The 57671-nt window shown below is 65.8% G+C and carries 58 protein-coding genes, 2 tRNA genes and 1 pseudogene (2 of these 61 cut by a window edge); 45 read left to right on the top strand and 16 right to left on the bottom strand.

All coding sequences use genetic code 11. The features are described 5' to 3' along the window. From ABD53_RS03230 to ABD53_RS03205, 6 genes are all read right to left on the bottom strand, one after another. A protein-coding gene (locus tag ABD53_RS03230) for an ACP S-malonyltransferase (protein ID WP_053057619.1) crosses the window boundary here: on the bottom strand, positions 1–202 show its start. The gene continues 671 nt to the left of window position 1, outside the view; 202 of the gene's 873 nt are visible here — the first part of the coding sequence; its start codon is at positions 200–202; its stop codon lies off the left edge, out of view. Between the two features lie 156 nt (positions 203–358). Next, positions 359–1312, bottom strand: a complete 954-nt coding sequence (locus ABD53_RS03225) for a diacylglycerol/lipid kinase family protein (protein ID WP_053057618.1) — start codon at positions 1310–1312, stop codon at positions 359–361. A 218-nt stretch (positions 1313–1530) separates the two neighbouring features. Further along, complete coding sequence (gene thpR, locus ABD53_RS15620) at positions 1531–2091, bottom strand: RNA 2',3'-cyclic phosphodiesterase (protein WP_053057617.1); 561 nt, start codon at positions 2089–2091, stop codon at positions 1531–1533. A 21-nt stretch (positions 2092–2112) separates the two neighbouring features. Further along, on the bottom strand, positions 2113–2925 hold the full coding sequence (gene larB, locus ABD53_RS03215) for a nickel pincer cofactor biosynthesis protein LarB (RefSeq protein WP_047864301.1): 813 nt from the start codon (positions 2923–2925) through the stop codon (positions 2113–2115). 13 nt (positions 2926–2938) lie between these two features. Further along, positions 2939–3184 (bottom strand): heavy-metal-associated domain-containing protein, encoded by a 246-nt coding sequence (locus ABD53_RS03210; protein WP_047864300.1) that lies wholly within the window; start codon positions 3182–3184, stop codon positions 2939–2941. A 79-nt stretch (positions 3185–3263) separates the two neighbouring features. Further along, entirely contained in the window at positions 3264–4400 is a 1137-nt protein-coding gene (locus tag ABD53_RS03205; RefSeq protein ID WP_047864299.1) for an NHL repeat-containing protein, read from the bottom strand. 98 nt (positions 4401–4498) lie between these two features. On the opposite strand from ABD53_RS03205, the gene ABD53_RS03200 reads away from it, so the two are divergent. Continuing rightward, complete coding sequence (locus tag ABD53_RS03200; protein WP_047864298.1) at positions 4499–5938, top strand: MurT ligase domain-containing protein; 1440 nt, start codon at positions 4499–4501, stop codon at positions 5936–5938. A 272-nt stretch (positions 5939–6210) separates the two neighbouring features. Here ABD53_RS03200 and ABD53_RS16780 read toward each other — a convergent pair whose 3' ends face one another. Next, a complete protein-coding gene (locus ABD53_RS16780; protein ID WP_152670550.1) occupies positions 6211–6963 on the bottom strand; it encodes a hypothetical protein in 753 nt (250 codons plus the stop codon). Positions 6964–7004: 41 nt separating this feature from the next. Further along, the gene (locus ABD53_RS18080; protein ID WP_456114846.1) at positions 7005–8798 is read right to left on the bottom strand and encodes an HD domain-containing protein; all 1794 of its coding nucleotides are present in this window, start codon (positions 8796–8798) and stop codon (positions 7005–7007) included. A gap of 209 nt (positions 8799–9007) precedes the next feature. Between ABD53_RS18080 and ABD53_RS16775 the strand changes: the two genes are divergently transcribed. Then, the gene (locus ABD53_RS16775; protein WP_200900258.1) at positions 9008–9163 is read left to right on the top strand and encodes a hypothetical protein; all 156 of its coding nucleotides are present in this window, start codon (positions 9008–9010) and stop codon (positions 9161–9163) included. Positions 9164–9222: 59 nt separating this feature from the next. Here the strand turns inward: ABD53_RS16775 and ABD53_RS03190 are convergent, their stop codons facing one another. Then, a complete protein-coding gene (locus ABD53_RS03190) occupies positions 9223–10812 on the bottom strand; it encodes an alkaline phosphatase D family protein (protein ID WP_047864296.1) in 1590 nt (529 codons plus the stop codon). Between the two features lie 279 nt (positions 10813–11091). Between ABD53_RS03190 and ABD53_RS03185 the strand changes: the two genes are divergently transcribed. The 3 genes from ABD53_RS03185 (at position 11092) to ABD53_RS03175 (ending at position 13731) form a co-directional block, all read left to right on the top strand. Then, positions 11092–11850, top strand: coding sequence for a type 1 glutamine amidotransferase (locus ABD53_RS03185; protein ID WP_235401278.1), 759 nt, complete (start codon positions 11092–11094; stop codon positions 11848–11850). Between the two features lie 112 nt (positions 11851–11962). Further along, the gene (locus tag ABD53_RS15615) at positions 11963–13195 is read left to right on the top strand and encodes a SpoIID/LytB domain-containing protein (protein ID WP_053057615.1); all 1233 of its coding nucleotides are present in this window, start codon (positions 11963–11965) and stop codon (positions 13193–13195) included. Between the two features lie 155 nt (positions 13196–13350). Beyond that, entirely contained in the window at positions 13351–13731 is a 381-nt protein-coding gene (locus ABD53_RS03175) for a PaaI family thioesterase (RefSeq protein WP_047864448.1), read from the top strand. 31 nt (positions 13732–13762) lie between these two features. Here ABD53_RS03175 and ABD53_RS17590 read toward each other — a convergent pair whose 3' ends face one another. Further along, positions 13763–14476 carry an SDR family NAD(P)-dependent oxidoreductase gene (locus ABD53_RS17590; protein WP_235401276.1) on the bottom strand — a complete coding sequence of 238 codons (714 nt, stop codon included), beginning with the start codon at positions 14474–14476 and terminating at the stop codon, positions 13763–13765. 142 nt (positions 14477–14618) lie between these two features. Here ABD53_RS17590 and ABD53_RS17585 point away from each other — a divergent pair, with 142 nt between their 5' ends. Next, positions 14619–15206, top strand: a complete 588-nt coding sequence (locus ABD53_RS17585; RefSeq protein WP_152670548.1) for a hypothetical protein — start codon at positions 14619–14621, stop codon at positions 15204–15206. 330 nt (positions 15207–15536) lie between these two features. Here the strand turns inward: ABD53_RS17585 and ABD53_RS16360 are convergent, their stop codons facing one another. From ABD53_RS16360 to fmdA, 3 genes are all read right to left on the bottom strand, one after another. Beyond that, a complete protein-coding gene (locus ABD53_RS16360) occupies positions 15537–15707 on the bottom strand; it encodes a DUF190 domain-containing protein (protein WP_084709233.1) in 171 nt (56 codons plus the stop codon). A gap of 26 nt (positions 15708–15733) precedes the next feature. Then, positions 15734–16111 carry a fluoride efflux transporter CrcB gene (crcB, locus tag ABD53_RS03160; protein ID WP_047864294.1) on the bottom strand — a complete coding sequence of 126 codons (378 nt, stop codon included), beginning with the start codon at positions 16109–16111 and terminating at the stop codon, positions 15734–15736. A gap of 82 nt (positions 16112–16193) precedes the next feature. After that, complete coding sequence (gene fmdA / locus ABD53_RS03155) at positions 16194–17438, bottom strand: formamidase (protein WP_047864446.1); 1245 nt, start codon at positions 17436–17438, stop codon at positions 16194–16196. Between the two features lie 125 nt (positions 17439–17563). Between fmdA and ABD53_RS16355 the strand changes: the two genes are divergently transcribed. The 8 genes from ABD53_RS16355 to ABD53_RS03115 all read left to right on the top strand — a co-directional run bounded on the left by ABD53_RS16355 (position 17564) and on the right by ABD53_RS03115 (position 26464). Next, positions 17564–17839, top strand: a complete 276-nt coding sequence (locus tag ABD53_RS16355; RefSeq protein WP_047864293.1) for an FmdB family zinc ribbon protein — start codon at positions 17564–17566, stop codon at positions 17837–17839. Between the two features lie 99 nt (positions 17840–17938). Next, entirely contained in the window at positions 17939–18961 is a 1023-nt protein-coding gene (locus tag ABD53_RS03145) for an alpha/beta fold hydrolase (protein WP_047864292.1), read from the top strand. Between the two features lie 87 nt (positions 18962–19048). Next, positions 19049–19489 carry a cyanase gene (cynS, locus tag ABD53_RS03140; protein WP_047864291.1) on the top strand — a complete coding sequence of 147 codons (441 nt, stop codon included), beginning with the start codon at positions 19049–19051 and terminating at the stop codon, positions 19487–19489. Positions 19490–19525: 36 nt separating this feature from the next. Next, entirely contained in the window at positions 19526–20788 is a 1263-nt protein-coding gene (locus tag ABD53_RS03135) for a molybdopterin molybdotransferase MoeA (RefSeq protein ID WP_047864290.1), read from the top strand. Between the two features lie 33 nt (positions 20789–20821). Then, entirely contained in the window at positions 20822–21877 is a 1056-nt protein-coding gene (locus ABD53_RS03130; RefSeq protein WP_047864289.1) for a helix-hairpin-helix domain-containing protein, read from the top strand. Continuing rightward, positions 21867–23738: a DEDD exonuclease domain-containing protein gene (locus tag ABD53_RS03125; RefSeq protein WP_053057614.1), complete on the top strand. Its 1872-nt coding sequence runs from the start codon at positions 21867–21869 to the stop codon at positions 23736–23738. The genes ABD53_RS03130 and ABD53_RS03125 overlap by 11 nt, the downstream gene beginning before the upstream one ends. Positions 23739–23889: 151 nt before the next feature. Then, positions 23890–24588, top strand: a complete 699-nt coding sequence (locus tag ABD53_RS03120; protein ID WP_047864288.1) for a response regulator transcription factor — start codon at positions 23890–23892, stop codon at positions 24586–24588. Next, the gene (locus tag ABD53_RS03115) at positions 24575–26464 is read left to right on the top strand and encodes a sensor histidine kinase (protein WP_084709232.1); all 1890 of its coding nucleotides are present in this window, start codon (positions 24575–24577) and stop codon (positions 26462–26464) included. The genes ABD53_RS03120 and ABD53_RS03115 overlap by 14 nt, the downstream gene beginning before the upstream one ends. 228 nt (positions 26465–26692) lie before the next feature. Here the strand turns inward: ABD53_RS03115 and ABD53_RS03110 are convergent, their stop codons facing one another. Then, a complete protein-coding gene (locus tag ABD53_RS03110; RefSeq protein WP_053057613.1) occupies positions 26693–27301 on the bottom strand; it encodes a site-2 protease family protein in 609 nt (202 codons plus the stop codon). A gap of 260 nt (positions 27302–27561) precedes the next feature. On the opposite strand from ABD53_RS03110, the gene ABD53_RS03105 reads away from it, so the two are divergent. From ABD53_RS03105 to ABD53_RS03060, 10 genes and pseudogenes are all read left to right on the top strand, one after another. After that, entirely contained in the window at positions 27562–28749 is a 1188-nt protein-coding gene (locus ABD53_RS03105) for an AI-2E family transporter (RefSeq protein WP_047864285.1), read from the top strand. Positions 28750–28754: 5 nt separating this feature from the next. Beyond that, positions 28755–29375: a CDP-alcohol phosphatidyltransferase family protein gene (locus ABD53_RS03100; protein ID WP_053057612.1), complete on the top strand. Its 621-nt coding sequence runs from the start codon at positions 28755–28757 to the stop codon at positions 29373–29375. After that, positions 29375–29869, top strand: coding sequence for a uracil-DNA glycosylase family protein (locus ABD53_RS03095; protein ID WP_047864284.1), 495 nt, complete (start codon positions 29375–29377; stop codon positions 29867–29869). Before ABD53_RS03100 ends, ABD53_RS03095 begins: the two co-directional genes overlap by 1 nt. 135 nt (positions 29870–30004) lie before the next feature. After that, a pseudogene (locus ABD53_RS03090) lies at positions 30005–30793 on the top strand (slipin family protein); the annotation flags it as partial. A 447-nt stretch (positions 30794–31240) separates the two neighbouring features. Next, positions 31241–31696 (top strand): ATP-binding protein, encoded by a 456-nt coding sequence (locus tag ABD53_RS03085; RefSeq protein ID WP_047864283.1) that lies wholly within the window; start codon positions 31241–31243, stop codon positions 31694–31696. Between the two features lie 147 nt (positions 31697–31843). Then, positions 31844–33121: a glycosyltransferase gene (locus ABD53_RS03080; RefSeq protein ID WP_047864282.1), complete on the top strand. Its 1278-nt coding sequence runs from the start codon at positions 31844–31846 to the stop codon at positions 33119–33121. A gap of 103 nt (positions 33122–33224) precedes the next feature. Next, the gene (locus tag ABD53_RS03075) at positions 33225–34742 is read left to right on the top strand and encodes an alpha,alpha-trehalose-phosphate synthase (UDP-forming) (RefSeq protein WP_047864281.1); all 1518 of its coding nucleotides are present in this window, start codon (positions 33225–33227) and stop codon (positions 34740–34742) included. A gap of 82 nt (positions 34743–34824) precedes the next feature. Next, a tRNA-Ser gene (locus ABD53_RS03070) sits at positions 34825–34909 on the top strand. Between the two features lie 165 nt (positions 34910–35074). Next, on the top strand, positions 35075–35374 hold the full coding sequence (locus ABD53_RS03065) for a hypothetical protein (protein WP_047864280.1): 300 nt from the start codon (positions 35075–35077) through the stop codon (positions 35372–35374). 208 nt (positions 35375–35582) lie between these two features. Next, positions 35583–36212 carry a thermonuclease family protein gene (locus tag ABD53_RS03060; RefSeq protein ID WP_053057611.1) on the top strand — a complete coding sequence of 210 codons (630 nt, stop codon included), beginning with the start codon at positions 35583–35585 and terminating at the stop codon, positions 36210–36212. A gap of 80 nt (positions 36213–36292) precedes the next feature. Here ABD53_RS03060 and ABD53_RS03055 read toward each other — a convergent pair. Next, positions 36293–36365: transfer RNA gene (locus tag ABD53_RS03055), tRNA-Lys, on the bottom strand. Between the two features lie 417 nt (positions 36366–36782). On the opposite strand from ABD53_RS03055, the gene ABD53_RS15610 reads away from it, so the two are divergent. The 11 genes from ABD53_RS15610 to thyX all read left to right on the top strand — a co-directional run bounded on the left by ABD53_RS15610 (position 36783) and on the right by thyX (position 45441). Further along, the gene (locus ABD53_RS15610) at positions 36783–37268 is read left to right on the top strand and encodes a GNAT family N-acetyltransferase (RefSeq protein WP_053057610.1); all 486 of its coding nucleotides are present in this window, start codon (positions 36783–36785) and stop codon (positions 37266–37268) included. A gap of 2 nt (positions 37269–37270) precedes the next feature. Beyond that, on the top strand, positions 37271–38032 hold the full coding sequence (locus tag ABD53_RS03045; RefSeq protein WP_047864440.1) for a class I SAM-dependent methyltransferase: 762 nt from the start codon (positions 37271–37273) through the stop codon (positions 38030–38032). Positions 38033–38054: 22 nt separating this feature from the next. Further along, the gene (locus tag ABD53_RS03040) at positions 38055–38996 is read left to right on the top strand and encodes an ATP-binding protein (protein ID WP_047864279.1); all 942 of its coding nucleotides are present in this window, start codon (positions 38055–38057) and stop codon (positions 38994–38996) included. 88 nt (positions 38997–39084) lie between these two features. Next, a complete protein-coding gene (locus ABD53_RS03035) occupies positions 39085–39675 on the top strand; it encodes a winged helix-turn-helix transcriptional regulator (protein WP_160309608.1) in 591 nt (196 codons plus the stop codon). Between the two features lie 88 nt (positions 39676–39763). After that, positions 39764–40393: a hypothetical protein gene (locus tag ABD53_RS03030; RefSeq protein ID WP_047864277.1), complete on the top strand. Its 630-nt coding sequence runs from the start codon at positions 39764–39766 to the stop codon at positions 40391–40393. After that, positions 40390–40671 carry a hypothetical protein gene (locus ABD53_RS03025; protein WP_152670547.1) on the top strand — a complete coding sequence of 94 codons (282 nt, stop codon included), beginning with the start codon at positions 40390–40392 and terminating at the stop codon, positions 40669–40671. Before ABD53_RS03030 ends, ABD53_RS03025 begins: the two co-directional genes overlap by 4 nt. Before the next feature lie 23 nt (positions 40672–40694). Next, the gene (locus ABD53_RS03020) at positions 40695–40976 is read left to right on the top strand and encodes a hypothetical protein (protein WP_160309607.1); all 282 of its coding nucleotides are present in this window, start codon (positions 40695–40697) and stop codon (positions 40974–40976) included. Positions 40977–41033: 57 nt separating this feature from the next. Next, entirely contained in the window at positions 41034–41882 is an 849-nt protein-coding gene (locus ABD53_RS03015; RefSeq protein WP_053057609.1) for a sigma-70 family RNA polymerase sigma factor, read from the top strand. Positions 41883–42039: 157 nt separating this feature from the next. Beyond that, positions 42040–42933 (top strand): hypothetical protein, encoded by an 894-nt coding sequence (locus tag ABD53_RS03010; protein ID WP_047864274.1) that lies wholly within the window; start codon positions 42040–42042, stop codon positions 42931–42933. A gap of 105 nt (positions 42934–43038) precedes the next feature. Next, positions 43039–43332, top strand: coding sequence for a hypothetical protein (locus tag ABD53_RS03005; protein ID WP_152670546.1), 294 nt, complete (start codon positions 43039–43041; stop codon positions 43330–43332). Between the two features lie 120 nt (positions 43333–43452). Continuing rightward, positions 43453–45441 carry an FAD-dependent thymidylate synthase gene (gene thyX, locus ABD53_RS17580; protein ID WP_235401273.1) on the top strand — a complete coding sequence of 663 codons (1989 nt, stop codon included), beginning with the start codon at positions 43453–43455 and terminating at the stop codon, positions 45439–45441. A 42-nt stretch (positions 45442–45483) separates the two neighbouring features. Here thyX and ABD53_RS02995 read toward each other — a convergent pair whose 3' ends face one another. Further along, entirely contained in the window at positions 45484–46929 is a 1446-nt protein-coding gene (locus tag ABD53_RS02995; protein ID WP_047864437.1) for a dihydrolipoyl dehydrogenase family protein, read from the bottom strand. Between the two features lie 128 nt (positions 46930–47057). On the opposite strand from ABD53_RS02995, the gene ABD53_RS17155 reads away from it, so the two are divergent. From ABD53_RS17155 to ABD53_RS02945, 10 genes are all read left to right on the top strand, one after another. Next, the gene (locus ABD53_RS17155; RefSeq protein WP_047864272.1) at positions 47058–47420 is read left to right on the top strand and encodes a rhodanese-like domain-containing protein; all 363 of its coding nucleotides are present in this window, start codon (positions 47058–47060) and stop codon (positions 47418–47420) included. Between the two features lie 690 nt (positions 47421–48110). Further along, the gene (gene pucD / locus ABD53_RS02985; protein ID WP_084709226.1) at positions 48111–50498 is read left to right on the top strand and encodes a xanthine dehydrogenase subunit D; all 2388 of its coding nucleotides are present in this window, start codon (positions 48111–48113) and stop codon (positions 50496–50498) included. A gap of 15 nt (positions 50499–50513) precedes the next feature. After that, positions 50514–50795, top strand: coding sequence for a hypothetical protein (locus ABD53_RS02980; protein WP_047864271.1), 282 nt, complete (start codon positions 50514–50516; stop codon positions 50793–50795). Between the two features lie 63 nt (positions 50796–50858). After that, positions 50859–51740, top strand: coding sequence for an FAD binding domain-containing protein (locus ABD53_RS02975; protein ID WP_047864270.1), 882 nt, complete (start codon positions 50859–50861; stop codon positions 51738–51740). Further along, complete coding sequence (locus ABD53_RS02970; protein ID WP_047864269.1) at positions 51730–52212, top strand: (2Fe-2S)-binding protein; 483 nt, start codon at positions 51730–51732, stop codon at positions 52210–52212. Before ABD53_RS02975 ends, ABD53_RS02970 begins: the two co-directional genes overlap by 11 nt. Next, positions 52209–53585 carry an 8-oxoguanine deaminase gene (locus ABD53_RS02965; RefSeq protein ID WP_235401271.1) on the top strand — a complete coding sequence of 459 codons (1377 nt, stop codon included), beginning with the start codon at positions 52209–52211 and terminating at the stop codon, positions 53583–53585. The genes ABD53_RS02970 and ABD53_RS02965 overlap by 4 nt, the downstream gene beginning before the upstream one ends. Before the next feature lie 289 nt (positions 53586–53874). Further along, the gene (locus ABD53_RS02960) at positions 53875–55374 is read left to right on the top strand and encodes a sodium:solute symporter family protein (protein WP_047864268.1); all 1500 of its coding nucleotides are present in this window, start codon (positions 53875–53877) and stop codon (positions 55372–55374) included. Next, positions 55361–55591, top strand: a complete 231-nt coding sequence (locus ABD53_RS02955; RefSeq protein ID WP_047864267.1) for a hypothetical protein — start codon at positions 55361–55363, stop codon at positions 55589–55591. Before ABD53_RS02960 ends, ABD53_RS02955 begins: the two co-directional genes overlap by 14 nt. A 175-nt stretch (positions 55592–55766) precedes the next feature. After that, complete coding sequence (locus ABD53_RS02950; protein WP_047864266.1) at positions 55767–56543, top strand: SDR family NAD(P)-dependent oxidoreductase; 777 nt, start codon at positions 55767–55769, stop codon at positions 56541–56543. Positions 56544–56578: 35 nt separating this feature from the next. Continuing rightward, positions 56579–57671: the 5' portion of an ArgE/DapE family deacylase gene (locus ABD53_RS02945; protein WP_053057607.1), read on the top strand. It continues 239 nt past the right edge of the window; 1093 of the gene's 1332 nt are visible here — the first part of the coding sequence; it begins with the start codon at positions 56579–56581; its stop codon lies off the right edge, out of view.

Genomic DNA, 57671 nt, shown 5'->3' with positions numbered 1-57671 from the left:
TCTCGAAGTCGAAGCAGCCGGCGGCATAGGCCGCGCCGTACTCCCCGAGCGAGTGTCCGGCTACGACGTCAGGGCGTACGCCCAGGGCCAAGCTCTCGTCCGTATCCCCGGCGGCCCGGGAGAAGAGCTTGACCTGATCCGGGACCCACTCCCCGATAACGCCCCGGATCGCGGCCAGACGGCCATCATCCGGTTCGGTCACGCCGCTGCCCTGTCCTGGAAATACGAATGCTCTCAACGTTCCCAACCTCTATAGCTCTCTGGAGTTCCGGCTTTCTATCCGTCGCGGATCTCCCGTACGGCGGATACCAGCTTCTGGTATGTGCTGAATGCGTTTTCTATCACAAAAAGGCGCGTTTTAATAGGAGGGTTCGGAGCTTCGGGGCGCGACGATGCGCAGGTTATTCGGGAGGAGGCGGATCTCGAACCTTCTGGCGGGCTTTAAGAGCTCGCCGTCCACGTGGGCCGGTAGCGGCTCGGACAGCTCTATCTCGACCTCTGTGGCGCGGGCGGTGCGTATCCGGGGGTGTCCTACGTGCGTGCCGCGCAGCACGCGGGGCAGGAGCCGCAGCACGTCGGCGATGGAGACCTTCGTGGTCCACACCACGTCGAAGCGGCCGTCATCCAGCCGGGCGTCGGGGGTGAAGCGGAAGATCGCCCCGTAGGTGGTGCCGAGCGCGACGGCGACCAGGATCGTCTCCGAGGCCGAGGGCTCCTCGCCGTCCAGCCTCACGCCGACGTCCTTGCACTCGAAGCCCCGGAGCAGCCGCCCGACGGAGTACAGGTAACCGCCCGGGCCCCCCAGGCCGCGCGGGGCCGAGGCCACACCCTCCGCGACCTGGGCGTCGAAGCCGATGCCGAGGCCGTTGTTGAACGGTATGCCGGACTGGTTTTCTGTGCTCACCACGCCCGTGTCCACGAGCTTTGGTTCCCCGTCGGCCAGCATCCGCAGCGCGCCGCCGAGATCCGTGCCGACGCCGAGCGCCTTGACGTAGTCGTTGCCGCTGCCGACCGGCAGGACGGCCATCGTGCGGGAGGTGCCCGAGCAGGCGGCGGCAACCTCGTGCGCCGTGCCGTCGCCCCCGACCGAGGCCACCAGAGCGTCATCGGGCAGGCCGTGGACTATCTCCGTGGCGTGTCCCCGGCCCCCGGTGACGTGCCAGACCGCCTCCACGCCCCGGTCTCTGAGGAAGGCCGAGATCTCACCCTGACGCCTGCCGGATCGCCTCCGACCCGCCGCGGGGTTGAAGACGAGGTGTACGCGCTCTATGCTCTCCCGGCCCGCAAACGTACCAAAAGACGTGCCAAACATGCCGGAGAGAATAGCAGCCGCCCCATATCGCCGCCGGACGGGAAACCGCCGAAAAGATAGAATGGTGTGAGAGAAGGAGGCCCAAGATGCCTGAGATGAGTGAAAGGCGTGGTGGATGAGCGGGCAAAATTTCATAATGTTGGTCGCCATGATCCTGATACTCCTGTTTATCCTGATGTCTATCGGGCCCCTGTTCTCCGTCATATAGCCGCCGGAGCCTAGGACCTCAGCGGGTAAGAGGCCACGTTTGAGTAGGCCGCGCCCTCCTGCGAGAGCCGGCTCCGCATCAGCTCGATGCTCCCGGCCCTGAAGTCCAGCGGGCCTACGGTATCTGCCGCTGCCGGGTCCTCCAATCGGGCCCCGCCGCCTTTCGCCCGGGCCACCGTGGCGTGGGGCCGGAACGGGCGGGTCTCACGTCCGAACCCCAGCTTCTCCAGACCATCCTCCAGATCCCGCGCGAGGGCTCCGAGAGGCCCCGAGCCCTCACTGGCGCCGACCCACAGGACGCACGCCCGCCGCACGGAGGGAAACGCACCGGCGCCGCGGAGCGACAGGTCGAACGCCCCGTGTCCGCTACACAGTGCCGTTATCGTCTCGTGCAGCTCGGGGAGCTTCGAGTCCGGTGTCTCCGGCACCTCGCCGAGGAACTTGAGGGTCAGGTGTACGTTCTCCGGCGGTAGCCACCGCACCGCCCCGCTCCACGACAGGGACCTCGCCTGGCGCAACGCTTCCCGCTGGATGTCCGGCGGCGGCACGACGGCGACGAAGAGCCGCGCCACGCTACGTCACGCTACCGGGGGCTACCGGGTACGACCGGCGGCGCGGTTGGCCATGAGAGCCGCCGTCGCGCCCGCGCCGACCCCGTTGTCCACGTTGACCACGGAGAGTCCCGGAGAGCAGCTCTGGAGCATCCCCATTATGGCGGCGGTTCCGTCGCCGCCGAGACCGTAGCCGGTGGAGGTCGGGAGGCCCACCACGGGCACGCCGACAAGACCGGAGATCACGCTCGGCAGCGCCCCCTCCATCCCGGCGGCGACTATCAGGCAGTCCGGGTCGAACTCTTCGAGTCGCTCCAGGGGCGCGACCAGCCGGTGCAGACCCGCGACGCCCACGTCGTGGAAGCTCTCGACGGCGGCGCCCATCTCCCGCGCAACGGCGAGCGCCTCCCCGAGCGCCGGCAGGTCGGAGGTCCCGGCGCACAGCGCACCTACCCGGGCCCCGGTCCCCGCCGGCTCGCCGCTACCGATCACGAGCGCACGCCCGGACCATTCTGCCGGCGTATCCGGCAGCGAGCGTTCGAGCTCCAGGAGGTGATCTTTTTTGGCGCCGCTCACGATCACGCGCCGGTCTCCGGCGTACCCAGCGTCCCCAGCGTCTCCCGCGTTTTCTGGGCCCGGTTGGATCAGGGCCGAGCAGATAGCGGCTACCTGCTCCGGCGTCTTGCCCGGGGCGTACACGACCTCGGGGACTCCCTTGCGCGCCGCCCGGCCCCGGTCGAGCGCGGCGAAATCGTCCAGGTATCGCACCTCGCTGCTCTCCAGACGCGCCGCCGCGTCGGCGGGGGAGAGCCCGCCTTCGGCGACGCGGCGCAGGAGATCGTCCAGGCTTCTCATCTTCCGCCCGCGGCTAGTTTCCGGGGTCCTCGACGTGGTCCGCGCCGGGCGTGGGCTCGTACTCGAAGCCCGCCTCCCGGAGGGCGCGTCCGATCTCCGCGAGCTCGTCCGCCCCGCCGGTGTAGGAGACGGCGACCAGCTCCTTCTCGGCGTCCACGCTCGCCAGGCTCACGTAGTCCAGCCTCTTTAGCGCCCGTTCGAGCCGCTCCGCGTCTCCCGTATCGGGCGCCTGCTTTAGGCTGAGGGTCACGTCCGGCATTCCACTCCTTTTTCCTTATTAACTCCTGGAGACCTGTATCCGCTATTTTTACCGCACTTTCTTACCGCGCTCGCGCCGACTAGACCGTGAGCCTGAAGAGCCTGTCGTCTCGCATTACCCAGAGGTGGTCCCCGCTGGCGGCGGCCCCGCTGACGGAGGTTCGGATCGAGCCCACGACCTCACCCGTCTCGCCGTCTACCCGGACGAGCTTACCGTCCGGCTCCAGGACGTTGACCCAGACGGAGCCCTCCCGCGCCGCCTCTATCCGCGCGTAATCGCCGAGCTTCTTTTGGCTCATGACCTCGTTCGTACCGGGGTCTATCTGGAGCAGCTTGCCGTTGTTCGAGGCCGTCCAGACGCTGCCCGTATCCTCGTCCACCGCGACGTCCCCGGGGCCGCCCGCGGGCTTTCCGGCCTCGATCCGTACTTCGGAAACCACCTCGCCGCTCTCCGGGTCCAGGCGCGTGAGGCCGTTTATCGCTTTTCTCCCCTTCTCGAATCCCCTCCCGCTGGCGACCCAGACCGCACTCTCGTCCACGGCGATATCGCTCACCCCAACCCCGAGGCGGGCCACAGGGGACGGCGTATCGTCTCCAGGAGATAGACGGGAAACCGTTCCACGATGGCCCGCAAGCCACACGTGGCCGCCGCCATAGTCCGCGGCGTTTACATACTCGCCGCCGGACAGCCGGCCTATCTGGACGCTGCGCTCCGCCGCGTCATCCTCACCATTTTGGCCGAGCGCGGCGATCTCGGCCTCGGAGACTATCCACGGGGAGCCTCCGACGCGCTCCAGGTCCAGAATGTCCGAGCCCTCCAGCCTGAGCCTCCCGGTTCTCTCCCCGGACTCCGGGTCTATCCGGTTCACGAACGTGTAGCGCGGCGCGGCGCAGGAGCATACCAGCCGTACGGGACCAGCAGCATCCGCGGCCGCAGAAGCCGCGGATGCGACGTCGCCGCAGCCGCACTCGTAGTCCCCGTGATCCATCGTCCACACGGAGCCGGACTCCGCCGCCACCAAGGCGCCCTCCGTCTCCGCCGAAACCTCCTCGGAGTCGCGGATTACGCCGCGCTCGACCGCCTCATCGAACGGACTGGCGAAGGGCGAGCCCGGGGCGTCAGAGACGCTACAGCCCGTCAGGACGAGCGCCAAAACGACCAGAACGAATGCTGCCACCGCAAGCAGGACCGGCACCTTCGGGCTTTGAGCGCGCACCGCTACTCCCCGGGGAAGATTGGACGATTGGTTACAGAGTATACCGATCAGAGAGCGGCGTCGAAACCATCCTTACCCAGCGTCTATAATCCCCGGCCATGAAGCCTCCCAAGCTCCTCGAAGTTCTCGGAAACGCCCGGCTCTCGGCCGCGATACTCGCCGCCCGCGCTGCGCAGTACGCGAGCCGCCTCACTGGTCGCGGCGGCGGCTCGACTGTGCCGGGTGTGATAGCCCGCCGGGTGGACCCGGAGGCGCTCGCCAAAGTCTCGGCGCGCCTGCCGCGCGGCGCGGTCGCGCTCACGGGCACCAACGGCAAGACCACGACCACCAGGATGGTCGGGCGAATCTTCGACGCCGCCGGGCTGCGGGCCGTCAATAACTCGACCGGGGCGAACCTCGTCACCGGCGTCACCGCCGCCGTCGTCGCCGACGCGGAGATTTCGGGTCGTCCGCGGGCCGGGATCGGGCTCTTCGAGGTAGACGAGGCAAACGTCCCCCGCGTCGCCGCCGAGGCCAGGCTCTCCACCCTCGCGGTCCTGAACCTCTTCCGCGACCAGCTCGACCGTTACGGTGAGCTGGCCTATACCGGAAAGATAATAGCCTCCGCCTTCGACGATCTGCCCGAGGGCGGCTCGGTGGTCCTGAACGCCGACGACCCGCTCGTCGCCAGCCTCGGCCGCCGGTCGGGCCGGGCGCGGCCGGTGTACTTCGGGGTGGACGAGCCCGCGCTGGACACCGGAGAGCTCCAGCACGTCGCCGACTCAAAGGACTGTCCCGTGTGCGGCACGCCGCTCGACTACGAACTCGTGTACATGGGCCACGTAGGGACGTACCGCTGCCAGAACTGCGACTTCGACCGCCCCGGCCTCTCGTACCGCGCCTCGAAAGTAAAGATGGACGGCCCGCGCGGCACGGACTTCCTGCTAGAGACCCCGGCCGGCAGCCGCGATATTCGCCTGGATCTGCCGGGACTGTACAACGTGTACAACGCGCTGGCGGCCGCCGCCGTCGCCGGAGAGTCGGGCGTCGGAGTAGAGGAGATAGCGCGGGGTATAGAGGGCTTCGGCGGCGCATTCGGCAGGGTCGAGCGGATACAGGCCGGAGACCGGGAGGTGTTTCTACTCTTGATAAAGAACCCGGTCGGCTTCAACGAGATCCTGCGTACCTTCGTCGCCGCGACCTCCGAGACGGCCGGAGCAGAGAACGTCCTGATCGCCATAAACGACCGCGACGCCGACGGCCGCGACGTCTCCTGGCTGTGGGACGTGGACTTCGAGATGCTATCCGAGGCCCGCCCCGAAGACGGCAGGCCGTTCAGCGTCAGCGGCATCCGCGCCGGAGACATGGCCGTACGCCTCAAGTACGCGGACTTGCCGGTCGGAGAGGTGATCGAGGACCGCAAGCAGGCCATAAAGCAGGCGATACAGGCTACCCCGCCCGGCGAGACACTATACGTGCTGCCGACCTACACGGCGATGCTGGAGATCCGGCAGACATTGAGCGAGCTCGGCTACACCCACCCGTTCTGGGAGGATTAGCTTTCAGCCACCGGCGTTCAGTGAACTCAGTCCGGGTTCTTGCAGAACCTTGAGCAGACTGAGGATACAGTCACGCTCAATTTCGTCTAGGGTGTGGGAAAGATAACGCACCCTCAATTCTGAGCTGATCGACAGCTACCGCTTCTGTCGCACCAGCGACTGCAAAAACCGCTAAGCAACTGCAACCTAAATGGTTCAAAAGCAAAACTAGAGCTGAGGGGAAGCCTGGTGTTCCCAGGGACTTTTATAAACCTGCTAGACCAAATCCCTCCTCACGACTGCTGCGGTTTATTTAACATCACCGCATCTTCTACAATAGGCTCTGAGTTTTTATAGGCTACTGTTACATCTTTTGTTCTTGGTGTGGGTTGCGCGCCTTCTTCAGGTTTCTGCATCAAGCTTGTTGTGTCGACTCCCCAAGATGAGGCAACGGCTTTAATAGCTAAGTCCTGTAGCGACTTCTCCCGTAACGGATATCCAGTAACAACATTCTCATCGTCTGATAACCACTCTAAAGTGTCTCTGGAAGCTCCACTAACGACGGATCCTGTCAGTCCAGGTATACCACTTTCTACTTCTATTACATTGCTTAACAACTCAGTGCCTTGCCTTTTCCTAAGCCAGATGCTGTCCACGAGTATTACAGAGCTAAATTTGCCACTCCACTCGTATAACTCACTGTAGGTCTTCCATCCAGTTGAGGTCCTCGCTACAGCCAGGTTTCCTGTATCACCGCCAAATAGGGCAACCATCTGCGCGAGATCTACCTGTAGCGCTTTATCTATAGAGAGCAGACTTAGTAACTGAGCCTGTTCAGAAGCCCATCCTTGCAATGCCTTGCTTCGTACACTGGGAGTAGCAACGTCCCGTGACGCTCTCTTAGATTCCCCTGTGATTATACCTCCAGTGCCTCCGATACTAGAAGTTTTGAACCCACCTATCGTGATAGCGCTGAGTTCTTGAAAATTGCCGCCTCTTCTTTCGTGAAAGGAAGTCCGAGGAAGAGCTATGCACATGCGTCCCACTAGGTTTCCCTCCTCATCCTCTAGAGGACGTATGTGCTGTCCTAACGAAGACAAATGCAACCCGCCTTCGTGATCGGTTGCAGCACGGGTGTCTTCAGCCTGAGGTCCGCCGAGGCGCCGAAGAAGGTCTTCGCCCTCCATAGTCTTCCAGTCTTGTGCGCGGACTGCCACCTTACGAGCCCCCCAGATTCGCTAGTGTAGAGGTCGACATCAATCGATGGACATAGTGAAGTGCACACTTGCTCCAATGTAAGGGTACCTTCTTCTGGTTCGCTGTATAAGAGGCCTCTCGGCTCCTGTGGACTTTCATGTAGCCAAACGCGTACGCAGGTTCCCCCATCTCGCAATACTTCTCTTGGCGACGCTCGGCGCACTATTGGCCTAGTATCTAGACCGTTTTGAAACTCAAGTACCAAAGTGTCGCTTTGAGCCAGTTCGGGTTGTCTAGTTATGACCTGCACCCTCTGGCCCCACATAAAGACAGAGAAAAAGCCGATTCCATATTTACCAGTAGGCTTAAAACCGCTCGCTAGAAGACCGGGAAACTCTAGCCTCATAGATTCGGAGTCCCAGAAACTTGTGCCGAAATTGAGGAGTGCATCTGTCAGCATGGACGTGGACATTCCGACACCTGTGTCTTCTACGTCTATACGAGTACCTTCGGAATCTTCCTCTAATGTAACCGTGACTTCGCCCCATGTTGCTGCTCTATCTTCAAGTACCCGGCGAGCCCGCACTGCGTCACAAGCGTTTTGTATTAACTCCCTTAGCGGTACTGTGCGGTCGTTTCCGTACAATTCTTCGCCGCCAAGACGAGTTACTAACCTCGCTACATCCCCAACTCTCACACGAGCATCTACGGGGCTCCACTGCTCAGTGCGGATGTGCTGAGCAAGACGAGATGGTTCCTCAATACCAACTATCCCACGAGCTTGTAACCTTTGTCTATTGGTATCCCCGAGTAAGGCATCCACTTGACGCAATTCACGATCCACCATGCTCAGAGTGTCGTGGCACAACCACCACGCATTTGCTTCTTGTACAGAGAAAGAACGATTAGCTGTATAAAGTAACCGATCATCTCGTAATTGGGGTTTATGTAGACGACTTTGAAAATGCCAATGCTCCTCAGAAAACCCTTCTGATTGGCGTACAGCACGCAAGAAAGGAGGTGCCCTTCGGGCATCAATATGGCTGGCATCCGATACTCTCAAAATACAAGCTATCTTTAATGGGTCTGTTGTCCAGCTTCTCGGGAATCTCGGTGGAGCTCCCAGGTTAGTCTGAAACTCTCTTCCTAATTCCTCGACGGACCACCAATGACTATGCGCAATTCTACCTATAATTGGGCCTAGCTCTGCTCTTAACTCCGGATCTTCGATCAAATGATAGTCAGTACCGCCGCTTTCCCACGACGTTAAAGCCAGGTGCTCTGCTTGCTCAGCATGTCGTAATCTTAAAATTTCAGCGGTGGCTTTATCTAATATCTGAGCTGGGGGCTCCTCTATTTCTTTCCTACTAGGACGTTTCCCTCTTTCACTATGCCAAGCTGCGGCTATAGCATCTGACCATCTATAATCTGTTCGAAGTTCTTCGAGACCACCGGGGTACGCAGCCAGACCCATACCAAGGTCATGTATCAAAAAAGCGCCGCCAAGTACAAAGGCCTCGACAGGAGTCAAGTCTTGACTATCGCCTACTACGAGGTCTGCCATCTCCCAAAGAGCATCCAGGTGACTAATATCGTGGACTGTGAACTCTGGAAGACTTCTGTTGATATCACCTGCTACAGTTTGCGCTCTTTCTCTAAACTTGTTCAAGGCTTCTTGTAGCACAGCTTGCTGACCTTTGTCCACGCCGTGACTTCTGTTGACAAGTGCATTACTGTAGACGCTTGTCTTTGTAAAATTTGTCACGTAACACCTTAAAATGTTTTGACCTTAGTGTCATACACTCCCTATCATAGGTATTATAGTCGCTCTGAGGAGCTTACTTGGAGCACTACAGTTCACGGTGGGGAGCGCGGCACGAAGGGAGCCATACCGTGCAGTCCAACAAACTCACCATCCACCACCTGTACGCGGACATGGCGAACATGTACGGGGATCGTAGGAACGTGATCTCTTTGAAAAAACGCTGCGAGTGGCGCGGGATAGGTGTGGATGTGGGGGACGTGAATATCGGGGAGTTTATCCGTTAGACTCGGCGAGACTCTGTGCGTCCTGCCGACCTACACGGCTACACGGCGATGCTTACCACTCACTGCTCGGTGGTCCTATGCACGCCCGGGCTACCATTTCGGGTTACGAACGTTGCCCGGGTCGAGATCGGGGACCCGGGCCGTGTGACGTACTGCAGCACCCGGAAGTCCGTGCGCCACTCATCGGGCGTTAGCCGGCAGCGGAGGTAGCCGCGCCGGTTGTTGTAGAACTTCAGGTGCGGGTTCTTCGCCAGGATCTTACCGGTGTTCTTGCGGTGCTCGGAGCCGTCTCCGAAGCTGGTTATGGAGGTCCCGACGAACTCGGAGCCGACGATGCGCGAGCCGGGGTCGTCGAAGTCGGAGAGCAGGTCGTTCGCCCAGTTGTCGTGTACGTCGCCGCTCAGGACCACCGGGTTCGGGACCTCTCTCTCCTCGAGGAAGCGCAGGATCCGGTCCCTGGAGGCCAGGTAGCCGTCCCAGGCGTCCATGCTGTAGAGCTCTCCGGCGTCGGGGGCCATATCCCTCTTTGCAAAGAAGACCTGCTGGACCAGGGCGTTCCAGCGCGTCCGCGAGCGCGACAGGCCATCCAGCAGCCACCGCTCCTGCTCGTCGCCGGTGATGGTGCGCTCCGGGTCGGACTGGGCCGGATGAGGCGGCTTCGCGAAGTCTCCAGCGGCCTGATCCGAGCGGTACTGGCGGGTGTCGAGGACGTTGAACTCGGCGAGGTCCCCGTACGTAAACCGCCGATAGAGCCGCATGTCCGAGCCCCGGGGCATCGAGGTGCTCCGCAGGGGCGTGTGCTCGTAGTAGGCCTGGAAGGCGGCGGCGCGCCGCTCCATGAATGCTGCTCCCCGGATACCGGACCTCTCCACGGGTACGTCTCCGGCCCAGTTGTTGTCCAGCTCGTGGTCGTCGAGGACCAGCGCCCAGGGGTGGGCGGCGTGTGCGGCCTTGAGGTCCTCGTCGGACTTGTACTGTGCGTAGCGCAGCCGGTACTCGTCGAGCGAGACGGCCTCCTTGTGCGGGAGGTGCTCCCGGCCCCGGATCGGGTTGCGGGGGCCCTTGCCCTCGTAGATATAGTCTCCGACCCCGAATACGAGATCCAGGTCCTCCTCCGCCATGTAACGGTAGGCGGTGAAGTAGCCGCTAGGGTAGTTGGCGCAGCTACACAGCGCGAAAGACATCTCGTTTAGAGCGGTCCCGGGCGCGGGGGCCGTCTTTGTCCTGCCGACCGGGCTCGTCTCGGAGCCGACCTTGAACCTGTAGAAGTACTCTCTGCCGGGTCTCAGGCCCTCCACCTCGACGTGTACGGAGTGGGCGAGCCCGGGCCGGGCGGGCTCCGTGCCGTGACCGACCACGCGGCGGAAGCCCGCATCCTCGGCGACCTGCCACCGCACCGGCACGTTCTTGTCCCTCTCGCTCTGCATCCCGCCGCGCCCATCCGCCGCGAGCGGGTCCGGGGCGAGCCTGGTCCAGATCACCACGCCGTCCGGCGCCGGGTCCCCGGAGGCGACCCCCAGGCTGAACGGATATCCGGAGAATCGGGGCCGGGAAGCAGTCTCTCCCGCTTCCCCGGCAAGCGGTCCGCCGGAGACGGGCGCAGCCGCGCCACCCCTCGCGGTGAAACGTCTGTAACGTCTATAACTCAAGCGTCAATACCAGCCGCAGCCAACACCCGGGACAAGCGCCCCCTCATAGAACCGGAGCTTACGGGCTAATAACGTACCACGTCGTAGCACTCCAGCAGGATCGGGCGTATCGTGCCTCCGGCGGCGCGTCGCCACTGACCGGGGCCTTCGGAGACACGAGACTTCCAGGGCTCTATGCTATGCTCGACTTCCAGCTCGCGCTCCGGCCGCGTGACGCCTTGGAGATCGTGTTACGTATGAGATCGCGTCCGGGGCCGCCGGTACGAAGGGAGTCACGACTTGCAGCCAGACAAGCTCACCATCCACCACCTGTACGCGGACATGATGAACATGTACGGGGACCGGGGGAATGTGATCTCACTCAGAAAACGCTGCGAGTGGCGCGGTATGGATGTTGATGTGGTGGACGTGAACATCGGGGAATCCATTCGCCCCACCGGCTGCGACATCTTCCTGTTCGGCGGTGGCCAGGACCGGGAACAGGCGCTGCTGGCCGACGACCTCTCGGGCACGAAGGGCGCGGACCTGCGGGCCATCGCAGACGACGGCGGGGTGGTGCTCGGTGTGTGTGGCGGCTACCAGCTCATGGGGCACTATTACGAGACCGCCGGCGGTGAGAAGCTGCCGGGGCTCGGGATCATGGACCTCCACACCGAGCCCGCCGCCGACGGCGAGGAGCGTCTCATAGGCAACGTGCTGATGCGCGTCCCGGACCCGGAGGGAGGGCCGGAACAGGAGGTTGTCGGCTTCGAGAACCACGGCGGTCGCACTATCCTGGACGGCGCGGAGCCGCTGGGGCGCGTCGTCGCGGGACATGGAAACAACGGGCAGGACGGCACCGAGGGGGCGCGGCGCAACAACGCCTACGGCACCTACATGCACGGCTCGCTGCTCCCGAAGAACCCTTGGCTGACCGACCGGCTCATACAGGAGGCCCTGCGTCACGCCGGGTACGACGGTGAGATCGAACCGCTCGACGACGGGCTGGAGGCCGCCGCCTTCTCCTCGGTGGCGGGCAGGGTGCGGTCCCGGGGCTAGCGAGGGTCTGCGAGGTCTGGGAGCTCGGGCTGGTTAAAGCGGCGCCGCAGAGCGGACGATAACCCGGTAGCATAGCTCGACCTGTCAAGCTAACGGGGTCTCTGGGGGGGAGATGGATCGGCTACTCGGAGGGATGCTCGCGGGCGTTTTCGCCTCACTCGTGGCGGTGATCCTCGCTTTCGGGGCGGCCCCGCCGGCGGAGGGGGCCACCGGGCCCAGGGTGTGCGGCTCGGGCTACGGGCACGGCGTGGGGCTCTCGCAGTACGGGGCCAAGGGCCGGGCGGAAGCCGGACAGAGTTTCGGCAGGATCATCCGCACCTACTACCGGGGCGTGGGATTCAAGAGGCTCCCGAACGATCCCGTACGCGTCCTGCTCGGCAACAAGGCGCGCCGTGGGGCCTTCGACGTGGTGGTCCGATCCGGCCGGACCGCTAAGCTGAGAAACGTTAAGACCGGCGGCACCGTGGATCTCGGGCCCGGCAGGTACAGGACGAAATACGTTCCCCGCAGAGACGCCTACCGGGTGACGGACATCTCCCGGGGGCGCTCCGTCGGGCTGTACACCGGTCCCATCGTGTACCGGCCCTCGTCCGGCGGCCCGCTGGTCTTCAGGAACACGGGTTACCGGGGTGCGATCCTCGTCCGGGCCACGGGCAAGAGGCTCTTTCTCATAAACGCCCTGCGCAAGGAGCTGTACCTGCGGGGCGTGGTGCCCGCCGAGATGCCCGCCTCCTGGGAGATGGACGCCCTGAAGAGCCAGGCCGTCGCCGCCCGCTCCTTCGCCACCGCCACCCAGCGCCGGGGGGCCTTCGACTTCTTCGACGACTACCGGGATCAGGCCTACGGCGGGGCGAGCGCCGAGACACGCCGCACGAATCGGGCCGTCAGGGGCACCGCCCGCCTCCACGCCGTCTACAACGGCAGCCCCATAACCGCCTTCTTCCACTCCTCCGGCAGCGTCAAGACTGAGGACTCCGCGTACGTTTTCGGTAACCGGGTGCCCTATCTGAAATCCCGCAGAGACGTGGACCGCAGAGGACGGGCCTACGTGGGCCGGGCCCACGCGGATAGCCCCTGGCTCGGGTGGAGCGGCAGGATAGACGCCGACGGCTCGCCGCGGTTCGGGGTGGGCTCCATACAACGCATCCGGGTGCTCGACCGCTCGCCCTCCGGGCGGGTTACGAAGATCCGGGTGAGAGGCACCGAGGGCGCCACGACCGTCTCCGGCGAGCAAGAGATACGCTTCGGGCTGCAGTCCACCGGCATCCGGCGCAACGACGGCTCCACCCGGCCCGGCGGAGCCCTGCCGAGCGCCCGCATCTTCTTCGGGAAGGCCTGTAGCTAGCTGGCTAGAAGTTCCCGTCCGTCGCGCTCCGATGTCGGCGGAGGTCTGTAAAGGTTTGTAAGATCGGTGAAAAAGAATCGGGGTCGGGAGGTTGGCGCGTGGAGGAACTCTTCGATACTGGCCGGCGGATACTGGAGGCCCAGCCTTTTAGCGTCATGCTCGGGACGAGGCTCGTCTCCTTCTCGGAGGGAGAGGCCGTACTGGAGACACCGATCCGGGAGGAGCTTCTACAGCAGAACGGGTTCGTGCACGGCGGGGTGCTGGGCTACGCTGCCGACAACGCCCTGACGTTCGCCGGCGGGTCGGCGCTGGGACCGGCGGTGCTCACCTCGGAGTACAAGATCAACTACCTCCGTCCGGCGGCCGGCAAAAAGCTCGTGGCCCGAGCTGCGGTCGTGTACTCCGGCAGGCGGCAGGCCGTATGCCGCTGCGACGTCCTCTCGGTGGGCGAGAGCGGGGAGGAGAGGCTCTGCGCAACCGCGCAGGGTACGGTCTCATCCACCGCCGGTGGCGTCCCGGATGATTCGGAGGTTTGAGCGGGGGCTCGCGGTAACCCTACGAAATGAGCTAGAAGCTCTCGCCCGCGGGACGCAGGTCCAGCTCCAGCGTCCAGGTGCGCGGGTCCTGGACGTGGAGCCGCCAGTAGGTCTCGGCTATGGCGTCCGGCGAGAGGGTGGTCGCCTCGTCCCTGCCGGGCGCGCTCTCGCGCAGCCGGGGAGTCTCGATCTGGCCGTCTATTATCGTGTGCGCCACGTGTACGCCCTGCGGGCCGAACTCGCGGGCCATGGACTGGGCCAGGGCGCGCAGGGCAAACTTGCCCGTCGCGAGCGCCGCGAAGCGGGCCGAGCCGCGCAGCGCGGCGGTGGCGCCGGTCAGGATCACGGTCCCCCGGCCGGCCTCGACCATCGCGGGGAGCACCTGCTGCGCCGCGTACAGCGCCCCCGAGCAGTTGGCCCGCAGGCAGTCGTCGAACTGCTCGGGTGTGATCTCCAGTATCCCGCCCATCTGGAACGCCCCGGCGTTGTACACGAGCACCTCCGGGTCGCCGAGCTCCGAGCGCACCCGCCCGAAAGCCTCCGCTACAGAGCCCGCGTCCGTGGCGTCGGCGGTGACGGGGAGCGCGGTGCCGCCTTCGCGCTCGATCTCCTCCCTCGTCCCGGAGAGGCTCTCCTCGCGGCGGGCTATAAGCGCCGCCGCATACCCTTCCCGGGCGAACCGGCGGGCCACCGCCGCGCCGAGCCCCGGACCCACTCCCACGATAGCCGCAACCTTCTGGCTCAAGATGCACTCCTCCAAGACCGTTCCCTGCGCCCCGCCTGTAAGGGGAGACCCGGAGTGTATACGAGCGGCGGCGGAGGCGGCGTCGCGAAAGGTAGTATCATCAGGGCGAAACGGGTAAATTCCCCCGGGAAAGAGCAGCGTGATGCACGAGAGACAAAGGGCCTCTGAAACTTCTAGCGCGGACCACGAGGGAGCCTCCCCTCGTGCCGGGTTGCGCGTGGAAGCCGGCGGCGGACGGCCCGGGGTCGGAGTAGACCCGGCGCTCAGAGCCGCCCTCGACGCGAGACACGGCCGGCGGCTCGAGGAGCTGCTCGACGTCGAGCGCGAGAAGAGACGGGAGCAGCTACGCGAACAGGAGCTCGACAAGGAGCGGCGCCGGTCCCAGCAGGAGGAGCGTAACCGGGAGCAGCGCGAGGCCGAGTGGGAGCGATTCATGCTCAGAGAGAGCCGGGAGCTAGAGCTACGCAAGGAGGGACAGCTGGCCCGCCTGCTCGGAGAGCCGCATCCGGGCGAGCCCGCGGCGGCGTTACGGCGGCTGGCCGAAGAGGACAAGAGGCAGGCCCAGCAGGGGCTCGTGGCGCTGATGAGCGGCGGAGAGACCCGCTACAAGCCCCTCTCCCAGCTCTCGCCGGAGGACATGCCGGCCCGCCTCGCCGCCGAGAGGCTGCGCACGACTTGGCTAAAGAAGCGCCAGGACGGCTGGCTCGCCCAGGGTAGAGGATCTCTCTAAGATAACCCTGGAGACTCTGTGGGCTCTGTGGGCTCTGTGGGCTTTGTGGGCTCCACGTGGAGCCGTGGAGAGGCCCGCTCGCCAGCGAGCATCGGTGTGGTCTACAGAGGTTTACGGGGATCTCGCAGGCTTTGGATACCAGCAAGGTCGCCCACGGCTTGGCCTACGAGCGCCGCTTACCGGACGGACGCTGGTGGTAGAGACGAGCCGGGCGGCTATCTCCGCCGGGCAGGAGAGGAGCACGCGCACCGGCTGCGTGATTACGAGGCCCTGTCAATCCTCTCGTCCAATTTGGAGAGCGTTGGGAAGCGCGGCCTCTATACATGGCCTCTACTTTTCGGGATGGTCTATGGCGGCCACGATCGCCGGCAGGGCGTCCGGGAAGCCCAGAATACGCGAGGTGTGCTCCCACCGCCGCGGTCCTACGATGCCGGTCAGCACGGTCGCGCCCGCTACCTTCTCGGCGTGCGGCTGCTCGACGACGGGTCTTTTCTGCTCCACCCGAGGCCACTCGACTCCCTTACACGTTACGCGCCCGCCAGGATGCGCGCCGCCACCAGCCCGAGATACACGGCCACGAGCCCGAGTGCGAGCTGCCCGAAGGCGTTGGACGCCGCCGCCAGCAGCTCGCCGCCTTCGAGCAGCCGCAGCGTCTCGTAGCCGAAGGTGGAGAACGTGGTGTAGCCGCCGAGCACCCCGACCGCCAGGAAAAGCCGCGCCCCGCCCGGCAGAGCGCCGTGCTCGACGAGGCCGAGCACGGCACCTATCAGCAGACACCCCGAGACGTTCACGATAAACGTGCCCCACGGGAAGTCCGGGCCGAGGCGGGAGACTACCCAGCCGCCGATCAGGTATCGCAGCGCGGCTCCTACGGCCCCGCCTCCAGCGACCAGCAGCGTGTTCAAGCCCCACCTCCCGGGGTCTCCTCTACGGACGCCCCGAGTCTACCCGTCCGGTCCAGGTGGCGTTAGGTGGTGTTAGAGCATGTTAGGTGGTGTCGGCCTGGCTCCCGAGGTCGTGGGTGACGAGGTCTTCGTCCGAGGGGTACACGTCGAAGTCGAAGATCTCGGTCGGTATCCCGACCGTGGCGCAGCAGTTGGGGACGTCCACGATGCCGCCGATGCGGCCCTCTATCGGGGCGGCCCCTAGCAGCAGATACGCCTGCTCGCCGGTGTAGCCGAACTTCTTCAGGTACTCGATGGCGTTCATGCAGGCCCGGCGGTAGGCGACGGTGGCGTCGAGGTAGTAGTTGTTCCCGCTCTCCACCGAGATGCCCTGGAACGTCAGGTACTCAGAGTAGCTAGGCTCTACGGGTCCGGGCTTGAAGATCGGGTTCGTCATGCCGTACTTCCCGACGCCGCCCTTTATGAGGTCCACGCCGAGCTCGATCCAGCCGCCCATCTCGATTGCGCCGCAGAAGGTGATCTCACCGTCCCCCTGCGAGAAGTGCAGGTCGCCCAAGGAGAGATTTGCGCCCTCCACGTACACGGGGAAGTAGATCCTGGTCCCCCGCGAGAGGTTCTTTATGTCCACGTTGCCGCCGTGCTCCCGGGGCGGGACGGTGCGGCACGCCTCTCCGGCGACCCGGTCCTTGCGCGAATCGTCCAGCGTGCCGAGCAGCGCGTTGTGGGGCTCGGGCGGCAGGGCGAGCGGCGGGCTGCGGTCGGGCTCTGTCTGGATCAGGTCGCGCTCGCGGCGGTTCCACTCCGCCAGAAGCTCGTTCGACGGCGCGCAGCCTATGAGCCCCGGATGGGAGAGGCCGGCGAAGCGCACGCCCGGCACGTGGCGGCTCGTGGCGTAGATGCCGGAGAAGTCCCAGATAGCCTTGTGGGCGTCGGGGAAGTAGTCGGTCAGGAAGCCGCCGCCATTGTGGCGGTCGAATATCCCCGTGTATCCCCACCCGGCTCCGGCAAGGCCCTCGGGCACGGAGTCGGGCAGGTGCGGCCCGAGATCGAGGATGTCCACCACGAGCACGTCGCCGGGCTCTGCGCCGCTCACCGCGATGGGACCTGAGAGCACATGGTTGCGGGAGAGGTCCACGTCGCGTATGTCGTTGGCGTCGTCGGTGTTTTTGATCTGGCCGTCCGTCCACTCCCGGCAGTCCATGCGGAACTCGGAGCCGGGCTCCACCGTCGCGGCCGCCGGTATCTCGGGGTGCCAGCGGTTGTGTCCCGGTACGTCCTGCTCGTACATGCTCTTGCTCTGGTCTATCGGGAAGACGTTCTCGGCCACGATCTCCTCCTTTGCGCCCTCTGCGACGCGTCCGCAAAAACCCTGCAACCCCTTGCAACGCCTCCAACGAAACGTATATCTTGAAGACTGCACCGCTTCATGGAGTTTGTCAAATGGAGATCTAGATGCCAGTTTACGAGTACCGCTGTCCGGAGTGCGGCCCTTTCGAGGTGTGGCGCGATCACCGGGAGGGCGGGGAGCCTGTGTGTCCCGGGTGCGGCGGGGAGGCGCGGCGGGTGTACTCCGCGCCCGCTGTCAGCGACCGCACGGGGACGAGGGGAGAGGCGAAGCGCAGGATGGAGCGCGGCCCCGAGCCCGGGATCGGACGCAGGTCCTTGCCCGGAGACCCGTCTCCGAGGCCGCGAAAAGGCGGCGGCCGTCCGTGGCAGATCGGGCACTAGCCGCCCTAATCTAGCGCCACGACGAGGTGCGCACGAGACGCACACGAGGGGCGTATAGTTCCAGGTACAGGACGAAATCGGTGGGAAAGGAGAGGCGAAATGAGCGATCACGAGACCTTCGACCTCGGCGACGTAGCGCTAACGGAGGGTGCGACGCTGCGGGACGCGAAGCTCGCCTACAAGACCTATGGTGCCCTAAACGAGGACAAGAGCAACGCCATCGTTTATCCGACGTGGTACTCCGGGCGGCACTGGGAAAACGAGTGGCTGATCGGCCCCGGCATGGCCCTCGACCCCGAGCGGTACTTCATTATCGTGCCCAACATGCTCGGCAACGGTGTCTCATCTTCGCCGTCCAATACGCCGCCGCCCTACGACCGGGCGCGCTTTCCGCACGTGACCTTCCAGGACAACATCGCCGTGCAGCACCGGCTCGTCACCGAGCACTTCGGCATAGAGAAGCTGGTGCTCGTCACCGGCTGGTCAATGGGCGCGGGCCAGACTTACCAGTGGGCCGTCAGCCACCCCGAGATGGTCGAGCGCATGCTGCCGTTCTGCGGCTCGCCGAAGACCAGCCGCCACAACATCGTCTTCCTGGAGGGCGTGAAGGCGGCGCTAACCGCCGACGCCGACTTCGACGGCGGCTGGTATACGGAGCAGCCCACCCGGGGTATCAGGGCTCTGGCCCGGGTCTACGCCGGCTGGGGGTTCTCGCAGGCCTTCTACTGGGACGAGGTGTACCGAGAGATGGGCTTCTCCTCACTGGAGGACTTCCTGGTCGGCTTCTGGGAGGGCTTCTTCCTCGACGACCGGGACGCGAACAACCTTCTCTGTATGCTGTGGACCTGGCAGAACGGAGACGTCGGCCGGACGCCGGGATTCGAGGGCGACTACGAGCGGGCGCTGGCCTCGATCCGGGCCAAGGCCATCGTGATGCCCGCCGAGAAGGACCTGTACTTCCCGCCCGAGGACGAGGAGTACGCCGTCGGCCGCATGGAGGACGCGGAGCGCGCCGAGCTGCGGGTGATCCCCGGTGTGTGGGGCCACTTCGCCGGCGGCGGCCTCAACCCCGACGACGTGAAGTTCATAGACGACGCCCTCAAGGAGCTGCTCGCCAGTTAACCCGTAGACGGGCATCCTCCGGTGGCGGGTATATCCTGTAAGGCTGGAAGTCACAGGAACCACAGTCTTACGTTGGATCGGAGGAGCATGGACCGGGAAGAGGCGACGCGCAGGATCCTGGAGGCCAAGGGTGCGCGGGATCTCACTTTCGAGGAGCTCTCGCGGCGGATAGGCCGTCACAAGGTATGGACCACGGCGGCGCTGATGGGCCAGCACCCGATGAGCGCCGAGGAGGCTGCGGCCGCGACCGGGGCGCTGGGGCTCGACGAGGAGGTGGCCCGCTCCCTGCAGCAGATCCCCACGCGAGGGGCGCTGGGACACGAGGTCCCCTCCGACCCCACGATCTACCGCATACACGAGGTTACCCAAGTGTACGGACCTACCATAAAGGCCCTCATACACGAGGAGTTCGGCGACGGGATAATGAGCGCCATAAACTTCAGGATGGATGTCGAGCGCGAGGGGGACCCCGAGGGCGACCGGGTCAGGATCACCTACTCCGGCAAGTTCCTCCCGTACCAGTGGTAGCCTGCCCGGGACGGGTGGGACGGCAGAGGAGGGTTAATGCAGACTTTCGGTGAGCTTATAGACCACGGCGACGCGCTGGGGCAGGTGCTCCAGAGCACCCCGGTGCTGGAGGCCGTCGAGCCCCCCCTATCCGAGGCCCAGGGCCTAGTGCTCGAAGGCGATCTGTACGCCCGCTTCGACTCCCCCATGCACGAGAACTCCGCGATGGACGGGTTCGCCCTGCGTAGCGCCGACGCCGAGGTCGGCCGCGTGTTCCCGGTGGTGGACGAGGCCCCGGCGGGGAGCCCGGCCACGAAAGGCGTCGGCGAGGGCGAGGCCGTCAAGGTCTTCACCGGCGGCGTAATCCCCGAGGGCGCGGACGCCGTGGTGCCGGTGGAGAACACCTCCGGCTACGGTGCGGAGTTCGAGCTGAAGAGTCCCGTGCGTTCCGGTGCCAACGTGCGTGGCAGCGGCGAGGACGTGCGTGAGGGAGAGCTGATGCTCTCGGACGGCGCGGAGATCGGCCCCTCCGAGATCGCACTGGCCGCAAGCCAGGGCTACGGCTCGCTCCCGGTGCGCCGCCGCCCGCGGGTCGTCGTGTTCTCCACGGGCACGGAGCTGGTCGAGCCCGGCAGTCGGGAGCTATCCCCGGGCGAGGTCTACGACTCCAACTCCTACGCCCTGCTCGCCCAGGCCCGCGAGGCCGGGGCCGGGGTCAGCCGCATGGCCAGCGCCACCGACGACCCGGGGGCCATCCGCTCGGCAATGAGCCAGGCCCTGGAGTCGGCGGATATAGTCGTGACCAGCGGCGGCGTCTCGATGGGGGAGCGGGATCTCGTCAAGGAGATGCTCCTGGAACTCGGCGTCGAGCAGCGTTTCTGGGGCATCAAGCTAAAGCCCGGAAAGCCGGTCTTCTACGGCACCCGCGAGGACGTGCGCTTCTTCGGCCTGCCGGGAAATCCGGTCAGTGCGATGGTCTGCTTCGAGCTCTTCGTGCGGCCCGCGATCTCCCGCATGATGGGCCGTCGCGAGCGCGAGGACCCCGGCAGGCCCCGCACGGAGGTATACTTCGACGAGGCCGTGGAGAACAAGTTCGGCCGCACCCACGCCATGCGCGTCAGCCTCACCCGCACCGATAGAGGATGGCGGGCGGAGTCGGTGGGAGCGCAGGGCTCCGGCCTCATAAGCTCGCTCACGAAGGCCGACGCCCTGGCGATGATAGGCCCCGAGTGCGAGGGGGTGGCAGCCGGGGAGCCGGTCGAGGCGATAGTGCTGCGGCCGGGGGTGCTCACGAGCCCCGAGACCCCCGCTGGCGGCTAGGGGATACAGAGCCGATGGTAGAATATACGTTCTATGTTCGATCCTAGTGCAGAAGAAAATACGTTCCGGCGGCGGCTGATGAAGGAGGTCGCCAAGAAGGTTCCGGTACACCTCTCTTTCTACTCGCCGTCGGTAAAGGTGCAGGTAATGGAGCACGCCGAGAACCTGCCCCACACCAACGGCCGCTATGTCGGAAACGCGGTGACCATCGAGTTCGTGCCGGAGGACGCGGCGGCGGTCGAGCGGGTGCGCGAGTACGTCTGGCACTGGGAGGAGAACAACGAGTGGACGGCGGTGCGCAGGATCAACCACCTCCGCCGCGGCGTGTGCCCGGATAGCGTGCAGGGCATCCTGGAGCTGGTGAGCGGCGTGGACAAGCGGGCCGCCGCCAAGGCCGCCGAGGCCGTGGACGAGGATGAGCTGCGGGCCATGATCTCCGCCGGCGACGCCAAGGCGCTCTCGCGGCTGCCGGGCATCGGCGCCAAGCGGGCGGATGCCGTCGTGGAGTTCTACCGCAACGAGGCCGACGGACGGCGCTTTCTGTACGCCGCGAACCGCAACGACCGTTTCCGGGGCGCGCCGGTCGTGACCGAGCTGGATCTCTCCTCTGATATAGAGCCGCAGGTTGCCGAGCACGCCTTCCGCGCCCAGGCCCTCGGCGGCGCCGACCCGCTGGGCGACGAGGAGCCGCCGGGCCACACCACGGTGCGCAACGCGAACCTCATACACCCCTTGCCGATGACGCCCTCCCTAATGGGTCGCGGCGTCTACTACCCCGAGCAGGTCGAGGAGTTCGCCGACGTGCTGCGCCGGGTGCTGGTGGACGGGGAGAGGATCGCCGGGGTCGAGAACCTGCGGATACAGCGCGGCAAGGTGTTCCACACCGAGAAGCTGCCCGGCGTCGGGATGAAGACCCGCTCCCGGGTACTGGCGAGCGGGCTGCTGGACCACGAGTACACCTACGAGAACCTCTCCCGCATCGAGGGGGTTACCGATGCGCAGGCCCGGACCATCGCCGAGGCCGCGCGCGAGGTGACAGAGGAAGTCAAGGAAGCGGGGGAGAGCGGGGCGGAGGTCCGTGTCCCGTAGCCTCTACGGCTTCGTGAAAAGCCGGGAGCCGGTAAGCGCCGGGGAGGTGGCGAGAGACTACCTGGCCCTCGCGGCGGCCAACGGTGACGCCCGCAGGCTGGTGGAGCGCGCCGTCCCGGACGATCCCAGGTTGGTGTGGGAGGGAGACTGCCTGCGGACCGTGGACCCGGCCGCGCTCCCGCTCGGCGACACGCCATACGTAGTCTTCGACGTGGAGACCACCGGCTCCTCCTCAAAGGAGGGCGGCATCACGGAGATCGGGGCGGTAAAGCTGTGGCGCGGAGAGGTGGTGGAGGAGTTCTCCACGCTGGTCAATCCCAGCGTACCGATACAACCCTTCGTGGTAAAGCTGACCGGCATCACGGACGAGATGGTCGCCGGGGCCCCGCCGCCCGCGGAGGTCATGCCGCGCTTCGAGGAGTTCGCCGAAGGGTGCGTGCTGGTCGGGCACAACGTGTCATTCGACCGCGCCTTCGTGGACGCCGCGCGAGAGTCCTGCGGCCTGGAGCCGCTCTCCAACCCCGGCCTCGACACCCTGAAGCTGGCCCGTACCCTCGTGCCGGGGCTGGGGCGCTACAAGCTCTCGGCGCTCGTGGAGCACTTCGGGATACAGGCTTCTCCGAACCACCGGGCGCTGGCGGACGCGGCGGCTACCTCCGGGGTTCTGGCGAGGCTTTTGAAGCTGCTCGACTCGGCCGGGGTGAAGAGCGCGGGAGAGGCGGCGACGCTGCGGCGTTCTTCCAAAAAACGCCCGAAGCCCCAGAAGCAGCACCTCGCGGAAGGCGTGCCGGATACGCCCGGCGTCTACTATTTCGTGGACAAAGATGGTACCGCGCTATACGTGGGCAAGGCCAAGAACCTCAGGGCCCGCGTCAGGACTTACTTCGGTAGCGGTGACGGGCGGCGCAAGATCGGGCGGCTCGTCGAGGAGACGGCGGAGGTCCGCTACGAGGAGACCGGCAGCGAGCTGTACGCGCTTATATTGGAGGCGCGGGAGATCCGGCGCCTGCTGCCCCGCTACAACACCGTCGGGCGCGGCGAAGGCAAGAGCTGGTTCATAAGGCTCTCTCTGGAGGAGACTTATCCTGTGCCGGAGAGGGTCCCGGCCGACGAGGAGACGCCGGGGGAGGCGATCTTCCTCGGTCCGTACCGCAGCGCCGGGATGCTGGGCTCCTGTACAGAGGCGCTCGGCCGCATCTTTCCTCTGAGAAGGTGCTCCGGCGAGGGCGTGGCGGAGCGCGGGCCGTGCTTCTACGGGCAGATGGGCCGCTGCGCGCCGTGCATCGGGATGGATGAGGAGGAGTACCGCCGCACGGTCGTGGACGGTATGGCGGCGTTGCTGCGCGGCGAGGGCGGGGAGGAGCACCTGCGGGCGCTCGTCGCCGAGCGCGCGCGGCTGGCCGGGGAGCTGGAGTTCGAGGCGGCGGCCCGCCTGCGGGACCTCATCTCGGGGATAGAGCGCGCCCGGCTGGCGCGGGCGATAGTGGGCTCCGTGAGCTCCGGCGGCCCGCAGGCTGTCGTCGCGCCCTCCACCGAGCCCGGGGTGATGGAGGTGTTCGTGCTCCGGGGCGGGCGGCTGGTCGCCCACCGGGGGTTCGAGGAGGGTGATGAGGCCGGGCTCTCGGATTTCGCGTCGGAGGCGCTCGCGGGCAGGGGCGGGCTGCCCGGCGAGTCCGCGGGGGCGGACGAGGCGCGGGTGGTGTCTTCGTACCTGAGGCGCTCGCGCAGCGCGACCGTCGTCGAGGCCGTGGACTTGGAGTCTCCGGGGGATCTGGTGCCCGCCGTGCGCCGGGTGCGGCAGACGCTACAGGAAATACAGGAGCTACAGGAGAGCCGGGGGGAGCCCGCGGAGGCGATATAGCCGGGGTTTCCGGGGCACTGGCAACTATCTGGCAACTACTCTAGCATGGTAGAATCTGGGCTAGATCGCGCCCGCATAGGGAGCCCTCACGCGGCGGTAAAGGACCGGAGCGCGGGGGCGTCCCGCCCGAGTAGAGAAGAGGCTAGAGGCGATGGTGCAGGGTACGCAGGGGGCGGCCCGCAAGGTGCTGCTGGTAGACGACGAGCCCTCCATACAGAAGATGCTGGTGCACGCGCTGGAGCGCGAGGGCTTCGAGGTACGGGCCGTGGGCGACGGCGAGGAGGCGCTAGAGGCCTTTACCACGTTCGAGCCGCACATGATCATCCTGGACATCATGCTGCCGAAGATGGACGGTACCGAGGTGTGCCGGAGGATACGCACCACCTCCGACGTCCCGATTATCATGCTTACCGCGAAGGACGACGAGATCGACCGGGTGGTCGGACTAGAGCTCGGCGCGGACGACTACGTTACAAAGCCGTTCGCCGTGCGCGAGCTGGTCGCGAGGGTGCGGGCGATCATGCGCCGGGTCTCGGTGCCCGCCGGGCAGCGCCAGGACGACCTGAGCTACGACGGGATGAAGATCAACCTCCCGACCCGCCGGGTGTTGCTCGACGATAGGGAGGTGGACCTGACCTACACCGAGTTCGAGCTTCTCATCACCCTTGCGACCAACCCCGGAAGGGTGTTTGCCCGGGGCACGCTCCTCGCCCGGGTGTGGGGCGACGAGTACCGCGACGAGCGGACCGTGGACGTCCACATCCGCCACCTCCGGGAGAAGATCGAACGCGACCCCCGGAACCCGGAGTTTATCCACACCGCCCGGGGCGTGGGGTATGTCTTCCGGTAGCAGGCTCAAGAAATCCGGGAGGCTAGGGAAGCTAAGAGGATTCCTGCCCGGACGCCGCGCGGTTGGGCGTAAGAGGAGGGATCTCCGGCCCCGGATCGGGATTCGCGTGTGGCTCACGGCCCTGTTCCTGCTGGTAACCTCCTTCGCCGGGGGGCTGACCTACGACATCGTGCGCCCGATGCTGTACAACAACCTGAATCAGGCCAGCGAGCAGAGCTTCGAGCAGGTCGGCGAGCAGTACGAGAATCTGATTCGGGGGAACAGCGGGGACGTCTCCGTCGAGGAGGTCGAGGACTTCGCCACCGGCCGCGGGCTACAGTGGGGCCTCGTGCGGGCCTCCGACGGCGAGCAGCTAAAAGGCGACCTCGAGGCTTGGAGCGCCAGCGCGGTGAACACCGCCGTCAATACCAGGGAGCCGGACATAAACCGCGAGACGCTGACCTCCGGGCCCCGCGACGGCCAGATGCTCTCCACCTACGCCGCCCCGATAAACGCCTCCTCGCAGGGGGCCGCCGGGCAGCGTACCGCCATAGTCTTCGTCAAGCTTTTCCCCGAGAGCGACATCGGCAACGTGGACGCCGCCATGAACAAGATAGAGCGCATCCTGTTCCTCGCCGGGGGGATGGCGCTCCTGATCGCGGGCGTCTCCGGATACGTGGTGGCGGACCTGATCTCGCGCCGCGTCAGCCGTCTCGGGCTGGCCGCCGACCGGCTCGCCGCCGGGAACTTCGACGAGCATATAGAGAGCCCGATCCAGGACGAGGTCGGGGCTCTGGGCGACACCTTCAACTCCATGGCCGTCTCGCTGAAGGGCGCGTTCCGGCAGGTCGAACAGGAGAAAGAGCGCGGTCAGGCCATCCTCGACGGCATGACCGACGCCGTGATCGGGGTGGACTCGGAACTCAACGCCATCTTCCTCAACCCCAAGGCGCGGGAAATCCTGGGTCTCTCCGACCTCACCTTCCACAACCGCCTGCACGAGACGCTGGCCCGCACCTGGACCGAGGGCCCCATAACAGAGCCCGAAATCGAGACCAACTCCGAGGCCCGCTCCGAGGGCTATCAGGACTCCCCGAACCAGATACTGGAGATCCGGGCCGCCCCCCTCGAGGATGGTGCCCTCGCCATCATCCGGGACGTTACCCAGGAGCGCCGCATCCAGCGCGCCAAGGCCGAGTTCATCGCAAACGCCTCGCACGAGCTAAAGACCCCGCTCTTCGCGCTCTCCGGCTACCTGGAGATGCTCGAAGACGAGGAGGACGAGGAGGTGAGATCCGCCTTCCTGAACGACATGCGCGCCCAGACCGAGCGCCTCAACAGCCTCGCCCGCACCCTGCTCGACCTCTCCCGTCTGGACGCCGGGGCCATCGCCTTCCAGCGGGAAGAGGTGTACCTGGAAGACCTCCTGCACGAGCTCAAAAGGGACTTCGGCTACACGGGACGTGAGATTCGCATAGACGCCGAACGCACGCCGCCGGTCGAGACCGACCCGAACCAGCTACACCGGATGCTCGCCATCCTGGTGGACAACGCGCTCAAGTACTCCCCCGGAGACGAGCCCGTGGAGCTCGGCCTACACCCCGGAGATGGACACGCCGTCGTCACCGTCCGCGACCGGGGCTGCGGCATACCCGAGGAGGACCTCCCGTACATCTTCGACCGTTTCTACCGCGCGCAGGGCTCATCCCGCGCCGACGGCACCGGCCTCGGCCTCGCGCTGGCGAACGAGATCACGGACCACCTCGGCGGCGAGCTCGGCGTCGAGAGCCGGCCCGACGAGGGCAGCACCTTCTCCGTGAGCCTGCCGCTGCCCGGCAAAGACGCGGAGGACGCCGGACGTCCCGGCGTGTATCACGAGAGCCGTCAGGGCTCCTAGGGCTCCTGGGACGGCCGGAAGCTTCTCCCTCCGGGCTCCTCTCGACAGGGCTCTTGATAAGTTCTTAACAAAAGTTAGCGAAGCGTTACCGAATCTTAGCGGGAAGCAGGTTTATGCGGGGCCCGGCGGGGATAGAATAATCTCAAGGCAACGCTCGACGCGTGGATCTCCCCCCTCCCCACGGGTCGGGCGTTGCCATCGTTTTCCTCCCGTTTCTCTACCCGCTCGTCAGCCGAAGATCGAGGGTATCCCGAGGGCCTGTAGCAGCGGGCCCGCGAGGCTCAGGATAAAGCCCAGGGGCGAGAGCGTGTCCGTGAAAAACGTCAGGGCGACGAGGCCGAGCAGGATGTAGGGACCGTACTGGTTCATGAACTTGACGAAGCCGTTCAGGGCGCGGGGGAGGAAGGGGAAGATCACCTTCGCCCCGTCCAGTGGCGGGATCGGTATGAGGTTCAGCACCAGAAGCAGCGCGTTCACGAACGCCACCCCGACCACGCCCCAGAAGAGAGCGCTCCCCTGCTGCTGGAAGGTGGGGAGCCTGATCAGCGCGGCGCAGACCAGCAGAATTAGCAGGTTCGACGCCGGACCCGCGAGCGCCACCGAGACCGGCCCGAGTATCCCGCCCTTCAGCCGCGCCGGGGCCACCGGCGTCGGTCTGCCCCAGCCGAAGCCCGCGAGCAGGAGCATGATGCTCCCGAACGGGTCCAGGTGCTTCAGAGGGTTCAGCGTCACCCGGCCCTGACGGTACGCCATATCGTCGCCGAGCAGATACGCCGAGTAAGCGTGGGCTGCCTCGTGCAGGGTGATGCCGACCACGAAGCCGAGCACTATCGCCACCGCGAGCGCCGGGAGCGTCTGGAGTAGCTGTACGAGTAGGATGCCGCTTCCTCTCCATCCGGGACGGGCTCGCCGGTAGCGGATCAGGTGCCAGCCGGAGGCCCCGCGGGGCGAAGCAGGATTATATCGGCCCGTCGGTAGGGTGTAAAACGGCTCCGGGGCGGTATCGTGGCGTAACGGCCGAGGTTGGAGGTTACTCTGGTATATTGGTGCGGTGATTAGCGCAGCCAGCGCAGCGATCCGCCGACGCCGGAGATGGGATGCCCTCTAGAAACTCCAGAGACGCCGAAAACGACAACGGCACCAAGAAGCTAATAGTATCGAACTACGTGCAGTACATAGCCCTCGCCGTCGGGATACTGCTGCTCATCTTTTTCGTGCGCCAGGTCGGGGGCGTGCTACTGACTTTCTTCCTGGCCGTGATACTGGCGTACATCCTGAACCCGGTGGTACGCAGGCTGGAAGGTCTGCGGATACCGCGGGTGATCTCTGTTATCGGGCTATTTCTGGTGCTGGGTACGGTAGTTACGACGGCGCTCCTGCTCCTGATCGTGCCCGCCATCCAGCAGGCCAGGTTCCTCGCGTCGAACCCGGAGATAATCATCAACGCCGCCACCGAGCTGCTCGACCGGGCGCGGCAGATCCCGTACATCGGGGAGAGGGTGGCGGCGACGGACGGCGACGCTTTGACCAGAATCCTCCGGCAGAATGCTCCCTCGGCCCAGGCTTTCGTCAATACGGCGCTCGGGTTCGTCGGCGGGGTTTTCGGGGTGTTCGGGGCTATCTTCAACCTGTTCTTACTGGTGATCGTCTCCATCTACCTGCTCATAGACAAGGAGCGGATCACGGGCGCGGCGCTCGGCATGATCCCGGACACCGTGCGGACCCAGGTCGTCGAGCTTCTGGAGTCTGTGGAGACCGCGGTGGTGAAGCTCGTCAGGGGACAACTCCTGCTGTGCGGCATCATGGGGGTGGTCGGCTGGGCGATAGCCTTCTTCACCGGGACCAGCTACGCGCTCCTGATCGGGCTCTGGGTCGGGGTCATGGAGCTTATCCCGGTGCTCGGGGCGTTCCTGGGCGCGATACCGGCTGTGGTAATAGCCCTGATCTCCAGTCCCACGCAGGCCCTGATCGTCGCCCTGCTCTTCTTGGTGGCGCAGCAGATAGAGGGCAACATCCTGGTGCCGAAGGTCATGGGCGGCTCGGTCGGGGTCCACCCGCTATGGGTACTGTTCGCGGTGCTCGCGGGCTCGGCGCTCTACGGCATCGTCGGCGCGATCTTCGCCCTGCCGGTGGTCGCCATTATCTCCGCCACGATCCGCTACCTGCGGGGTACCCTGATCTTCGAGAACTGGGGCAAGGCGCTGGTGAGCCCCGCCGATAGCTCCGAGTCTCCGCGGACCGAGAGCGCCGCCGTGGCCTCCGGCTCCGACGGCAAAGAGGACTAGCGCCGGTGGCAGAGCGGTACGGAAGGCGTCTCGGGTGGCTCTCCCTGGAGCCGTTACGGGTCCTGCTGCGGCCTCTGGTAAGGGCCCTGGCGGCCCTGGGCGCCGGTCCGAACGCGATCACGGCGCTCGGGTTCGCGCTCTCGCTATTCGCCGCCGCCCTCTTCGCAGTGGGTGGATTCAAGGTCGCCGGCGTGATGATGCTCCTCGGCGGTGTATTCGACGCGTTGGACGGCGCCGTGGCCCGGGCGCTCGGCCGCGCGAGCGACTTCGGCGCGTTCCTCGACTCCACGCTGGACAGGCTCTCGGAGTCGGCGATACTGGCCGGTCTCATCTTCGCGTTCGCGGCCTCCGGCAGACCCTCCGCGGCGCTCGTCGCCGGGGCGGCGATGGCCTTTTCCATGACGACCTCCTACACCCGCTCCCGGGCCGAGAGCCTGGGTTACGAGTGCAGGGTCGGTCTGCTGGGACGGGCGGGGAGGGTCGTGATCCTGGGCGTCCTCGCGCTGCTCGGTGTCCCGCTGGCCGGGGCCGCCGTGGTCGCCGCCGGGGGGGCGGTGACGACCCTGCAACGCGTGCTGCACGTCCGGCGGCTGTACCTTTCCCGCGGGCGGGCCGAGGACTCCTAGTGCCCGGTTCGGAGGAGGCCCGCAGGGCGCTGGAGGATCACCGCGCCAAGGTCTCCCGCGAGCTGGACCCGCGAGAATCAGGCGGCGGAGAGGGTGTCCCGGCGGGGGAGCCTGGTACCGGCGTGCTGGTGGTCCTGGAGCCGCCCGAGATCCCGGCCGTGCTCGACGCGCTGCACCGTAGCCTGGAGTCCGTGGGCCACTCGCGGGCCCGCGTGGTCCCGGCGGACGAGAGGCTTGGGGAGGAGATCCTCTCCGGCGGGCCGTCAGTCATAGCCGCCATCGGTCCCCGCGCCGCCCGGGCGCTCGACGACCTTGAGTACCCTCTGGCGCACGCCCGGTTCTCCGAGCAGCGGGAGGGGGAGTGGTTCGTGTGGAGCAAGGGCGTCCGGGGCCTTTCGCTGCCCGCGCTCGCCCCGGCGCTGGAGGATGAGGAGGCCAAGCGGGGGTTCTGGCGCGCTTTTCTAACGCTCCGGGCGCTAGAGCCCGGTGGCTAGAGACGCGCCGGAAGTGAGGATAAGCGCACAGTCACGCGTATATTCGAGATGTTAGTATCAATAACAAATGAATTTGCAGAGTCTAGTCGGGTGTTTAGTCAAATTTACGGGGCCGGGATCAGAGGAGGCGTGCATATGAGTCATGTGAGTCTAGGGTTACTCCAGGCGGCTGGTATCGGGATCACGGTAATCATCGTTGCCCTGTTGATCGTGATCGCGCTCAGCATCGTGTTCAGCGCGATCAAGGTGGTGAACGAGTACGAGCGCGGCGTCATCTTCCGGCTGGGACGCATACAGGGCGGCCCGAAGGGACCGGGGCTATTCCTACTTCTGCCGGTCATAGACCGGATGGTCAAGATAGACCTCAGGACGGTGACGATGGACGTACCGCCCCAGGACGTTATTACTCGCGACAACGTCCCGGCCCGGGTGAACGCGGTGCTCTACTTCCGGGTTTTGGACCCGAACAAGAGCGTGGTCGAGGTGGAGAACCACGTGCTGGCGACGAGCCAGATCAGCCAGACCACGCTGCGCAGCGTCCTCGGTCAGAAGGACCTCGACGACCTACTCACCAACCGCGAGCAGATAAATCAGGAGCTGCAGGCGATCATCGACGAGCAGACCGATCCCTGGGGCGTGAAGGCCAGCGTCGTCGAGGTAAAGGACGTCGAGATCCCGCAGCAGATGCAGCGGGCGATGGCCCGGCAGGCCGAGAGCGAGCGCGAGCGGCGGGCCAAGATCATCTCCGCCGAGGGCGAGTTCGAGGCCTCCAAGCGCCTCTCACAGGCCGCCGACCGCCTCGAAAGCCCGCAGGCGCTACAGATCCGGCTCTTCCAGACCCTCAACGAGGTCGCCAACCAGCAGAACTCCACCATCATACTCCCCGTGCCGATAGACCTCCTCAGCCCGTTTATCGAGAGCCAGAGCACCAACGGCGCCAACGGGGGCAGCGAGGCCCGCAGCCGCGAACAGAAGCGCCAGGAGGAGGCGGAGGCCGAGAAGCTGTACGAGAAGGTTTCGGGCGGTAAGAAGTCCGACGATACCGAGGTGGGAGAGGCCGTCCCGGAGTCCACGGGAGAGTCGAGCCTGCCGGAGGCCGGTCCGGATGATGCCGGCTCCTCCGAGGCTTCCGACGGCTCTAACGGCTCCGACAAGCCCGACGGACGCTAGTTAGTCTGCCGTAGTCTGTCGGTCCACGGCAAATCCGGTCTACCGTATGGTACTTTAGTAGTATTTATACACTCGCCTCGTGCCTAGTAGGATTGCAATCCGCTCTCCCGGGGTAAGAGAGGGCGTGCGGACGTAGACGGGCGTACCATGAGGAGGTTGCGCTTATCCGCCGGAGGTTTCACTATAGGGTATGAGGACTAGTTGAGATACGGGCCGGTACAGCAGGAGAGCGGGACGGAGGTCGGGTCCCAGGAGCCCGTCTCGCTGAGGGTGCCGAGCAGCCCGGAGTACGTCCTGTTGCCACGCCTGGTCGTCTCCAGCGTCGGCGAGACCGCGGGATTTGACTCCAGGGACGTCTATGACCTGAAGCTCGCCGTAACGGAGGCGGTAACCAACGTGATCCGGCACGCCCGGGTCGAGAGCATGCTGGTGGAGTACCGGGCTCTGGCCGGGGTGGTGGAGGTCACGGTCGCGGACACCGGCGGCGGCTTCGACGCCACGGGGACCGGTGGCGATATCGGTGAGAGCGGCGACGAGAGCGGAGGCTTCGGGATCGCCGTGATCCGCAGCCTCGTGGACGAGATGGTTCTGGATTCCTCCGAGAAGGGGACCACGGTAAGGATCACCCGCTACGCCGCCGGTCCCGGAGGCTCGTAACAAGGTTTTAGGGATTTCCCCGGCTCCCCCAGTCGGGCTAACACTCTGCTGAAATCTCCATATCCGCCCGGGTACACCGTCGCAACGCGCATCCGCTAGTATGTGGTGTCTCGTATACACGGTAGTAGAGAACTTTATGGGGGCGCCGTGCTGCATCGCGTGAATCTTGGGGCCAAGTATCTAAACGATTACCGGAGCATAATCCGGGGGGATCTGTACGAGGAGATCAAATCCCTCGCGGCCCGTCTCGAAGGCGCGCGGGTCCTGAACATCAACGCCACCAGCTTCGGCGGCGGGGTGGCGGAGCTTTTGTACACGGTGGTTCCGTTGATGCGCGACGCGGGTCTGCGCACCGAATGGGACGTGATGCTCGGCGAAGAGCCGTTCTTCAACGTTACCAAGAACTTCCATAACGCCCTGCAGGGGGCGGAGTACGACCTGACCCCCCAGGCACGGGCGATCTACGAGGAGTACAATCGCCAGTCCGCCCAGGCGATGCTCGACTCCGAAGGGGCCGGCGAGGAGTGGGACATAGTCTTCGTCCACGACCCGCAGCCGGCCCTTTTAAGGCACTTCGCGCGCAAGCTCGAACCGGAGAGCGCGCTGGCAAGCCGCTCGAAGTGGATCTGGCGCTGTCACATAGATACTTCCACGCCAAACGAGCCGCTCTTCGACTATCTCGCACCGCACATAAACGACCACGACGCCCAGGTCTACACCATGCGTGACTACACCCCGCCGGGCGTGGACGAGGACGCCCTGGCGATCATACCCCCGGCCATAGACCCGCTTGCCCCGAAGAACATGGCGCTCTCGGGCGTCGACGCGGAGTACGTCGTGGGGCAGTTCGGGGTGGACGTCTCGAGGCCGATGCTCCTGCAGGTCTCCCGCTTCGACCCCTGGAAGGACCCCCTCGGCGTCATAGACCTGTACCGCCAGACAAAGCAGAGCGTGCCCGGCGTGCAGCTGGTGCTCATCGGCAGCATGGCAAACGACGACCCCGAGGGCTGGGACTACTGGTACCGGACCGTCGAGTACGCCGGAGACGACCCCGACATCCACCTCTTTACCAATCTCACGGGCGTCGGCGCCATAGAGGTCAACGCCTTCCAGTCCATGGCGGACGTCGTGATCCAGAAGTCCATCCGCGAGGGGTTCGGGCTCGTGGTTACCGAGGCGCTGTGGAAGGCCCGGCCGCTGGTCGCCGGGCGGGTGGGCGGCATCCCGATGCAGGTTACGCAGGGTGGCGGCATACTCGTTGACGGCGCGCCCGAGGCGGCCGCCGCCTGCACCAAGATACTCGCCGACGACGATTTCGCCCGAGAGATGGGCCTTACGGGCAAGGAGCACGTGCGGGGGAACTACCTCACGCCTCGCCTCGTGCGCGACGAGCTGCAACTTTTCGCTAAACTGCTCGGCGTGTAACGTACGTAGAGTACGTAATTCAGGTAACGCGTGTAACCGGCGGCCCGCGGCGGGACGTCCACCGTATGACCACCGCTGCCGCGCCACGGGGGGAGGAGACGTCATGCCCGAGACAGGGACCGCACGCGGCGACCCGGCGCGGGGGCCGCAGGACCGCTTCATCATCGTCTCCAACCGGGGGCCAGTGACCTTCTCGCGCGAGGAGGGAGGCGGGCGCACGTACTCCCGGGGCGCGGGCGGTCTCGTGACCGCGCTGAACGCCATGGCCCGCAACCGGGATGCGGTCTGGATCGCCTCGGCCACCAGCGGCGAGGACGTCGTTGTGGCCCGCGAAGAGGAACCGGTGGAGATCGGGGATCTGACGGTCGACCTCGTCGAGCACGACCCCGAGGCATACGAGCTAATGTACAACCACGTCGCGAACCCCCTACTGTGGTTCGTGCAGCACGGCATCTACGATCTGCCGTACTCCCCGCGGCTCGGCGACGACACGCGCCGGGCGTGGGAGGGCTACGAGGAGGTCAACCGGAACTTCGCCCGCGCCGCCGCCGATGCCGCCGTGCGGGCTGCTGAGAGTGGCGAGGAGCCCGTGGTTCTGCTCCACGACTACCAGCTCTACATGGTACCCGGCTCCTTGCGTGAGGGCCTGCGTGGCACGGCCGCCGAGGGCGCGTTCGTCTCCCTGTTCGTGCACATACCCTGGCCCGACCCCGGCTACTGGCGCATCCTGCCGCAGGGGATGCGCGAGGGCATCCTGGAGAGCCTCCTGCAGTGCGACGTTCTCGCCTTCCACACCGAGGGCTACGCCCGCTGCTTTCTGGACACCGTCTCCGAGGTTCTCGGCGCGGAGGTGGATCTCGAAGGGCGCGGAATACAGTACCGGGGACGCGAGACCCGGGTGCGGGCGTACCCGATCTCCATAGACCCCGCGGAGTTCTCCGGGCTGGCCGAGAGCGAGGCCGTGCTCGCTGAGGAGGAGTACGTGCAAAATCTGCCGGGCAGCCTCCTCTTGCGCGTAGACCGGCTCGACCTTTCCAAGAACGTCCTGCGGGGCTTTCTTGCCTACGGCCGCATGCTGGAGCGGTACCCGCACATGAGAGAGCGCGTAACCTTCCTGGCCCAGCTACAGCCCTCTCGCGGCTCCATCACCGAGTACGCCCGCTACTCCGACGCCGTGCGGCAGGCGGTCGAGGAGATCAACGGCGCACACCGCACCCCCTCGTGGGAGCCGGTGATCCTCTCCCTGGAAGACAACTTCCTCCGCTCGGTCGCCGCCTACAAGAACTACGACGCCCTGCTCGTGAACGCCGTCCGGGACGGCATGAACCTCGTCGCCAAGGAGGCCGCCGTGGTCAACCGCCGCGACGGGGTGCTCGTTCTCTCCGAGACCGCCGGGGCCCACGAAGAGCTCGGCGAGCACGCCCTGACCGTCAACCCTTTCGACCTCGACGAGCAGGCCGACGCCCTCCACCGCGCGCTCATCATGGACCCGGTCGAACGCCGCAGCCGCGCCCAATCCCTGCGGGCCTCCGTCGAGCGCAACACCGTGGACGACTGGGTAGAGGCGCAGATGACGGATATCGCCGCCCTGCGCGGGCACTCCCGGCGCGGCTCCTCGTAGAAGTCCCCGGCGGGTTCCGCCCGGTCCCGAACTTGACAACGAGCCGCCCCTGATGGAGAAATATAGGGGTGTGGCCCTTCGAGGGGGTATGGCAGAGTGGACGAATGCGCCGGTCTTGAAAACCGGAGATGGTAAAACATCCGTAGGTTCGAATCCTACTGCCCCCGCCGTGGTTCCGGCCGGTGCGCCAGCCACACGGCCAACTTTGTTAAAAAAAATTAAGTAAATAGAGACTTTTGCGTCTAGATTTTGTACACTGTGCGTTGGCTCCTCCGTGGAGAGGAGTGGTGCAGGAGCAGTGAAACTTAGCGTAGACAAGGAGGAGGCTCTTTATGAAGAGGCTTATCTATCTGGCAACGGTCAGCATGCTGGCCCTGCTTATAATGGCGCCCACCGCGATGGCGCAGGACTCGACCATGATGGAGGGCTCCATGATGGAGCAGTCCATGATGGGTAGCACCATGATGGAAGACACCATGATGCAGGGCGGCACCATGATGGAGACCACCGCCGGCATGGGTGCCGAGGGCGACCTGCCCGAGAGCGGTGGCCCGGCGATCCTTCTGCCCGCCGCGGCTCTGCTGCTCGGCGCCGGCATCCTGACCTTCGCCGTCGTCCGGCGCCGCGCGTAGGGTCGAGGATAAATTGCGTTCCCGGCGGGCCACAGGGCCTGCCGGGATAGCCGAGAGGTAGAGGGGAGCCTGCACCCTTCTACCTCTTTTTTGCTCCTGCTCCGATTTTCATTAGCGTCTAACGCGAGTAAGGGCCGTCTGCAACCAGGCGGCTCTTACTCTTTGCGGGCACTTTATTCCGGTTAGATCGAGGGCGGGATTGGAGTCTGTGGAGGATTTTCTCGTTGCCGGGCTCTTCGCGCCGTTCAAGCGGGGAAAAGCGGTGCCCTCCGGCGGCAAACCCGGTGGTATGCCGCTGTTCCGTGTCTGCCTGCTCACGGCGGTCTTGGCCCTGGGCGGCGTCTCCTGCGGCCCCGACCCGGAGTCCGCCGGTCGCCCGGACAGCAGGGAGGTCGAGATCACCCGGGTGGTAGACGGGGATACCGTGGAGATCTCACCTACCATAGAAGGTATAGAGGACGTGCGGCTTATCAGGATGGACACGCCGGAGGTCTCGGGCGAATGCGGCGCTGAACCTCTCGCGCGAGAGGCAGAGGACTACACCATGCGCCACGCCGGGGTGCGTGTCTCCCTGGATCTCGGCGAGGAGAGGACCGACCGGTACGGGAGGCTTCTCGCCTACGTGCGCCTACCGGACGGCGATATGCTGAACGAGAGGCTAGTGCGCCGGGGTCTGGCCCAGGTGGCCACCTTCCCGCCGAACGTAAGGTACGAGGAGGACTTCCGCGAGGCCCAGAGACTGGCGCGGGAGGAGTCTATCGGTATCTGGGGGCTCTCGTCCGAGCGACGGTCCATGCTCGCGGATCGCGGCAACGGCATAGGCGGCGACGGCTGCTAGCGGGCGGTAGCCGCTACAGCCCATTACAGGACGCAGGATAGCGGAGAGCCCCGGTTTCTGACCGGGACTCTCCAGAGAGGTGAGCCATCCAGGACTCGAACCTGGAACCCACAGATTAAGAGTCTGTTGCTCTGCCAATTGAGCTAATGGCCCGCTCGCCGCGAGATTATACATGCCCCGGAGCGCGAGTAAAAGCCACTTGATGAACATCCACGGATCTTACCTGGATTTCCGGTGGGACTTGCGCCGGTACCGGGGAGCGTTTATAATAGTTGTATCTTTCCGGCGGACTCTATCACGGAGCCGCTAAGGGCCGGATAAAGGGGCCATCCCTTTCGAAACCGGCCCTTTTTACGTTCTTTTCTTTCGGCCCGGTCTGTCCGGCGTTCTGGGTATCCCGTCCGGGGGCGGTTTTAGGTGCCGGCGGTCGGGTGTAGTATTTAACCCCGGTTCAGCTTGGATTCGTGGAGCGCGACCGTGGGGCTGTGGTATACGGTTCCGTCGGGGGCGGGTTAGAGAGGAGAGTTCATACACGCCGAAGAGACAGAGTTTCTGCCTGGGGAGGGTGTCTTGCTGCGCCCGCCCCGGGAAACGGACGTGGAGGCGGCGTACTACTGGGACCGCGACCCGGAGCTCGCGGCCTGGAACGGGCGGCCCCCGATCTCGCTCTCGCTGGACGCGGCGCGCCGGGACTACCTCGCCCGCTGGCGGGACTCCTCTATCAAGACCTTTATCATCGAGAGCGGAGAGCGGGCCATCGGGATGGCGACCCTGTACGACTTCAGGCGGGGTAGCTGCGAGCTGGGGATCAAGATCGGGCCCGAGGGTCTGCGCGGCCGGGGGCTGGCGAGTGAGACGGTGCGGCTCCTGGTCGAGTACGCCACCGGGACGCTCGGGCTCGACGCCGTGCGAGGCTCCACGCTGGAGCACAACCACCGGATGCAGCGCGTCTTCGAGAAGTGCGGCTTCAGGAGAACGGGGCAGGGTGCAATGCTCAGCCGCTACGACGACCGGCGTTACACCGAGCTCTTCTACGAGTTTCGGAGCGGTGATTGACGATGGTGGGGGCTGGAGACTGGGCCGCCTCCGAGTACGACCGGAGCGCCGGATACGTGTCCCGGCTCGGTGAGGACGTGGTCGACCTCCTCGATCCGCGGCTCGGAGAGCGGGTGCTGGATCTCGGCTGCGGCACCGGAGATCTCTCGGCGGAGCTCTCCTCCCGGGGCGCGGAGGTGCTGGGCGTGGACCTCTCGCCGGAGATGGTATCTCGTTCGGCGGAGAAGTACCCCGCGCTGCGCTTCGAGGCCGGCGACGCCCGCAGCCTCGGCCTCCGGCCGGAGAGCTTCGACGCCGTGTTCTCGAACGCCACTCTGCACTGGATAAAAGAGGCCTCGAAGGCGATACGGGCGGTCCGCCGCGTGCTGCGTCCCGGCGGGCGCTTCGTGGCCGAGCTCGGTGGGCGGGGCAACGTGCGAACCATCGAGCGGGCCATCGAGGAGGCTCTCGCGGAGCGTGTGATCTCCTCCGCTGATAGAAACCCCTGGTACTTCCCGAGTCTCGCGGAGTATGCCGGGCTGCTGGAGGAGGCCGGTTTCGAGGTCCGGTACGCCGTCCTCTTCGACCGGCCGACGCCGCTCGGGGAAGAGGGCATCGAGGGCTGGCTCCGGGTGTTCGCCGGCAGCTTCTTCGAGGGCCTCTCAGAGGAGGAGCGTGGGGAGATCACAGAGCGGGTCGTCGAGAAGGCGCGGCCCGGCCTTTCGGGCGAGGACGGTCTGTTCGCGGACTACCGGCGGCTCCGGGTGTCGGCGGTCAAGGTATAGAGAGTATAGAGAGGGCCGGGACGTGGTCACCAGGCTGGAGATAGACGTACACAGCCGCGGCGCGATGAGCGGCGTGCTCTCACTCGGAAGCCTGGACCCCGCCTTTACCACGGCATCCGGCCTGGAGGGGGAGCCGGTGGTGCTGGACCTGGACGGCGTGGACTTCGTGGAGCCGGCGGGCATCTGCGGGCTGGCGACGCTCCTGGAGTACCTGATCCCGCGCAGCGAGAACGTCGAGCTCTCGCTGGATAGTGGCAGCGGGCGCGACGTTGCGGCCTATCTGGAGCGGATGGACTTTTTCCGGCTCTTCGGCGACCGTATCTCGACCGACACAGACCTCTCCTCGCTAGAAGAACGTCGGCGTCACAACCCCGGCACTCTGCAGGAGCTGGTCAACTTCCAGACAGAGGGCGAGATACCCGGCATCGTGCAGCGTATCGCCGAGATCCTGGAAACAATGGGCTACAAGATGCGCGAGCGGGTAGACATCTGCTCCACCCTGTCCGAGATCTGCGCCAACGCCGCCGAGCACGGTGTCGCGGGCAAGGAGTCCGGCGCGCCGGCCTTCGGGGCCTACGCCGCCGTGCAGGCCTACAATCACGTGGTCTCGGGTGGCTCCCGCGGCGACCGTCGGGACGGGGAGGAGGTCATAGTCGCGATCGCCGACGGCGGCCCCGGCATCCGCGAGACCCTGGCCCGCAACCCGGCCAACGCCGACTTCACCGCCTCCGACAACGACGCCCTGCGCCACGCCCTGGAGATGGGCGTCTCCTCCTCCGGCGAGGTCGGGCGCGGCGGCGGCCTCACCCTGGTCTCCCAGATAGCGGCCCGCGCCGGCGGCTCGCTCTCTCTAAGAAGCGGTTCGGGCCGCGTAACCGCCTACAAGGACCGCACGAACTCCCGCAACGTCCCCGCCTTCCCCGGCACCTTCGTCCGCGTCTCCCTCCCCCGGGGCCTGGCGTGAAAATCCCGGCACTACCCGGAAAAACACCCTTGATAACCTCCCCGGGTCCGGCTACACTACCAACATGGTTTCACTGAGCACAGTGAAGATGGATTCGACCTCCGAGGGACGCTCCCGCAGGGTGTACGAGGTCGCCGCCGAAGAGGCTGGCGGCAAGCTGATGGTCACCCGTCAGGCCGGACGCCGGGTTCGGGAGGCGCTCGCGGAGCTTCTGGAGGCGATGCCCAAGGGCGGCGCGCTGTACGTGGACACCCGGGGTGTGGACCTAATGGACTACTCCTTCGCCGACGAGGCGCTCGGTATCCTGGCCTCCAGGATGTCCGGCGGAGAGTACGGCGAGCGGCACCTGGTCCTCGTCGAGGGGGTGCGCGATCTCCTGGAGAACATCGAGGCTTCTCTGCGGCAGCGGGGTCTGGCCGTGATCCGGGTAGACTCGCCCGACACCCTGGAGGCGCCGGGCATAGTGGGCGAGGTCCCAGAGCACCTGCTGGAGACCCTGCAGACGATACAGGAGGCCGGCTCGATCACGAACGCCGACCTAGCCAAGAAGCTCGGCCTCAACCACACCGCCTGCAACAACCGCGGCACCAAGCTCGCAAAGCTCGGCCTCATACACCGCCGCATGCAGACGGCGGCTCCCGGCGGGCGCCAGTACACCTACGAGCGGATCGCACCCTAGGGCACATGAACCTTTATTTTCACCACAGCCTCACTAGATGCAGTGAAGACACCGACAACGGTGTAGAGAGGTACGAGGAGGTATAGAGATGCGCGAAGAGTTCTTTATACAGCGGCAGGGCAAGCGGTTTGTGCTGTACGCCGGGCTTCTGGATGAGGCCCACGAGCGGGGCCTGCGGGGCATAGAGACGGAGCTGCTACAGACGCCAAACGCCGGTAACGGCGGGGTGGCGATAGTGAGGGCCGCTGTGCGCACGGAGGACGGCAAGTTCTCCGGCATCGGAGACGCGAGCCCGGAGAACGTCTCGCGTAACATCGCGCCGCATCTCATACGCATGGCCGAGACCCGCGCAAAGGCCCGGGCTTTGAGGGATGCGATCAACGTCGGCGTCACCGCCCTCGAGGAGCTCGACGGCGACTCTAACGGCTCCTCTGACTCCTCCGGCGAGTCGTACGGTCCACAAGCCGCAGTGGCTAGCGCGGTAGCGACCCCGGATCAACCGGAAGAGGAGCAGGCTCCAGCGGCTGCCCACGCAGACGAAGGCCGGGCCGGGCTGCCGGCGACGCGCAAGCAGCTCAACTACCTGGAGGTCTTGATCTCCGACGTGGTCGAGGACGGCGTGGCCAAGTTCGAGGAGATGGTCGGCAAGCCCCTCACCGAGCTCTCCCGCGAGGAGGCCAGCGAGTGGATCGGGCGCCTCTCCGGGAGGGCCGCGTGAGCTACAGAGGTTACAGGGAGCCCGTGCTCTGGATCTCCACGCTCGGGGCCTCCCTGGATGATGGCTCCTCCGGGGAGACACGCCACGAGGAGGATCTCCCCCTCTGTTGCCGTACAGAGGCTGCCCGGAACGTGGCGGCGGATGGAGACTTCTCCGGGCACTTCGAGTGTGGCGCGTGCGGCGCCGGGTGGCAGCGCCCGCTGCCCGTGGAGCCCGAGTTCGACGCGTTTACCTACCGTACATACCGCGCCGCCGGGGAGAGCGAGGGGGCTGCGTGAGAGACGTGAGAGACGCAAGAGGTGTGAGAGGCGACGGAGGCAGAGGCGGGAGGTCGCTAAGACCGGACACCACGCTATCGCCGGTCGAAAGCCCCGTGGAAGAGTCCTACGTGCGGGAGCTGCCGGCGTGCTGTCTGCGGTCATTCAAGTCGGCGGTCTCGGCGGAGCAGGAACGCCGCAGGCTCTCGTTCGAGTGCGGCTGTGGCAGGGTCTGGCGGGTCACGTCGAGCCTGGACGGGCGGGTGCTGGAGCGTTTCGTCGTCCACGGCGGACCCAGAGCCGGAGGCACACCGCCCGCCGCGTAGTGTCCTGGTGACCTACCGGGGCGGGCAGGGTTTGGCGAGTTTCATAAGAGGAGGATCGTGATACAGGAGAGCCTTACAAACTATCTGGGGCATCTGGGAGATGTCGGCGGCGGCCGTTTGCTAGAGGCGTGGGAGGAGCGCGACCTGGCCCGGCGCGTCCACGAGGGCGACAAGCGGGCGCGGCGGCGTTTGATCGAGTCCAACCTGAGACTCGTCGTGTCGGTTGCGAAGAAGTACCGTGGTCGAGGGGTCGGTTTCGAGGATCTGATCCAGGAAGGCAACGCCGGCCTGATCCGGGCCGTCGAGAAGTTCGACCCCGAAATGGGATACCGCTTCTCGACCTACGCGACCTGGTGGATACGCCAGGCCGTGACCCGCGCCCTCGCCGACCACGCCCGCTCCGTTAGGCTCCCGGCCCACGTCGTGGACTCCGTACACCGCCTCAGACGCGCCGAATCCGCCCTCGCGGGCGAGCTTGGCCGCGACGCCACCGTCGAGGAGGTTGCCGAGAGGCTTGAGGTGGGTGCCTCCGAGGTGCTCCGGCTGCGCGAGCTGCACCAGCCCATCGGCAGCCTCAACACGCCGCTCGGCGGCGACGAGGAGGCCTCGGAATGGGGCGAGCTGATAGCCGACGGTCTCTCCGGCGAGGAGTACCGGGAGGCCGAGCTGGAGCCCTGGCATCCCTCTCTGCGCAACGCGCTGGAGTCCCTCCCCGAGCGCGAGGCCCACATCCTTACCCTGCGCCACGGCCTCGACGGCGGCGGGACCCACACCCTGCGTGAGGTCTCCGAAACCCTGGGCATCTCTCAGGAGCGCACCCGCCAGGTCGAGATAAAAGCCCTGAGAACCATCCGCACCGGTCGGCACTCCACCCTCCTGCGCCGCGCCCTCGTCGAGGCCGTCTGAGAGTGGCGGAAAAATCTGAGTGACTTGCACTAAGCGTGCTTTTGGCATATAGTAATCGCATGCCATAGAAAAGCATCGGACCGGAGGCGGGCATGAGGCCCGTCTCTTTTTTCGTAAGTTTCGCGAGTTCACCAGCATTTTCGGACGGGAGGTAGAGGTGGCTACCGGAGACGGCGCGCACCACGAGGGCCATCAGAAGGCCGGCAAGGCCAGTTTCGAGCATATATATGATTTGGAGGACCCGCGCGAGTACTTCAACACGCTCGGCGGTCTGGGGTATGAGGCGCCGCGTCACGGGTATGAGATCTTCTCGGCGCTTATCGGGGCTATCGAGGAGATGCGGCCCGCGGGCGAGGGTCTCACCGTCCTGGACGTGTGCTGCTCTTACGGCATCAACGGCGCGCTCCTCAAGTACGACATCGGTCTCGACGACCTGTACGCCCGGTACGGCTCGGAGGAGGCGGCCCGGAAGACGAGCGCCGGGCTCGCCGCGGATGACCGCGAGTTCTACGCGGCGCGGCGCAGGCCGGGCGCGCCGCGGGTGATCGGCCTGGACGTGGCGGAGAACGCCGTGGCCTACGGGGTCAGCGCCGGTATGCTCGACGCGGGCGTCGCGGAGAACCTGGAGGACCACGAGCCCTCCGGAGAGCTGCAACGACTCGTCTCCGGGGTGGACCTCATAACCGTCACGGGTGGCGTCGGATATATAGGCGGCAAGACGTTCGAGCGTCTGCTGGATAGCCTGCCGGAAGGCAGGAAGCCCTGGATCGCTGTCCTCGCCCTCCGCTGGGTGGACTTTGGCCCGCTCGCGGAGCTCTTCGCCCGTTATGGCTACGTCACCGAGCCACTCGGGGGGCGCACCTTCGAGCAGCGCCGCTTCGCCGACACCGACGAGCAGGAGTACGTGTGCGAGGAGCTTTCGAGAATGGGCGTGGACCCGGCGGGCAAGGAGAGCGAGGGCAGCTACCACGCCTACTTCTACCTTTCCCGGCCCGCGGACGAGGCCGCCGGGTCCCGCGTCGAGGACCTCGTAGACCCCGGGAGGGTTTAGCCGGTTGGCCCCTGTGGTAAGGTGGAATGGAAGTGAAAGCTCCACAGCGCCGACTCACCGGAACATAAAACGGAATTCGGCAGAGTGGTTAAGAAGGAGAAAGACGTGATCAACGTAACCGAAGATGCCCGCGAACTATTCACGAGCGTCGAGCGCCCCGAGGGCACCGTGCTCCGGCTCGACCCCGTAGAGCAGGACGAGAACGGGCAGACCCAGATAGGCCTCGTCGCCGGGGAGCCGCAGGGCGACGACCAGGTCATCCAGCACGACGGCCAGGATCTTCTGCACATAGCCGCTCCGGTTAGCGAGGCCCTGGACGGAGCCTCCATCGAGAAGGTCGAGACCGACGAGGGTGTCGGCTTCAGCATCAATCCTCCCGAGGAGGAGCCGCAGGTCTAGCCCACGCTTCTCCCGGAAGCAGCGCGGTACGAGAGGGCCGGGGATTCCCCGGCCCTTTTGTTATGCTCTCCCCGAGATGCCCCTTCGCGGGCGGCCAGTCGTCTACTAGAAGAGGTGCCGGTGCAGGGTTCACAGGGAGCGGAGAAGACGCCGGAGGGTCTATTTACGGAGCTCGGCGGCGAGACGGTGGACGGTTTCCCGACCGTGCACTCGCCCGTCCGGCACACCCCCGCCGGCACCTACTATCTACGCTCGCCCGGTGTGGTGACGCTCTCGAAGCCCCAGACCAACGTCTCCGGGCTCGCCGGGTTTCTGGAAGGCTTCGACCCCGGCCTCGGGTTCCCGGCTTATATAGACGACCCGACGGAGCTGCCGGGCTCCTCCCAGCTCGCGAAGACCGCCGGACAGCTCTGCTTCGACGACGAGACCGAGGTCCTAACGGACGAGGGTTGGAAGAAGTTTCAGGACCTGCACCGTACAGAGAGAGTGCTTACCCTCAATCCTGAGACAGGGAGTGCGGAGTTCCAACTTCCTTCGGCTCATCAGGTGTACGACTATAATGGGCCTCTGATGTACTGTGAGGGGAAGGCGCTATCCTTCGCGGTCACACCGGATCATCGTCAGTGGGCACGTCTCGGAGACTCCGACGAGTATCGCTTCTACAAGACCGAACATGTGGAGCAAGAGCAGTTCGCCGTTCGTACTGCCCCTCTCGGGTGGGAAGGACGAATACCAGAACAGGTTGATATACCAGGGTTCGAGTACGAGCAGCGCGTCTCCAATCAGTACGGCTCCTGGGGAAACACCAGTACGGTGCTCCCCACGCGCCGGCTGGAAACCGCTGAAGAGATTAGAGCTCTGGCCCTGTTGTGTGTCTACTACGCAACCGAGGGTTCCCTAAAGCGCGGCCGTGGAGAAGGGATAGTTATATACGGAGATCATTACGACGAGCTATCTCCTCTGGCCGAAACCCTAGATCTGAAGTTGAGTACCTGGAGCGATCCCAGAAACGGTGTGCTCCGCACACAGATCGGCGGCGGACGCGCGTTACGCTCCTTTTTCGAGCGGGAATGCGGCAAGGGCTGCGCCCAGAAGCGTTTGCCTCAGTGGATTCTGAACCTACCCGCCAACCTGTTGGCGGAGGTGTGGGACACGCTGGTCAAAACAGACGGCCAGCGGGGCGCGGAAGGGCGGGAGCACCTCGTTACCACCTCTTGGGAGATGGCTGGACAGGCACAAGAGATCCTCTGCAAGCTCGGTTTCAGCTCGTCCATGATGCGTAAGAGGACACCCGAAGACAGGCTTCAAGTCTTCGTGATCTCTAAGAGAAACCGTACCGAGGCTCTGGCCAACAAGAATGCCAGGATCGAAAAGAGGAACTACAGCGGCAAAGTCTACTGCGTAACGACCGGGAACGGGATCGTGTTCGTCCGCCGGGATGGCAAACCCCACTTTTCAGGCAACTGCTACGCCTCGTTCGGCGAGCGCCGCACCACCAACGATAACGCCGCCGCCTACTTCGAGCGCCTCACCAGCGCGGGCCACGGTTCGGTGCTGGAGCACGCGAACTTCTCGTTTCTCCTGTACGGTATAAGCCGCAGCGTCACCCACGAGCTGGTCCGGCACCGGGCCGGAACCGGTTTCTCCCAGATAAGCCAGCGTTACGTTAGCGGCAGCGTCCTGCGCTTCGTGGAGCGGCCCGAGTACGGGGAGGACGAGGAGCTGCACCGGATCTTCGAGGAGCGTATAGACGCCGCCGCCGCGGGCTACGAGGAGATGGCCGAGCGCCTGCTGGAACGCCAGGAACAGGGCGCGGGACTGCTCTCGGCCGAGCACCGCACCGACGCCCGTAAGAAGGTGCAACAGACCGCCCGCTCCCTGCTGCCGAACGAGACCGAGGCCCCGATGGTCTTTACCGGCAACGCGCGGGCGCTAAGGCACATAATCGAGATGCGGGCCGACGCACACGCCGAGAGCGAGATCCGGGCCCTGGCCTTACGCCTGTTCGCCTGCCTCGCCGCCGCCGATCCGATCCTCTTCGGCGACTACCGGGTAGAAGAGCTACCGGACGGCACCCACACCGTTACGACCGATCACCGCAAGGCGTAGGCTCTCCCGGCAGCTCCGTTTGTAAGATCCGTTCGTACTCGGCTAGAAGAGCCTGCGCCGCAGAGAGAAGAGTGCGCCCAGTATTTTTTGGTTGCGTCTGGTAAAGAACTTCTCGCGGTAGTAGTTATCCGCGGCCTTCTTGGTGATCTCGGCCAGCGTCGGGTACACGTGTACGGTCTGGGAGAGATCTCCGATCTTCATCCCTTTGCGGAGTGCGAGCACGGACTCGGCCACGTAGTTACCGGAGTCCGGCCCGATAATGTGCGCCCCGAGCAGCCTGCCGCCCCGCCCGGTAACGAGCTTGGCGAACCCTTCTGTCTCGCCGTCGCAGAGGGCGCGGTCGAGCTCAGCGAAGTCGTGGCGGAAGGACTCGGCGTGGCCGTGTTTCTCGCGGGCCTCGCTCTCTGTCAGGCCGACGCGGGCGACCTCGGGGTCGGTGAAGGTGGTCCAGGGCACGGCGGAGTGGTCTATCTTCCTCTTCACGGGGAACAGGGCGTTGGAGATCACGGTCCGGCTCTGGTGCTCGGCGGCGTGGGTAAAGAGCATCCTGCCGGTTACGTCCCCGGTCGCGTACACGCCCTCCGCCGTGGTCATCAGGTGCTCATCCACCGTGACGCCCCGCTCTCCGACCTCTACCCCGGCGTTCTCCAGGCCGAGGCCGTCCACCGTGGGCGCGCGCCCGGCTGAGACCAGGATCTCCTCTCCCCGCGCCTCGATTTTGCCTGCGGTGCTCCCGTCCTTACCCCTGGCGGTGACGACCTTCTCGCCCCCCTCCACGCGCACGGACTCCGCGCGGTAGCCGCCGTGGAAGCGGACGCCATCCTTCTCCAGCGAACGCCGCAGCGTCGCCGAGACCTCGGGCTCCTCCTTCGGGAGCGGCTCGGGGCTAGATGACACGAGCTCGACCCGGCAGCCGAAGCGGGCGAACATCTGGGCGAACTCGCAGCCTATCGGCCCGGACCCTATAATCACCATCGAGCCGGGCATTCGTTCCAGCGCGAGGAGCCTTTCGTTGTCCAGGTATCCGGCCTCGGCGAGGCCCTCGACGGGCGGGGCTTTTGCGTGGGAGCCCGTAGCGAGCACGACGCCGCGCCCGCCAAGACGCCGCCCGCCGACCGCGAGCTCCTTGGGGCCGGTGAAGCGCGCCTCTTCCCCGAGGTACAGCTCGACGCCGAGCTCGCGGAAGCGTTCCGGATCGTCTGGCTCGCCAGCCTTCTGTATAACGGAGCGCATCCGGCGCATCACCGCCGGAAAGTCCACCTCCACGTCCATCGGGCGCAGGCCGAACTCCTCTGCCCGGCGGGCGAGGCTTGCGACCTTCGCGCTCTTTACCAGTGCCTTTGTCGGCACGCAGCCGCGATACAGGCAGTCGCCGCCAAGCCTGTCCCGCTCCACGAGGGCGACCCTGGCCCCCAGCGAGGCCCCGCCCGCTGCGGCCACGAGTCCCGCCGTGCCGCCGCCTACCACCAGGAGATCGTAATCACTCATCTTCAACCCGCTCCGGCATCCGCCGCCTCCTCGATCGCTCCTACTACTCCGATAGATCTCTACCAGGTCCAGTTTACCCGCGGTGCTACCATGTCCGGGTACCGACGCACCCATACAGGAGGATAGAGTTGGCGAAGACCTACGAGGACCTGGTGGCCGAAGCCCGCGAGAATGCCGGTCAGACCGACGTGGACGAGGTAAAGCGGGCCCTGGACTCCGGCGAGGAGATCACGATAGTAGACGTGCGCGAGCCCGCCGAGTACGACGAGGGGCATCTGCCGGGCGCGATCCACGTGCCGCGGGGCCTGCTGGAGTACCGGGCATCTACAGACCTCCCGGACAAGAACCGGCGTATGGTAACCCACTGTGCCCTGGGAGGCCGTGGAGCCCTGGCCGCCAGCACCCTCACGGAGATGGGTTACACGAACGTCGCAAACATGCAGGGCGGCATAAACGGCTGGCGCGAGCAGGGATACGAGGTAGAGAGCTAGCGCCGGAACCAGCACCATACAGCATGACTCATTGTGATAATAACGTGTAACGTGCGCGGAGGAGTGCTCCGCCGGCCGCCGAAAAGCGGGTAGAGCGGCTAGCGCTCCATCCTACAGGGGTAAAGGCGGGCAAAAGCGCGGCTCGGCAATATGCCAGCCGTGGGGGACCCGACGCCACGCGTCCGGACGTTTCTTGGGGAGATAGAGTGGCGAGTCCAGCGGGGGCTCCGTATCGTCCGCCTGATTGGCGTGACGTGTACCGGCGGCTCCCGGTCTTCCTTGGGCCCCGCGGTACGGCCCATTTTACCCAGGCGAAGTCGCGGGCGGCTTGACACCGGCTTTCGGATACATATACTCCATGCTACAAAACTACAGGTCCGTCAAGCGGAATGTAGGGAGAGGGAAAAGGCGCGTTGCGGATGATCACCTAGCCGTTTCTCCCGTTTGGGGAGAGGGAAAAGGCGCGTCGCCAGCGAACACCTAGCCTGATCTCCCGTTACGGCGTCGTGGGGCGCGGAGGGAGGTAAAAGTAGTGGGAGACCCGTATCCCGTGACCGGTATAAGGCGGTCGGGTATGTATCCGGTCGTCTCGTGTCTTGGAGCGCGTCCGGGGTGGTTACGAGCCCGTAAAGCGCCACGCTTTTCGCGCCCCGGAGTCGGAGTTCGCATAGGGATTAGAGGAGGATGCCTATGATCCAGTCGGAAACCGTGCCGCAGACCCCGACGCGGGAGTTACCCGGCTCTCCGACCTCCAGGCCCGGCCGGGTGGGTGAGTCCACTACCCGCCCGGATGGGACGCCGAAGGTCACGGGCAGCTTCGAGTACTCCTCGGATTTGTGGATGGACGGCATGCTCTGGGGCGCGACGCTGCGCAGCCTGCACCCGCACGCAAACATCTGGTCCATCGACACCACAGAGGCCGAGTCGGTGCCGGGGGTGTACGCGGTGCTCACCCACGAGGACGTGCCGGGCCGCAAGGTATACGGGATGGAGGTGCCCGACCAGCCGGTCCTGGCGTGGGAGAGGATCCGTTATCAGGGCGAGGCGGTCGCCATAGTGGCCGCAGATCACCCCGAGACCGCCCGCCGCGCCGCAGACAAGATACGGGTGGACTACGAGGTGCTGGAGCCCCTGGCCGACGCAGAGGAGGCCATGCAGGAGGCTGCCCCGAGCCTGCATCCTTCGGGCAACGTGCTGCGTCACATCCACCAGGTGCACGGCGACGTGGAGTCTGCTGAGGCCGACGTGGTGGTTACCGGCGAGTACGAGGTGGGGATGCAGGATCAGGCATTCCTCGGACCCGAGTCCGGCCTGGCCGTCCCGGACGGAGCCGGGGGCGTGGACCTGTACATCTCGACGCAGTGGCTGCACATAGACCGAGACCAGCTCGCCGAGAGCCTCGGCCTCTCGCCGGATGAGGTCCGGCTCACGCTCTCCGGCGTGGGCGGCGCCTTCGGCGGCCGCGAGGACCTCTCGATGCAGGCCCACGCCTGTCTACTGGCGCTGCACACCGAGCGGCCGGTGAAGCTGGTCTACAACCGCGAGGAGTCCTTCTACGGCCACGTACACCGCCATCCGGGCAAGCTCCAGTACGAGCACGGCGCCACAAGCGAGGGCGAGCTGGTGTACGTCAAGGCCCGGATCGTCTTGGACGGCGGCGCCTACGCCTCGAGCTCGAAGGCCGTGTGCTCCAACGCCGCCAGCTTCGCCTGCGGCCCGTACCGGGTGCCGAACGCCCTCGTGGATAGCTACCTAGCGTACACCAACAACCCGCCCTGCGGCGCGATGCGGGGCTTCGGGGCGGTGCAGGTGTGCTTCGCCCACGAGTCGCAGATGGACAGGCTCGCCGCCGCGCTGGAGATGGACCCGGTGGAGGTGCGCGTAAAGAACGCCGTCCGGCCCGGAGACCGCTTTACCTGGGGCCAGGAGGTGCCATACCCGGCGCCGGTGACCGAGATCCTGGAGAAGGTAAAGGAGATGCCGCTGCCCGACGAGCAGCCGTTGATGGGCCGGGACCTGCGCGAGCTGCCGGGCGGGGTCTCCAACGTCACCCACGGCGAGGGGGTGAGGCGCGGCGTCGGCTACGCCGTGGGATACAAGAATATCGGGTTCTCCGAAGGCTTCGACGACTACTCCACGGCGCGCGTGATCCTCTCGGTAGAGGACGGCGAGCCCGTGGTCGGGGTCCACACCGCCGCGGCGGAGGTCGGCCAGGGCCTCGTGATGGTCGAGGCCCAGATCGCCCGCACCGAGCTCGGCGTCGAAAAGGTCGCCGTTCTGCCGGCGGACACGCGGGTCGGCTCCGCCGGCTCCTCCTCCGCCTCCCGTCAGACTTACATGACCGGCGGCGCCGTCAAGAAGGCCTGCGAGGCCGTGCGTGGCCGAGTCCTCTCCCGCGCGGGCGAGGAGCTCGGGCTGGACCCGGAGGACCTCGCAATAGAGGGCGGAGATGTCGTGAGTGGCGGGGAGGTCGTGATCACGCTGGACGAGCTTCTGGGTGGGCAGGAGATCGAGGAGACCATCGAGTTTCACCACCGGGAGACCTTCCCCTTCGACGAGAACGGTCAGGGAGAGGCACACCTGCACTTCGCCTACGCCGCCCACCGCGCGGTCGTGGAGGTGGACACCGAGCTCGGGCTGGTGCGGGTCGTGGAGATCGCCACCGCCCAGGACGTGGGCAAGGCGATGAACCCGCAGGCCTTGCAGGGCCAGATCGAGGGCGGCATCGCCCAGGGTCTCGGGCTCGCGTTGATGGAGGAGATACAGGTAAAGGACGGCAAGATCCTCAACGCCTCCTTCACCGACTACCTGATGCCGACCATCCTGGACATGCCCTCCATCCGGGCGGAGATCCTGGAGCTCGCCGACCCCGAGGCCCCCTACGGCCTCAAGGGAGTAGGGGAGCCGCCGACCATTGCCTCCACCCCGGCGGTCGTGGCCGCTATACGCGACGCCACCGGGATGGAGATACCGCGGATACCCGTGGGGCCGGAGCAGATAGTGAACATATCGGGGAGCCCCGTGGATCGCGAGCTGGGGCCGGACGAGGGCTCCAGCGCGGACACCGGGCGCCGGTAGCGAGAAAGGAGGGCGATGCCCACGTACAAGAGAGCGGAGATCAGCGCGGACCTCACCGTTACCCCCTCACGGGACGGCGAGCAGGCGCCCCAGGAGCAGATCGAGGCGGTCCGTCGGGCGGCGGGCGAGTCGGGGCTGGCCAACGAGTCCGGTCCCGGGAGCATGATACTCGCTGGAGGCCGTACGGAGGTGCTGGAGGCCCTGCAGAAGGTCCTGGAGACCTCCTTCGACGTCGGGGCCAGCGTCGTGGAGATCAAGGTAGAAGCCGAGAAGGACGCGCCGGGCTTCGGGGGGTAACGGCTGGTAGACGCTTTAATCAGGGTGCCCGCTGGCGACGAGATGTGAGAGGAGGATTGGGTAGTGGAGTTTTTCAGGGCCCGGGAGCTAGAGGAAGCGGTCGAGTACAGGGCCGCCCACCCCGGCTGTAAGTCCATCTTCGGCGGCACGGACGTGATGGTCGAGCTCAACTTCGACCGCTCCCGACCGGAGTCGGTGCTGGACCTTACGGGGGTGGAGTGGATCTCGGAGTGGGAGCGGGTGGACGGCCGCCTGCGAGTCGGCGCCGGGGTGAGCTACTCGCGCATTATTAGCGAGCTCGGCGGCCTGTTGCCGGGGCTCGCGATGGCCTCGCGCACCGTGGGGTCGCCCCAGATCCGCAACCGCGGCACCGTCGGGGGGAACCTGGGCAGCGCCTCCCCGGCGGGCGACGCCCTGCCGCCCCTGTACGCCGCCGACGCGGAGGTGGAGCTGGTCTCGCCCAGGGGTACCCGGACGCTGCCGGTGACGGACTTCATCACCGGCCCCAAGCGGAACGCCCTGGAGGAGGACGAGCTGATAAGCGCCTTCTATCTGCCCGAGGCCAGAGGACCGCAGCAGTACTCCAAGATCGGGCCCCGCAACGCGATGGTCATCGCCGTCTGCGCCTGCGGACTCTCCCTGGACGCCGGGAACGAGAAGGTCACCGCGTGTCTGGGCTCCGCCGGTCCCACGCCGCTCCGGGCGCACGAGGCGGAGAGGTTCATGGAGGGGGTCATGCGGGAGGAAGGGCTGTGGGAGAGCCGCGAGCCCATAAGAGAGGCGGCGCTCGTGAGGTTCGGGGATCTCGTGGCGGACGCCGCCCGGCCCATCACCGACGTGAGGGCCACCGAGGCTTACCGCCGTCACGCGGTGGGAGTGCTCGGCAGGCGGGCCCTGGGCTGGGCCTGGGAGGAATACGGGAAAGGAGACGCTTATGCGGCTTGATCTCAAGCTAAACGGCGAGCGCCGCGAGGCGGATGGTCTCTGGGAGGGGGAGAGCCTCCTGTACGCGCTGCGCGAGAGGTTCTCGCTTCCGGGCTCGAAGAACGCATGCGAGCAGGGCGAGTGCGGCTCGTGCTCGGTGTACTTGGACGGCGAGCTGGTGTGCTCGTGCCTTGTGCTGGCTGGACAGGCTGCGGACAGTGAGGTGGTCACCGTTGAAGGTCTCGGGACCGAGGAGAGCCTCCACCCGCTGCAGGAGGCCTTCATCGAGACCGGGGCCGTGCAGTGCGGCTTTTGCACGCCGGGCCTGATCGTGGCCTCCCACGAGCTGCTCGGACGCAACCCCGAGCCCGCCGACGCCGAGATCCGGGAGGCCCTGGCTGGCAACCTCTGTCGCTGCACGGGCTACGAGAAGATCCTGGACGCCGTCCGCCTCGCGGCGGTGCGCCTGCAAGAGCGCGGGAATACCGCTTGACCTCTCCCGGCGCCACGATCATAGAGAACTGCGCCGTCGCAACCGTCGACGATGCCGGCACGGAGTACGACTCCGGCCACGTGGTCGTGGAGGAGGGGCGCATAGTAGCCGTCGGCGAGGGCCGGGCGCCGGAGTCTTACGCCGGGGCGCGCCGCATGGACGGCGAGGGATGCCTTGCCACGCCCGGCCTGGTGAACTGCCACCATCACCTCTACCAGTGGGCCACCCGCGGCCTCGCCCAGCAGGCGACGCTCTTCGAGTGGCTGGAGGACTTGTACCCGGCCTGGGCCGGCCTGGACCCAGAGATACAGCGGGCCGCCGCCCGCGCCGGACTGCTAGCCCTGCTGACCTCCGGCTGCTCCACCACCACCGACCACCATTACGTGTTCCCGCGCGACGGGGGAGACCTGCTCGCGGTGGAGGTGGAGGCCGCCCGGGAGCTCGGTGTCCGCTTCCATCCGTGCCGGGGCTCGATGGACCTCGGGCGCTCGGACGGCGGCCTGCCGCCCGACGAGGTTACGGAGGACCGCGACGCCATCCTGGCCGCCAGCGACGACGCCATAAGCCGCTTCCACGACCCCTCTCCGGGCTCCATGCTCCGGGTCGCGCTGGCGCCGTGCTCCCCGTTCTCGGTGACGCGCGGGCTGATGTCCGAGACGGCGGACCTCGCCCGCAGCCGGGGCGTTCGACTCCACACCCACCTCGCGGAGACGGCGGACGAGGAGGCTTTCTGCCGCGAGGTGTACGGCGTGCGGCCCGTACAGTACCTGGAGGATCTCGGCTGGCTCGGGGACGACGTGTGGCTCGCCCACTGCATACACCTGGACGATCAGGAGGTCTCCCGCTTCGGCCACACCGGCACCGGCGTCGCCCACTGCCCGAGCTCCAACGCCCGCCTCGGGGCCGGGATAGCGCCGGTCGCCGGGCTCGTGGACGCGGGTGCTCCGGTCGGTCTCGGCGTAGACGGCTCGGCCTCCAACGAGAGCGGGGAGCTTGCGCCCGAGATGCGACAGGCGCTCCTCTTCGCCCGGCTTGCGGGAGGACCTCGGGCGATGACCGCGCGCCAGGCCCTAAGCCTCGCGACCATCCACGGGGCGCGATGCCTGGGACGGGAGGGCGAGATCGGCTCCCTGGAGCCCGGCAAGCTCGCCGACGTCGCCCTGTGGCGCCTCGGCGGCCCCGATTACGCGGGCATCGCCGACCCGGTCGCCGCCCTCGTCTTCGGCCCGGCCCGCCCGGTCGAGCACCTGCTGGTAGACGGTGAGCCGGTAGTACAGGACGGGAGGCCGACGATGGCCGACCCGGACGAGGTGGCCCGGGATAGCCTCGCCGCGAGCCGTAGTATCAGGGGGAAGTGGGAGAGGATGGCCTAGCCCGGCGCCACTCGGAGCTAGCAGGCTTGCCCTAAAGCGTGTTGTGAACTTACACCGAGGATTTCTATTTCCAATCGCTCCGGTGAAGCCTACGGTTTAACGATCTTTGAACCCCTGGGCGGCTACGTCGGCCCCTGCAAAGCGGAGAATCCGCTCGACCGTCGGGTCTCTGAAAACGTGCTATGCGCCGGTAAAGGCTGATAAAGCTGTTAGAGTTCGGAGCTCAAGGGAGAGCCAGGCGCGGAGCACACGGCTCGTCCGCGGAGGAAACGGTAAAGGAGGCTAAAGCATGGACACGTTCAGTATAGTCATTACCGTTTCCCTAATCGCTTATCTGCTCATAGGGGTATACGTATCTCGCAATCTCAAGGGTCTCGACGACTTCTACGTCATGGGCCGCAACGCCTCTCCTTTCCTGATCTGTGGCACGTTGCTCGCGACGAGCACTAGTAGTGTCGCCCTCATAGGCTATACCGGCGGCGCATACTCTATCGGGCCGCTGTACTTCCTGCTAGTAAGCGCCACCTCCCTTATAGGGAACCTGTTTGTAGGGTTCTATCTCGGCCGCTACCTCAGACGCCTGAAGCTGTGGACGCTGCCGGACTTCTTCTCGGCCCGCTACCCGAGCGAGCTTACCCGGGGGACCAGCACGGTCATAGTCCTGGCGTCGATGATCCTGTATCTGACCGCGGTCCTGCTCGGGGTCAACATTGTCCTGGGGATAGTGTTCGGATGGGGCACCATCGTCTCGCTCCTGGTAACTATCGGGCTAGTCACGACGTTTACCCTGCTGGGCGGGATGCGGGGCGTGGTAATCACCGATACCGTAATGTTCGTGGTCTTCTTTCTCGCCGCGGTTGCCCTGGCGCCGTTTATCTTGTCCGCTGCCGGTGGCTGGCCCGGGGCCTTTCAGACGGCGTCCGTGGAGCTGCCCCAGTTTGTCCGCTGGCGGGGAGCGTATGGGACTCTTGAGGCAGTTTCCCTGTTTATCGAGCTGGGCATCGTGGGGCTGGTTCTCGTGACGGCCTCGCCCCCGATGATCAGCCGGGCGTACATCGCGCGAAGCGAGAAGAGCCTGGCACGCGGCATGATCTACCTGGCGCTCCTGCTCCCGATATTCGGCTACTGTTTCATCTACATCTTCGGTCTTATGCCTCTGGTGAATCCCGACCTCGACCCGGAGAACGCTTTCCCGTGGGCGGCGACGAACCTGGTTCCCAGCCTGTTGGGCGCCGTAGCCCTGGCCGGCATCGTGGCCGCGGTGTTGTCCACCGCCTCCAGCCTGTTCCAGCAGGCGGCAGCGACGCTGAGCCGGGACATCTATCAGCGCTATCTCAATCCTGGCGTCTCCGACACGAAGCTACTCGTCATCTCCCGGCTCTGCGTTCTGCTCGTGGCGGTGGTGGTTTTCGTGGTCACGGCGCGACCGGAGATCGGGTCTTTCGGCGTGCTCTACGGTTACCTGTTCGCCGCTGCTTTCTGGGCCGCCTGGCTCCCGGCGCTGTACGCTGGCGTGATGTGGCGGGGGGCGACCACCGCTGCCGCGGCTTGGTCCATGATCGGGGGTGGCGTGATCGCCCTACTGGTCGGTATCGGGAGGGTCTACGAGGTGACGCCCCAATGGCTGCCGCCCAGCGTGTGCGCGCTCCTGGGCGCCGCGGTGATCCTCATAGCTATCTCTATGAGCACCCGGAGCTCGGAGCAGGAGATCGAGGTGTACGAGAGGATGCGCAAACCAGAACGCCTGGAAGATACTCCAGAGGAGGCAGGAGCCGATGCGCGGAGCTAACGGAAGAGCCCGTCCCGACCGGTTCGGGCTGATCGCGGCGCTGCTGGGGGGCTTGATCTTCCTGGCCGCGCTGGCCTTTACGCTGCCGCCGCTGACGCGGTGGCTCGACACCCTGATCGTAATGACCACCCTGTTTGTTCCGGTTATTGTTGCCGGAGTCCTTTACAACAGGATCGAGCACCGCGGCGGATGGAGCCCAACGCGCAGGTTGAGGTGAGGTTGGCCCCGGTTGCAGCGCCCACGGCTAGCGAGCCGCGGAAACCAGACCGCATTCCAGACTACCCTCGTACCGGTTCCGCCAATGATTCACCAATGATCCGCCACAACCACTATAGTGTGGTGCTGGCGTGCAGGGTTACCAGGGGTATCGAGGACGACGTACAGGAGGGACGTTGAGAGATTTCAGCCAGATATTTAGCCTCGACGGCAAGACCGCGCTCGTGGTCGGCGCGGGGCGGGGGATAGGGCACGCGGCGGCCCTCGGCCTCGCGGACTTCGGTAGCCGGGTCCTGTGCGCCGACATAGACGGGGCTGAGGATACGGCCTCGGAGATCTCCTCCCGTGGGGGCGCGGCGGAGTCGGTCGCGCTGGATATGCTAGATCCGGATTCGATCCGGGAGACCGCCGGGCGCGTGGGCGCTGTGGACGTGCTCGTAAGCTCGCCGAGCATAAACGTCCGCAAGCGGTTGCTGGATGTGACAGACGAGGAGTTCGACCGGGTAATCGACCTGAACATGAAGGGCAACCTGCGCCTGATGCGCGTCTTCGGAGAACGAATGCGGCAGCAGGGAGGCGGGAGCATCATCTTGTTCTCCAGCATCCGGGCGACGGTGGTTGAGCCCGGGCAGGGAGTCTACGCGGCCACGAAGGCCGGCACCCTCCAGATGGCCCGCGCCCTAGCGAGCGAGCTCGGGGAAGACGGGGTGCGCGTGAACGCCATCGCTCCCGGTGTCGTCGATACACCCCTCACGCAGAAGATCAAGGACGACCCTGAATGGTACGAGGCTTACGCCAGCAAGTCCGTGCTGGGCCGTTGGGCCGAGCCGGAGGAGTTCGTGGGCCCGGTGGTCTATCTGGCCTCGGAGGCGAGCTCGTACGTTACGGGATCTTACATGCTGGTAGACGGTGGCTGGACCGCCGCGGACGGCCGCTTCGAGCCCCCGCTGTAGCCGGCGCCACGCTGTACGAGGAAGTAGGGGAGTCGATGAACCACCAGAGCTACAAGACAGGCGGCGGCAGCTCCTATGATGCCCAGGCGATAGCTGGAGCCGTGGACTCGTATCGCGACGAGATCGTGCGTTTGTTGCAAGACTTTATCCGCATACCGACGATCAACCCTCCCGGCGAGGCTTACGAGGACTTCGTTGGCTTCATGGGGGGAGTGCTCGGGGAGCTCGGCTACGAGGTCGAGGTGCTGCGCGTGCCGGAAGAGCGCCTGGAGGAGCTCGCCGCTCACGGTAAAGGCCTGCCGCGGCCCAACCTGGTGGCGCGGCTAGAGGGAGCCGGTGAGGGGCCCCGGGTGCATCTCAACGGCCACTACGACGTGGTCCCGGTTGGCAACGACTGGAGCAGGGAGCCTTTCGGCGGCGAGCTCGTGGACGGGAGGATCTACGGTCGAGGCGCCACCGACATGAAGAGCGGGCTCGTGGCCCAGATCTTCGCCGTCGAGGCTCTGCGGCGGGCCGGGGTGCCCTGGAGAGGCGCCATCGTCCAGAGCGCGGTCCCGGACGAGGAGACCGTGGGAGTCACGAACGCCGGCGCCTACTACCTGGTCGAGCAGGGGGTGATACACAGGGACAACACCGACGCCGTGATCATCACGGAGCCCTTCGGCTCGGAAGGCGTGGGTATAGGCCACAAGGGTGCTATCTGGGGTGAGATCACGATCCACGGCCAACAGGCCCACGGAAGCTCGCCGCTGCTCGGGGTGAACGCCGTGGAGATGGCCGCCGAGTACCTCGCCGCCATCGACGCCGAGCTGCGGCCCAAGCTGAGCGAGCGGCTCTGCGAGTACGCCGTTACGCCATCCGAATCGGTGCATTCGACGCTCTCTTTCGACACCATCGAGGGAGGCGTCGCCACCAACATCGTGCCCGACCGCTGCACGCTCAGCTTCAATCGCCGTCTTCTGCCCGGTGAAGAGCTCGAGGCCGCGAGACAAGAGTTGTTGGGGCCGTTGGAGAGGGTTAGCGACGGCCAGTCGAGGTTCCGCTATCACTACAACGAAACCTACGCCACGCCCCCCACGCTAGTGTCCGACGAGGAGCCGCTCGTCAAGACGGCCCAACAGACCATAA

This window comes from Rubrobacter aplysinae, from assembly GCF_001029505.1.
GTDB lineage: Bacteria > Actinomycetota > Rubrobacteria > Rubrobacterales > Rubrobacteraceae > Rubrobacter_A > Rubrobacter_A aplysinae.
The sequence above is the reverse complement of the archived record's forward strand: the minus strand, read 5'-3'. Positions and strand labels throughout refer to the sequence as shown.

What these genes read in the sequence shown, in the direction of transcription:
- ABD53_RS03225 (WP_053057618.1), bottom strand. Translation starts at nt 1,312, where the DNA reads ATGTTTGGCACGTCTTTTGGTACGTTTGCGGGCCGGGAGAGCATAGAG.
- larB (WP_047864301.1), bottom strand. Translation starts at nt 2,925, where the DNA reads ATGAGAAGCCTGGACGATCTCCTGCGCCGCGTCGCCGAAGGCGGGCTC.
- ABD53_RS03210 (WP_047864300.1), bottom strand. Translation starts at nt 3,184, where the DNA reads ATGCCGGACGTGACCCTCAGCCTAAAGCAGGCGCCCGATACGGGAGAC.
- ABD53_RS03200 (WP_047864298.1), top strand. Translation starts at nt 4,499, where the DNA reads ATGAAGCCTCCCAAGCTCCTCGAAGTTCTCGGAAACGCCCGGCTCTCG.
- ABD53_RS15615 (WP_053057615.1), top strand. Translation starts at nt 11,963, where the DNA reads ATGGATCGGCTACTCGGAGGGATGCTCGCGGGCGTTTTCGCCTCACTC.
- ABD53_RS03175 (WP_047864448.1), top strand. Translation starts at nt 13,351, where the DNA reads ATGCTCGGGACGAGGCTCGTCTCCTTCTCGGAGGGAGAGGCCGTACTG.
- ABD53_RS17585 (WP_152670548.1), top strand. Translation starts at nt 14,619, where the DNA reads ATGCACGAGAGACAAAGGGCCTCTGAAACTTCTAGCGCGGACCACGAG.
- ABD53_RS16355 (WP_047864293.1), top strand. Translation starts at nt 17,564, where the DNA reads ATGCCAGTTTACGAGTACCGCTGTCCGGAGTGCGGCCCTTTCGAGGTG.
- ABD53_RS03145 (WP_047864292.1), top strand. Translation starts at nt 17,939, where the DNA reads ATGAGCGATCACGAGACCTTCGACCTCGGCGACGTAGCGCTAACGGAG.
- cynS (WP_047864291.1), top strand. Translation starts at nt 19,049, where the DNA reads ATGGACCGGGAAGAGGCGACGCGCAGGATCCTGGAGGCCAAGGGTGCG.
- ABD53_RS03135 (WP_047864290.1), top strand. Translation starts at nt 19,526, where the DNA reads ATGCAGACTTTCGGTGAGCTTATAGACCACGGCGACGCGCTGGGGCAG.
- ABD53_RS03130 (WP_047864289.1), top strand. Translation starts at nt 20,822, where the DNA reads ATGTTCGATCCTAGTGCAGAAGAAAATACGTTCCGGCGGCGGCTGATG.
- ABD53_RS03120 (WP_047864288.1), top strand. Translation starts at nt 23,890, where the DNA reads ATGGTGCAGGGTACGCAGGGGGCGGCCCGCAAGGTGCTGCTGGTAGAC.
- ABD53_RS03115 (WP_084709232.1), top strand. Translation starts at nt 24,575, where the DNA reads ATGTCTTCCGGTAGCAGGCTCAAGAAATCCGGGAGGCTAGGGAAGCTA.
- ABD53_RS03105 (WP_047864285.1), top strand. Translation starts at nt 27,562, where the DNA reads ATGCCCTCTAGAAACTCCAGAGACGCCGAAAACGACAACGGCACCAAG.
- ABD53_RS03075 (WP_047864281.1), top strand. Translation starts at nt 33,225, where the DNA reads ATGCCCGAGACAGGGACCGCACGCGGCGACCCGGCGCGGGGGCCGCAG.
- ABD53_RS03065 (WP_047864280.1), top strand. Translation starts at nt 35,075, where the DNA reads ATGAAGAGGCTTATCTATCTGGCAACGGTCAGCATGCTGGCCCTGCTT.
- ABD53_RS03045 (WP_047864440.1), top strand. Translation starts at nt 37,271, where the DNA reads ATGGTGGGGGCTGGAGACTGGGCCGCCTCCGAGTACGACCGGAGCGCC.
- ABD53_RS03035 (WP_160309608.1), top strand. Translation starts at nt 39,085, where the DNA reads ATGGATTCGACCTCCGAGGGACGCTCCCGCAGGGTGTACGAGGTCGCC.
- ABD53_RS03030 (WP_047864277.1), top strand. Translation starts at nt 39,764, where the DNA reads ATGCGCGAAGAGTTCTTTATACAGCGGCAGGGCAAGCGGTTTGTGCTG.
- ABD53_RS02995 (WP_047864437.1), bottom strand. Translation starts at nt 46,929, where the DNA reads ATGAGTGATTACGATCTCCTGGTGGTAGGCGGCGGCACGGCGGGACTC.
- pucD (WP_084709226.1), top strand. Translation starts at nt 48,111, where the DNA reads ATGATCCAGTCGGAAACCGTGCCGCAGACCCCGACGCGGGAGTTACCC.
- ABD53_RS02980 (WP_047864271.1), top strand. Translation starts at nt 50,514, where the DNA reads ATGCCCACGTACAAGAGAGCGGAGATCAGCGCGGACCTCACCGTTACC.
- ABD53_RS02970 (WP_047864269.1), top strand. Translation starts at nt 51,730, where the DNA reads ATGCGGCTTGATCTCAAGCTAAACGGCGAGCGCCGCGAGGCGGATGGT.
- ABD53_RS02960 (WP_047864268.1), top strand. Translation starts at nt 53,875, where the DNA reads ATGGACACGTTCAGTATAGTCATTACCGTTTCCCTAATCGCTTATCTG.
- ABD53_RS02955 (WP_047864267.1), top strand. Translation starts at nt 55,361, where the DNA reads ATGCGCGGAGCTAACGGAAGAGCCCGTCCCGACCGGTTCGGGCTGATC.